This is a genomic window from Belliella kenyensis (assembly GCF_022549675.1).
Taxonomy (GTDB): domain Bacteria; phylum Bacteroidota; class Bacteroidia; order Cytophagales; family Cyclobacteriaceae; genus Belliella; species Belliella kenyensis.
The window spans coordinates 57,672-115,342 of record NZ_JAKZGR010000013.1; the positions used below are offsets into that span (position 1 = coordinate 57,672).

At 36.4% G+C, this 57,671-nt stretch carries 45 protein-coding genes (1 of these 45 only partly in view); 27 read left to right on the forward strand and 18 right to left on the reverse strand.

Annotation, left to right across the window (positions count from 1 at the left end):
• Positions 1-565: 565 nt before the first annotated feature.
• On the reverse strand, positions 566-1,585 hold the full coding sequence (locus MM214_RS14065) for an acyl-CoA reductase (protein ID WP_241296274.1): 1,020 nt from the start codon (positions 1,583-1,585) through the stop codon (positions 566-568).
• A gap of 151 nt (positions 1,586-1,736) precedes the next feature.
• On the opposite strand from MM214_RS14065, the gene MM214_RS14070 reads away from it, so the two are divergent.
• The 5 genes from MM214_RS14070 to cas6 all read left to right on the forward strand — a co-directional run bounded on the left by MM214_RS14070 (position 1,737) and on the right by cas6 (position 5,873).
• On the forward strand, positions 1,737-2,084 hold the full coding sequence (locus MM214_RS14070) for a 4Fe-4S dicluster domain-containing protein (RefSeq protein WP_241296275.1): 348 nt from the start codon (positions 1,737-1,739) through the stop codon (positions 2,082-2,084).
• A 171-nt stretch (positions 2,085-2,255) separates the two neighbouring features.
• Positions 2,256-2,579, forward strand: a complete 324-nt coding sequence (locus tag MM214_RS14075; RefSeq protein ID WP_241296276.1) for a DUF3276 family protein — start codon at positions 2,256-2,258, stop codon at positions 2,577-2,579.
• A 118-nt stretch (positions 2,580-2,697) separates the two neighbouring features.
• Entirely contained in the window at positions 2,698-3,780 is a 1,083-nt protein-coding gene (locus tag MM214_RS14080) for an AI-2E family transporter (RefSeq protein WP_241296277.1), read from the forward strand.
• Between the two features lie 10 nt (positions 3,781-3,790).
• Positions 3,791-4,888: a redox-regulated ATPase YchF gene (ychF, locus tag MM214_RS14085; protein WP_241296278.1), complete on the forward strand. Its 1,098-nt coding sequence runs from the start codon at positions 3,791-3,793 to the stop codon at positions 4,886-4,888.
• Positions 4,889-4,994: 106 nt separating this feature from the next.
• Positions 4,995-5,873, forward strand: coding sequence for a CRISPR-associated endoribonuclease Cas6 (gene cas6, locus MM214_RS14090; RefSeq protein ID WP_241296279.1), 879 nt, complete (start codon positions 4,995-4,997; stop codon positions 5,871-5,873).
• Positions 5,874-6,055: 182 nt separating this feature from the next.
• Here the strand turns inward: cas6 and MM214_RS14095 are convergent, their stop codons facing one another.
• The 3 genes from MM214_RS14095 to MM214_RS14105 all read right to left on the reverse strand — a co-directional run bounded on the left by MM214_RS14095 (position 6,056) and on the right by MM214_RS14105 (position 10,606).
• Positions 6,056-7,321, reverse strand: coding sequence for a type IX secretion system plug protein (locus tag MM214_RS14095; RefSeq protein WP_241296280.1), 1,266 nt, complete (start codon positions 7,319-7,321; stop codon positions 6,056-6,058).
• Between the two features lie 633 nt (positions 7,322-7,954).
• Positions 7,955-8,503 (reverse strand): ATP-dependent protease subunit HslV, encoded by a 549-nt coding sequence (gene hslV / locus MM214_RS14100; protein ID WP_241296281.1) that lies wholly within the window; start codon positions 8,501-8,503, stop codon positions 7,955-7,957.
• Between the two features lie 390 nt (positions 8,504-8,893).
• Positions 8,894-10,606, reverse strand: coding sequence for a pyruvate dehydrogenase complex dihydrolipoamide acetyltransferase (locus MM214_RS14105; protein ID WP_241296282.1), 1,713 nt, complete (start codon positions 10,604-10,606; stop codon positions 8,894-8,896).
• A 123-nt stretch (positions 10,607-10,729) separates the two neighbouring features.
• On the opposite strand from MM214_RS14105, the gene MM214_RS14110 reads away from it, so the two are divergent.
• From MM214_RS14110 to MM214_RS14150, 9 genes are all read left to right on the forward strand, one after another.
• The gene (locus MM214_RS14110) at positions 10,730-11,689 is read left to right on the forward strand and encodes a YheT family hydrolase (protein WP_241296283.1); all 960 of its coding nucleotides are present in this window, start codon (positions 10,730-10,732) and stop codon (positions 11,687-11,689) included.
• Between the two features lie 28 nt (positions 11,690-11,717).
• Positions 11,718-12,416, forward strand: a complete 699-nt coding sequence (locus MM214_RS14115; protein ID WP_241296350.1) for an SOS response-associated peptidase — start codon at positions 11,718-11,720, stop codon at positions 12,414-12,416.
• A 713-nt stretch (positions 12,417-13,129) separates the two neighbouring features.
• Positions 13,130-16,330, forward strand: a complete 3,201-nt coding sequence (locus tag MM214_RS14120) for a SusC/RagA family TonB-linked outer membrane protein (RefSeq protein WP_241296284.1) — start codon at positions 13,130-13,132, stop codon at positions 16,328-16,330.
• 103 nt (positions 16,331-16,433) lie between these two features.
• The gene (locus tag MM214_RS14125) at positions 16,434-17,876 is read left to right on the forward strand and encodes a SusD/RagB family nutrient-binding outer membrane lipoprotein (RefSeq protein ID WP_241296285.1); all 1,443 of its coding nucleotides are present in this window, start codon (positions 16,434-16,436) and stop codon (positions 17,874-17,876) included.
• A gap of 428 nt (positions 17,877-18,304) precedes the next feature.
• Positions 18,305-19,303, forward strand: a complete 999-nt coding sequence (locus MM214_RS14130; RefSeq protein WP_241296286.1) for a 3-oxoacyl-ACP synthase III family protein — start codon at positions 18,305-18,307, stop codon at positions 19,301-19,303.
• A 7-nt stretch (positions 19,304-19,310) separates the two neighbouring features.
• Complete coding sequence (locus MM214_RS14135) at positions 19,311-19,868, forward strand: hypothetical protein (RefSeq protein WP_241296287.1); 558 nt, start codon at positions 19,311-19,313, stop codon at positions 19,866-19,868.
• A gap of 142 nt (positions 19,869-20,010) precedes the next feature.
• Positions 20,011-21,624, forward strand: a complete 1,614-nt coding sequence (locus tag MM214_RS14140; protein ID WP_241296288.1) for a toxin-antitoxin system YwqK family antitoxin — start codon at positions 20,011-20,013, stop codon at positions 21,622-21,624.
• A gap of 39 nt (positions 21,625-21,663) precedes the next feature.
• Positions 21,664-21,828: a Lacal_2735 family protein gene (locus tag MM214_RS14145; protein WP_241296289.1), complete on the forward strand. Its 165-nt coding sequence runs from the start codon at positions 21,664-21,666 to the stop codon at positions 21,826-21,828.
• 382 nt (positions 21,829-22,210) lie between these two features.
• A complete protein-coding gene (locus tag MM214_RS14150; protein WP_241296290.1) occupies positions 22,211-23,581 on the forward strand; it encodes a DUF6600 domain-containing protein in 1,371 nt (456 codons plus the stop codon).
• A gap of 67 nt (positions 23,582-23,648) precedes the next feature.
• Here MM214_RS14150 and MM214_RS14155 read toward each other — a convergent pair whose 3' ends face one another.
• Positions 23,649-25,811, reverse strand: a complete 2,163-nt coding sequence (locus MM214_RS14155) for a glutamine synthetase III family protein (protein ID WP_241296291.1) — start codon at positions 25,809-25,811, stop codon at positions 23,649-23,651.
• Between the two features lie 233 nt (positions 25,812-26,044).
• Here MM214_RS14155 and mtaB point away from each other — a divergent pair, with 233 nt between their 5' ends.
• Positions 26,045-27,364 (forward strand): tRNA (N(6)-L-threonylcarbamoyladenosine(37)-C(2))-methylthiotransferase MtaB, encoded by a 1,320-nt coding sequence (gene mtaB / locus MM214_RS14160; protein ID WP_241296292.1) that lies wholly within the window; start codon positions 26,045-26,047, stop codon positions 27,362-27,364.
• Positions 27,365-27,373: 9 nt separating this feature from the next.
• Here mtaB and MM214_RS14165 read toward each other — a convergent pair whose 3' ends face one another.
• From MM214_RS14165 to lpxK, 5 genes are all read right to left on the reverse strand, one after another.
• Entirely contained in the window at positions 27,374-28,903 is a 1,530-nt protein-coding gene (locus MM214_RS14165; RefSeq protein ID WP_241296293.1) for an ATP-binding cassette domain-containing protein, read from the reverse strand.
• Positions 28,903-30,147, reverse strand: a complete 1,245-nt coding sequence (locus MM214_RS14170; protein WP_241296294.1) for an ABC transporter permease — start codon at positions 30,145-30,147, stop codon at positions 28,903-28,905. Before MM214_RS14170 ends, MM214_RS14165 begins: the two co-directional genes overlap by 1 nt.
• Positions 30,148-30,258: 111 nt before the next feature.
• Entirely contained in the window at positions 30,259-30,840 is a 582-nt protein-coding gene (gene miaE, locus MM214_RS14175) for a tRNA-(ms[2]io[6]A)-hydroxylase (RefSeq protein ID WP_241296295.1), read from the reverse strand.
• Positions 30,841-30,875: 35 nt separating this feature from the next.
• Complete coding sequence (locus MM214_RS14180) at positions 30,876-32,798, reverse strand: putative porin (RefSeq protein ID WP_241296296.1); 1,923 nt, start codon at positions 32,796-32,798, stop codon at positions 30,876-30,878.
• 35 nt (positions 32,799-32,833) lie between these two features.
• On the reverse strand, positions 32,834-33,886 hold the full coding sequence (gene lpxK, locus MM214_RS14185; RefSeq protein ID WP_241296297.1) for a tetraacyldisaccharide 4'-kinase: 1,053 nt from the start codon (positions 33,884-33,886) through the stop codon (positions 32,834-32,836).
• A gap of 45 nt (positions 33,887-33,931) precedes the next feature.
• On the opposite strand from lpxK, the gene MM214_RS14190 reads away from it, so the two are divergent.
• From MM214_RS14190 to MM214_RS14200, 3 genes are all read left to right on the forward strand, one after another.
• On the forward strand, positions 33,932-35,032 hold the full coding sequence (locus tag MM214_RS14190) for a Nif3-like dinuclear metal center hexameric protein (RefSeq protein ID WP_241296298.1): 1,101 nt from the start codon (positions 33,932-33,934) through the stop codon (positions 35,030-35,032).
• A 3-nt stretch (positions 35,033-35,035) separates the two neighbouring features.
• Positions 35,036-35,803, forward strand: a complete 768-nt coding sequence (locus tag MM214_RS14195; protein ID WP_241296299.1) for a zinc ribbon domain-containing protein — start codon at positions 35,036-35,038, stop codon at positions 35,801-35,803.
• A gap of 103 nt (positions 35,804-35,906) precedes the next feature.
• Positions 35,907-36,323, forward strand: coding sequence for a hypothetical protein (locus MM214_RS14200; protein WP_241296300.1), 417 nt, complete (start codon positions 35,907-35,909; stop codon positions 36,321-36,323).
• On the opposite strand, the gene MM214_RS14205 is transcribed toward MM214_RS14200, so the two are convergent.
• Positions 36,307-36,936, reverse strand: a complete 630-nt coding sequence (locus MM214_RS14205; protein ID WP_241296301.1) for a histidine phosphatase family protein — start codon at positions 36,934-36,936, stop codon at positions 36,307-36,309. The genes MM214_RS14200 and MM214_RS14205 overlap by 17 nt on opposite strands.
• 53 nt (positions 36,937-36,989) lie before the next feature.
• On the opposite strand from MM214_RS14205, the gene MM214_RS14210 reads away from it, so the two are divergent.
• From MM214_RS14210 to menD, 3 genes are read left to right on the forward strand one after another with little or no spacing between them, the layout of a single operon-like run.
• The gene (locus MM214_RS14210; protein WP_241296302.1) at positions 36,990-37,412 is read left to right on the forward strand and encodes a hotdog fold thioesterase; all 423 of its coding nucleotides are present in this window, start codon (positions 36,990-36,992) and stop codon (positions 37,410-37,412) included.
• A gap of 2 nt (positions 37,413-37,414) precedes the next feature.
• On the forward strand, positions 37,415-38,629 hold the full coding sequence (locus tag MM214_RS14215; protein WP_241296303.1) for a chorismate-binding protein: 1,215 nt from the start codon (positions 37,415-37,417) through the stop codon (positions 38,627-38,629).
• On the forward strand, positions 38,626-40,290 hold the full coding sequence (gene menD / locus MM214_RS14220; protein WP_241296304.1) for a 2-succinyl-5-enolpyruvyl-6-hydroxy-3-cyclohexene-1-carboxylic-acid synthase: 1,665 nt from the start codon (positions 38,626-38,628) through the stop codon (positions 40,288-40,290). The genes MM214_RS14215 and menD overlap by 4 nt, the downstream gene beginning before the upstream one ends.
• Positions 40,291-40,327: 37 nt before the next feature.
• Here menD and MM214_RS14225 read toward each other — a convergent pair whose 3' ends face one another.
• On the reverse strand, positions 40,328-41,137 hold the full coding sequence (locus MM214_RS14225; protein ID WP_241296305.1) for a helix-turn-helix domain-containing protein: 810 nt from the start codon (positions 41,135-41,137) through the stop codon (positions 40,328-40,330).
• Between the two features lie 320 nt (positions 41,138-41,457).
• On the opposite strand from MM214_RS14225, the gene MM214_RS14230 reads away from it, so the two are divergent.
• The 4 genes from MM214_RS14230 to MM214_RS14245 all read left to right on the forward strand — a co-directional run bounded on the left by MM214_RS14230 (position 41,458) and on the right by MM214_RS14245 (position 46,136).
• Positions 41,458-42,759, forward strand: coding sequence for a cytochrome ubiquinol oxidase subunit I (locus MM214_RS14230; protein ID WP_241296306.1), 1,302 nt, complete (start codon positions 41,458-41,460; stop codon positions 42,757-42,759).
• A gap of 2 nt (positions 42,760-42,761) precedes the next feature.
• The gene (locus MM214_RS14235; RefSeq protein ID WP_241296307.1) at positions 42,762-43,784 is read left to right on the forward strand and encodes a cytochrome d ubiquinol oxidase subunit II; all 1,023 of its coding nucleotides are present in this window, start codon (positions 42,762-42,764) and stop codon (positions 43,782-43,784) included.
• Positions 43,785-43,957: 173 nt separating this feature from the next.
• A complete protein-coding gene (locus MM214_RS14240; protein ID WP_241296308.1) occupies positions 43,958-45,325 on the forward strand; it encodes a UDP-N-acetylmuramate--L-alanine ligase in 1,368 nt (455 codons plus the stop codon).
• A gap of 4 nt (positions 45,326-45,329) precedes the next feature.
• Positions 45,330-46,136, forward strand: coding sequence for a 3'-5' exonuclease (locus MM214_RS14245; protein ID WP_241296309.1), 807 nt, complete (start codon positions 45,330-45,332; stop codon positions 46,134-46,136).
• Between the two features lie 69 nt (positions 46,137-46,205).
• Here the strand turns inward: MM214_RS14245 and MM214_RS14250 are convergent, their stop codons facing one another.
• Complete coding sequence (locus tag MM214_RS14250; protein ID WP_241296310.1) at positions 46,206-49,367, reverse strand: AsmA-like C-terminal region-containing protein; 3,162 nt, start codon at positions 49,365-49,367, stop codon at positions 46,206-46,208.
• A 127-nt stretch (positions 49,368-49,494) separates the two neighbouring features.
• On the reverse strand, positions 49,495-50,586 hold the full coding sequence (locus tag MM214_RS14255; protein ID WP_241296311.1) for a 6-phosphofructokinase: 1,092 nt from the start codon (positions 50,584-50,586) through the stop codon (positions 49,495-49,497).
• Between the two features lie 94 nt (positions 50,587-50,680).
• Between MM214_RS14255 and MM214_RS14260 the strand changes: the two genes are divergently transcribed.
• A complete protein-coding gene (locus tag MM214_RS14260; RefSeq protein ID WP_241296312.1) occupies positions 50,681-52,795 on the forward strand; it encodes a M28 family metallopeptidase in 2,115 nt (704 codons plus the stop codon).
• Between the two features lie 414 nt (positions 52,796-53,209).
• On the opposite strand, the gene MM214_RS14265 is transcribed toward MM214_RS14260, so the two are convergent.
• Entirely contained in the window at positions 53,210-53,836 is a 627-nt protein-coding gene (locus MM214_RS14265) for an alpha-ketoglutarate-dependent dioxygenase AlkB family protein (protein WP_241296313.1), read from the reverse strand.
• A gap of 268 nt (positions 53,837-54,104) precedes the next feature.
• On the opposite strand from MM214_RS14265, the gene MM214_RS14270 reads away from it, so the two are divergent.
• Complete coding sequence (locus tag MM214_RS14270; protein WP_241296314.1) at positions 54,105-55,112, forward strand: LLM class flavin-dependent oxidoreductase; 1,008 nt, start codon at positions 54,105-54,107, stop codon at positions 55,110-55,112.
• A 45-nt stretch (positions 55,113-55,157) separates the two neighbouring features.
• Here the strand turns inward: MM214_RS14270 and MM214_RS14275 are convergent, their stop codons facing one another.
• From MM214_RS14275 to MM214_RS14285, 3 genes are all read right to left on the reverse strand, one after another.
• The gene (locus MM214_RS14275) at positions 55,158-55,343 is read right to left on the reverse strand and encodes a hypothetical protein (RefSeq protein WP_241296315.1); all 186 of its coding nucleotides are present in this window, start codon (positions 55,341-55,343) and stop codon (positions 55,158-55,160) included.
• Positions 55,344-55,473: 130 nt separating this feature from the next.
• Entirely contained in the window at positions 55,474-57,495 is a 2,022-nt protein-coding gene (locus MM214_RS14280; protein WP_241296316.1) for a glycoside hydrolase family protein, read from the reverse strand.
• A gap of 7 nt (positions 57,496-57,502) precedes the next feature.
• Positions 57,503-57,671, reverse strand: partial view of a family 43 glycosylhydrolase gene (locus MM214_RS14285; RefSeq protein WP_241296317.1) — the end only. The gene runs 899 nt beyond the window's last position; only the last 169 of its 1,068 coding nucleotides appear in the window; the start codon falls outside the window, past its right edge; its stop codon occupies positions 57,503-57,505.

Sequence of the window (57,671 nt, forward strand, 5' to 3'; positions counted from 1 at the left end):
GTTTTTTTAAATTGTTCGCAAAGATAAAAAAATAGCCATTAAATGGAAGTAAAATAGTATTTGTGTTGGTAATTAATATATATCTCAACTTAAACTATGATATATCACAAGCATTAGTATCCAAAATAGATCTCCTAAATCGATCACAAAAGTGATTTTCTAGAATCAGATAATAATTTATTAAAAATTAGCTACATGAAGAGATGATTTTTGCTCGAGAGATTTTTAAATAACTATTCAATGATCTGATATACATCTTTCAATTTCACATGGTATCTAATCATCACAATTCAATTCCATAAATTGAAATCAAAAACATGGAATAAACGCAAAATCTAAATGCTATTTATGGATATACGGAACTTTGCCAATAACATTACAAAATTCCGATTTTTCTAACTTTCAATATAAATTGACATTGGATTCTTATGGATATTGACCATTAACAACCTGTTGTGCCAATGAATTGAAGTTACTGGCAAAAAAGCGTATAATCAGAATGCTATTTTAACTAGATCATATTTCTTCTGATTTTGAAAAATTGTAATTGAATAATTCATATCGCTCATTTGTACAACCCCAGTAAGAACTCTAAAGTGTCCACATTATCTGCATAATCATCTAGTTTTGGGCACTGCGCTTGACCAAATGTTTCACTATTCTCATACCAACCTGATTGGCTAACTATGCACTGTATTTTATCTTTCTGATCCGATATTTTGGTCTTCAGTATCTCCAAATCATCATAAATTTCATAATAAAGTACTGCAATAGGTGACACCAAATCTTGACTTTCTTTCAGTAGTAAAAATCCATTATCTAAATGATCCTCACCATTGATTAAATATATTGACTTATTGTAGTCATAATTATTGATATACTTATGATGACTTGAAATCAACTGAAAACCATTCATGTTGTCCAAAAATCTCGTCAAAATCGAGCGATTAGGAACATATAGTTTGGATACATTTCTACAGCCTAATCCAAAATACTGAAAAACATCTTTTCCTAGATCCAGAAAGTCTTCCTCTTTCTCATTCCCATTCAATATTGCTATAGATGTTCTATTTTTTCTAATGATGCTGGGATATTTACCAAAATAATATTCAAAATACCTAGCAGAATTGTCACTACCTGTAGCGATGTAGGCATCTTTTCCTTTGAGCATCTCTTCAAAGCGAACTAGTTTCTCAAACCTTGGCTCAATTTCAATCAACTCACTCGTCAACCATTTAATGAGCACACTATCACTTGAACTTAATTTCACAGCTGCTTGATGTCCAGTAATCAATACTGATAACAAATCATGAAACCCTACTCCTGGCACATTTCCTGCCATTAGTATCCCTATATTTTTAGGGGCTCCTTCATGTATCCATGTATACTTGGCAACCCAATTTTTGAGGGATTCCAATTCCAAAAATGAACATAGTGCTTCAATAGCAGACTTGGTGTGATCTTTTGTGAACCAACTGTTGTTATTCTCGACTCTCCACGCTAAATCATCAAATTCCCCATCACTGAGGTTACTTAGCCTTTTTCCAAGATGATCAAATGCAAATATTCTTTCTTCTAACGTCATTTTAATGTAATTTCGCCTGCAAAGGTATCCAAATTAGAGAAAAAAACGGCTTAGCTAGATTGAATATAAATTAATTAGCATGACAACTTTTATTTGGTGCGTTTGTTAATTGCTTATTAATTTTGCGTAGAAATTTAAAATTGATTGAACAATGGCGATAATGATAACGGATGAGTGCATCAATTGCGGTGCATGTGAACCAGAGTGTCCGAACACAGCGATATATGAAGGTGGGATTGAATGGACTTGGGCAGGTGGTACAAAGCTACAAGAAGTGACCCTACCTGATGGTTCTGTCATAGATGCTTCTGAGAAGCAAGAACCAGTATCTGATGAATTTTACTACATCGTAACTGAAAAATGCACTGAATGTACAGGTTTTCATGAGGAGCCTCAATGTGCAGCTGTATGCCCAGTAGACTGCTGTGTAGATGATCCTGACCACCGAGAAAGTGAAGAAGAATTACTTGCAAAGAAAGAATTCATGCATGGAGAATAAGAGAGAAAACACCTCTCTTATTTTATTTTATGCCTGTTATTGAGAGCCTTATTATAAAATTATTGCAACATATTTAAAAAATCTGATAATTGGCTTGAATATTTCTCCTTAATTGATTTAAATTGTCTCCCGATTTAATTGCTTAAATACTACAACATTAAAATTAGGGCTGTGGAAGACAACAGAGGAAATGACAGAGAAGAAATCTTCTCCAAAAGAGTAAAAGCTGGTAAAAGGACTTATTTCTTTGACGTAAAATCAACTAGGTCAAATGATTACTACCTGACCATTACCGAAAGCAAGAGAAGAGTGAATGGAGATTCCTTTTCTTTCGAGAAACACAAGATTTTTCTTTACAAGGAAGATTTCGGTAAATTCTTAGAAGCACTTCAGAATACGGTGGAGCATGTAAAGACAGATTTAATGCCTGAAGTGGATTTCTCTCAATTTGATCAAGAAGAATCCGAGTACGATGATGAATTGAAATGGGATTAATCTCTACTTTTATTCATTAACTCATTTGGAGAAAGTTTCAATTAAAATTATTTTATGATTATATTCATTTATAGTCATAGCTTAGTTTTGTTGTACCTTTCTCCTTTTTGCTTATAAAATGAAAAAACTCATAATATACATAAGCATTTTTACCATCCTATTTTTTATCATAGGCTGGTATTTCTCTAATATCACTTTTTACTTTCTAATTTCAATTATTCTTGCTGCAGTTCTAAGACCACTGACCAATAGAATCAGCTCCATTCATTTGCTAGGAAGACATGTACCAAGATGGTTTTCAATATTAGTATCCTTTACCGTAGTAGTTTCTTTTTTCATTATAATCGGTTTTTTATTCATTCCTCTTATCTCAAAACAGATTCAGATAATTGCCACATACGATATGGATTTGATTTATGAACAAATCCAAAATCCGGCAGGTAAATTAGAGGATATATTGTTAAGATATAAATTAATTGAAAATGAGCCAGGATTTTTGATCACTCAGGTTAGAGAAAATCTTATTTCGAATTTCAACTTTATCAGTATCCAAAACATCGTCAATACCATTCTTAATACCACCAGCACATTTTTAGTAGGAACTATGGCAATTGTATTTATCACATTTTTCCTTCTATTGGAAAATGGATTACTACGCCGTAATATCATTAATCTTGTGCCAAATGCATATTTCGAACTTTACGTTTCCACCTTCAATAAAGTGGAGAGACTGCTTTCCAATTATTTAATTGGATTATTGATTCAGATTTCGGCGATTTTTTCCATTGCGTCCATTGGACTTACGATAATGAATATAGAATATGCACTTACCATAGCTTTCTTTGCAGCCATTGCCAACTTGATACCGTATGCAGGCCCGATTTTAGGAGCTACATTTGGCGTTTTGGTAGGTCTTACCACTGGAAGTTTTGGAGAAGGAAATGAAATATGGCTATTTATCATTAAGATATTATCTGTATTTTCTGCTGTACAGCTTACGGACAATATATTTTTACAGCCTTTAATATTCTCTAAATCTGTAAAAGCTCATCCACTTGAAATATTTGTTGTTATCTTTGCAGGTGCAAAAATCGCTGGAATCACCGGGATGATATTTGCAATTCCTGTATATACTGTTTTCAGAGTTTCTATCATAGAATTCTTTAAAGGATATAGGGAGTATAAAATATTCAAATTATAAAATCTAAATAATGGCATTACAGTGCGGTATCGTTGGTTTACCCAACGTTGGTAAATCTACTTTATTCAATGCAATCTCAAGTGCAAAAGCTGAGGCTGCAAATTTCCCTTTTTGTACTATCGAGCCAAATGTGGGCGTAGTAACTGTACCAGACAGGAGACTTCAAGTACTGGAACAGTTGGTCAATCCTCAGCGTGTAATGCCCACTGTTATCGAATTTGTAGATATTGCAGGACTCGTAAAAGGGGCTAGCAAAGGAGAAGGGCTAGGAAATAAGTTTTTGGCAAATATCAGAGAAGTAGATGCAGTAATTCACGTTATCAGATGTTTTGATGACGACAACATTGTACATGTCGCAGGAGGAGTAGATCCTGTTTTTGACAAAGAGGTCATTGATACTGAGCTCCAACTTAAGGATCTTGAGTCTGTAGAAAAAAAGATTCAAAGATTGGAAAAAATTGCAAAATCTGGAGATGCGAAAGCTAGAAAGGAACTAGAAACGCTTCAAAAATTCAAACAAGCATTGACAGATGGCAAAAATGCACGTTCAGTAGAGGTCGATAAAGAAGACCTTGAAGCCGTAAGAGATTTACATTTGCTTACAATAAAGCCAGTTTTATACGTTGCTAATGTGGACGAAAACAGTATTCAATCTGGAAATAAGTTTGTAGATCAACTACGTGAAAAAGTTAAAGAAGAAAATGCAGAAGTGATTGTACTATGTGCAGCGCTGGAATCTCAAATCGCTGAATTTGAAGATGCAGAAGAAAAAGCAATGTTTCTTTCAGAATATGGTCTTGAAGAAAGTGGTTTGAATAGACTAATCGCCGCAGCGTATGCTTTGTTGGATCTGATTACCTATTTCACAGCTGGTGTACAAGAAGTGAGAGCTTGGACAATAAAAAAAGGCTGGAAAGCTCCTCAAGCAGCTGGAGTGATTCATACAGATTTTGAAAGAGGCTTTATAAAAGCAGAAGTAATCAAGCTTTCAGACTATGAAAAGTTCAAATCTGAAGCAGCTTGCAGAGAGAACGGTAAAATAGCCATAGAAGGCAAAGAATATGTAGTACATGATGGTGATATCATGCATTTTAGGTTCAATGTTTGATAGAACTTAAAAAAAAATTTGTACTTTTGCAAGAAGATTAAAAAAAACACATAATTAAAAGCCAATTACAGTTAAATAATTGTTTAAATTTTATTTTTAAAAAACCGTGAGAATAAGATTAATATTTTCCTTAAAAAACAAAGGAGCTTACTTACCCTTTCATCACCAGTACATTCTGGCACAATTCCTCAAAGGACTTATCGTAAAAGGTGGTCGTGAGGAGTTTTTCAACTACAATTACTTCAACTTCTCTGGTCTTAAAGGTCAGACCAAGGTTAGTAGAAGTGGCCTTCATTATTACTCAAGTTTAGTCACCCTAGTGCTTTCATCACCCAATGAAGAATTTATGGACTATCTGCTTGAGCAAGTATTTGCTACGCCAAAGATTGAGTTGGGCAACTTAGTGATCTCTCCTGAATACACAGAAGTAGAAACTGAGCCAGAATTGGAGACTTCGAACAAGTTCGTGTGTATCTCCCCTCTTGTATTACTCACTCCATCTTTCAATGATGAGTCAGGTAAACGTTTTATAAATCCAGATTCTGATGAATTTTCAGATCTACTTTATGAATCTACCTTGACCAGAATGGAAAGATCTGGTTGGTATTCCCAAGAGCAAATGGAGTCATTCTACAAGTTCCAAGTTGTACCTGATATGAATTATGTAAATAAGCTCAGAGAACAGCAAAAGAAATTTGCAAGAATCTATTCTGTATATGACATGGATGTCAAATATGAAGTGAGAGGTTATACTTTACCTTTTACACTTTATGCTGCTCCAGAAGTACAGGATTTCGTGTTCAAATGTGGTTTGGGTGCATTCACCCACAAAGGATTTGGTATGCTTGACCTTGCTAACCACGCTCCTAATCAAAGAACCGAACCTTATAAGTTCAAAAGAGAAGGTTTTATTCCTTATAAAGCACATCAGGAAAGAACAAAATCTCAAGATTCTGAAGGAGAAGACTCTGAAGAAATGGCTTAATCACTGAAAAGCTTAAAAAAAACCGATCAAAATTGATCGGTTTTTTTCATTTTATTTTATGTTTCTTTGTCACTGATTTCAATCTATCTGTTCAATCAATGTTCTCTATTGTTACTTGTATCATTTTGGATATACAGATATCTAATTCACAAAAAGTTATTCAAAACCCGAGAAAAGAGAAATTATAACCTACGCTTATTAGGATTCAAATTACTGTACCCTACCAATTCATCATACCTACTACCCACATCCCTGAAATAAACCAATACCTCATATTCATTTTCTGTCTCAAAATGATCTCCTTCTATAGGTGACATGTTCCAGCCATCATTTGTTTTATAGGCAAATTGATAATCATACCATCCTTGCTTCAAAAGTAAAGTAGCTTGATAAGTATTTGTCTTTTTGTCAAGTACCATTTTTGCATCCGAATCAGTTCCCCAATTACTAAGCGATCCGACTATATAGGGTGTTTCAGAAACCCCATCTGCTTTAAGGTTAAACGTAGTAAGAATGTATTCACCTTCAAGGTCATGATTTTGTCGCTCAAAATTAAATATTACATATTGCCCATTCATATCAAGGTATTGTGAGTATACAGCGGTTGGCCTGATCTTTTCTATCATAGTTTCCGCAAAAACCACATCTTCTTCCATCTGAATTTTAGCTACATTATTCCCTCTCGCTCTTACATATCTTAAATCTACGAATCTAAATTCATTCCCTGCCAAAAAAGCATTTGAACCATCGAAAAGTTCATAGGAGACCGTTTTTAAGTCCTCTCTTACCATAGTTGGCTTCAAATTAAAGATCGTATTGTCCCACCGTTGATTTTGTCTTATAACGACTCTCAGTGCTGTCCGAGGATCTAAAACTTCTCGTGCTTTATAGTTGAGGTTGATGTTAAGTTGTTGCTGTTTTCTCCTGAATTCTGTTTGACTTGGTGGTACTATCTTAGCCCCTACTTGAACAGAATTGTCAAAAACCATAAATCTTTTCGTGATTATAGTTTTGTCTTGTTCACGTCCTCTATACACCTGCACAATATAATTCCCACTTTTGGTGACTCTTGGAATCACAAAATTATAATGTATGTAAGGTATACGAGTGTCAATTGAGTAATTGTAGTCAGTGATATTGAATTCGTTGAATTGCTCTAGATAATCATTCTCTTTGAGATCGGAAGGCGTCCAATTCATATCACAATGAATCAATCTTACCGAATACATATCTGGATCATAAGCAATATCATCAAAGGATAGTAAAAGTGGTGTATTCGCTTGAAGTGAAATCGCAGGAGAACTCATTTGTGATGAAAACTCTGAAGATTGAGGAAAGAGTCGTACAGACTGAATATTTTCTTCATATACACGATCTTGAATGCTCCCTTGACCGAATGTTTTAAAGAAAACACTAAATAAAGCGATAACCAAAAAACATTTTTTCATTTTACTTTCTTTTAAATTCATATAAAGGTCAAATTAAACTCCTGTAATCAGAATTTTCTCCCAAGTTTTTAAGATTCAAATATAAAAACGAAGAGAGTTAGATTCTTCCCTTTTTCAACAATCAGACCAAAAATTTCAGGCTGAAATTTAGTACAATATTGAACTACTGCATGTACTTTGAAATATGGATTTTATCCATGAATTTACTTTAAATCTTAATTCGAAAAGATACAAATTAACAAATCCTCATAGGATTATTAAGATATAGAAATCTATTCTTACTTTTCCAATGTATCCAGTTTAGGGCTGTCCAAACTACAATGCAATTAGTAAATAATCCGTCCCCTCTTTTTGGAATTGTTCAATTTATATCAAAGCTAATTTAAATCGATAATTTCTATATTATGGATATACGGAACTATGCCAATAACATTACAAAATTCCGATTTATCTAACTTCCGATATAAATTGATACTGGATACTTATGGATATTGATCATTAACGACCTATTGAGCCAATGAATTGAAGCTATTGGAAAAAAAGCGTATAATCTTATTCTATAATTATCGGTAAAGTCACTGATATACATTAGATAAATAACTATACTCAGAAAGTAACAAAGGGCGATCTACCCTATTTTTCTATTAGAACTTTTTCAATGACCAAATTGTGATTGGTATAGATACATACATCTGCCGCTATGCCTAAACTTTCTCGGACCATTTGTTCGGCTGTAAGTTGTGGAGCAAACTTCTTGAGAGCTCTTGCTGCAGATTGCGCATACATGCTTCCAGAACCTATAGTAGCAATCTCCATATCAGGTTCTATCACATCTCCAGTACCTGAAATTATCAATATATCTTGAGAATCCGCCACGATCATCATTGCTTCAAGTTTGGAAAGCATTCTATCCATCCTCCATTCCTTAGCTAATTCCACAGCTGCTCTTTTCATATTATTCCCATAAGCGCCAAGTTTTTCTTCAAACTTTTCCAATAAAGTGAAAGCATCTGCCGTAGAACCTGCAAACCCAGTAACGATTTTGCCTCCTTGCAATCTTCGAACTTTATTGACCGTACTTTTGGCGACTGTATGCCCCATGGTGGCTTGACCATCAGCTCCTATCACTACTTCACCATTATGCTTAATAGCGACTACGGTGGTTGCTTTGATTTTTTCCATATTTATTTTAGATGATTGAAATTTAAAACTAAAGGTAAATTAATTTGATATCCTCAACTGTGAACAGGTTACGTATTCAGTGAAATGTCTAAGAAATACAGTTGAAATTTTAAATAACCAATAAACATTTATTTCCTAAGAAAATTGAATTACTTAAAATTTGCTGACTTTTCTTTATAGACTGCTCAACTCCTATGAGAAATCATTACAAGCAACCTAAAGGATCTTTTATCACTATAAATCAGTCCTAGCAATAAATTATTGATTAAAGATATCTCCATTTTATTCTATAGAACATGTGTCTGAATGATTAAGTCAATAACCATACTAAATGCAAAAAGTCCCGAAAAACAGGACTTTTTGACATGATCAATTTTTGATATATAATTATTAAATCAAGATTCTAACTGGATCTTCCAACAAACCTTTAAGAGTCTGTAAAAATGCAGAACCTACTGCTCCGTCTACTACTCTATGGTCACATGACAAAGTTACCTTCATCACATTTCCAATTTGCATCTGTCCATTCTTGACCACTACAGTTTCTTTTATTCCACCTACTGCTAGGATGCAAGCATCTGGAGGATTGATAATAGCAGTAAATTCATCTATCCCAAACATACCAAGGTTTGAAATAGTGAAGGTATTACCTTCCCAATCTTTTGGTTGCAATTCTTTATTTTTTGCTTTACCTCCAAGGGATTTTGCTTCATTTGAGATCTGAGACAGCGACTTTGAATCAGCAAATCTAATCACTGGTACAAGAAGACCTTCTTCAACAGCCACTGCCATACCAATATGAATATGCTCATTGTATCGAATCTTGTCTCCTAACCAAGAAGAATTAACTTTTGGATGCTGACGCAATGCTGCCGCTGAAGCTTTGATCACCATGTCATTGAACGAAATCTTCACTGGAGCAACCTCATTCATGCTTTTTCTTGCTTCTATAGCTTTGTCCATGTTTATCTCCATGGTCAAATAGAAGTGAGGTGCTGTAAACTTACTTTCTGCCAATCTCTTAGCGATAACTTTTCGCATTTGAGATACCTTTTCTTCTTTGTAAGATTCTTGCCCTACAGATGGTGCAGCTGGAGAATCCAAAGCAGTAGTAGCTTGAGCTGGTGCAGGGGTGAAATTCTCTACATCACGTTTGATTATTCTCCCTCCTTCACCCGAACCTTTTACTTGAGCTATATCGATTCCTTTATCTGAAGCTAACTTTTTGGCCAAAGGTGAAGCTTTCAAGCGGTCACCATCCGCAGTAGTATTAGAAGAACTACCACTTGAAGAAGATGAGCTTGATTCACTTTTCTTATCTTCTGATTTCTTTTCAGAAACTGTTTCTTTCTTTTCTTTGACTTCTTCCTTTTTCTCTGAAGTCACCATCTCTTCATCACCATCAGCATTCTGCTCATGGGCTTTCAGCAAAGTTTTATAATCAGCATCTTTTTCACCTATCACAGCAATCACTCCATCGATTTCTACAGAGTCACCAGCTTCTACTCCGATATGAAGCAAGATACCATCATCATAAGATTCAAGCTCCATTGTAGCCTTATCAGTCTCAACTTCGGCAATGATATCACCAGCTTTGATTTCATCTCCTACCTTTTTCAACCATGAAGCTATTACTCCCTCAGTCATCGTGTCAGACATCTTAGGCATGGTAATCACAGTGGCATTGATATTTGAAGTATCTACTTTTTCAGATTTAGTCTTAGATTCCTTCTTATCATCTTGGCTCTCTTCTTTCTCTTCTGATTTCTTTTCTTCTGATTTTTCTTCTTTTTTATCAGAATCATTCTTAGAGCTAGTAGATCCCTCACCATTTGCTTCTTTCAACAAATCTTCAATGTCTTCATCCTTTTCGCCAATGATAGCAATGACTCCATTTACTGGAACAGCATCTTTTTCTTCCACGCCTATGTGAAGCAAAACACCTTCTTCGTAAGATTCCAACTCCATGGTAGCTTTGTCAGTCTCTACCTCTGCGAGGATATCACCTGGTTTCACTTCATCACCAACTTTCTTCAACCACGCTGCGATCACACCTTCTTCCATGGTATCGCTCATCTTGGGCATTCTTATTATTTCGGCCATATGTTTATTAGTATCCTAGTCAATTTTAAGCAGGTCAAAAATAGTCGTTAAAATGTCTTTTTTCAAATTTAATAATAGTATTTTCATGATTGAAAAGTGATAATGTTCCAGAATTGTTCAAAAATGCCTCTTTTAAAATCTTCCCCATATCAAAATCCAAAATGGTTATTCAATGGTCATTTACAAACTATCGTACCTAGTATCTTTAGAAAAATAAATCTATTACCATTTGAAAGAGAACGTATTACAACCAAAGATGGTGATTTTATAGACTTAGATTGGTTACGTTCTGGATCAGAAAAATTGGTGATCATCAGCCATGGTTTGGAGGGGAATAGTAGAAGGCCATACATGGTTGGAATGGCCCACCAATTTTTCAAAAATAATTTTGATGTGCTCAATTGGAACTTCAGAGGCTGTAGTGAAGAAATGAACAAAAAACTAATATTTTACCACTCTGGTGCCACGTATGACCTCAAAGAAGTGATTGATCATGCCAGTAGTGGGTACAAAGAAGTTTTTCTTATTGGTTTTAGCCTTGGTGGAAATCTAACTTTAAAATATCTAGGAGAAACCGACCAAATCAACCTTAAAATCAAGTCTGCTACGGCTATTTCAGTGCCTCTTCATCTGGAATCTTCATGCGAAAAAATATCTTCTAGAGAAAACATCATTTATGCAAGACGATTTCTCAAGACACTCAAAGAAAAGATTACACAGAAATCTTTGGTTTTTCCTAATCAACTTTCTCCAGATAAACTGAGAAAAATAAAAACTTTAAAGGATTTTGATGATCTATATACAGGCCCTATACATGGATTTGACGATGCTCACGATTACTACGAAAAGAATTCATCCTTGTATTTTATTGAAAAGATTAAAGTACCAACACTCATCCTCAATGCCCAAAATGATCCCTTTTTGAGTCCTAAATGTTACCCAGTAAATATAGGTCATAGCTCAACTCACTTGTGGATGGAGTTCCCAAAATATGGAGGGCATGTTGGATTTAGCCCAAGAAGTCGAAATGAAGTCTACTGGTCAGAAAAAAGAGCATTTGAATTTATCACTTCAGATCATTAATTTACAACAAAATCAATACTTCAAAATCATGTGTGGAAGATATTCACTTAATAAAAGTAAAATTGCGCTAGAAGAAAGATTTCAAGCAGAAATCCTCACCGATTTCAATCCACGATACAATATTGCACCTACACAGCTTCTCCCTGTATTGACTTCAGAGAGCCCAAAAGGATTTTCATTCTTTTATTGGGGAATCACACCAGATTTTGCCAAAAACAAAACTGTTGCTCAAAAACTAATCAACGCACGCGCTGATACCGTGCATCAAAAAGTGTCCTTCAAATCATCTTTCGAAAAACGTAGATGCTTAATACCCGCAGATGGATTTTATGAATGGAAAAGATTAGGCAAAAAAACTATCACTCCTTATAGATTTACCATGCATGATGAAAGCCTTTTTGCTTTTGCTGGTATTTGGGAAGAATACGAAAATGAAAAAGGTGAAACTAATCATACCTTTTTGATCTTAACCACGGATGCAAATAGGGTTGTTCAAGACGTGCATGACAGGATGCCTGTAATCATAAGTAGAGAAAACGAAAAAAAATGGCTTGATAAATATAGTACAATTGAAGAATTGCAAAAGATGTTGATTCCTTATTCATCTGAAGAAATGATCTCTTACACTGTTTCTCCGTTAGTGAATCAAGTGGCAAATGACAATCCATCTGTGATGAGAAAAACCTCCCCTATGGATCAGTTCGGGAATTATACACTGTTTGGATAATGTAAACAGATACTAATATGCTTTTTTAGTTTACAAAATTTCAGTTTGCCACTTTTTATAATTTTTTTGATCTTCGGAATTATATTTAAGCTATTTGTTTGTACGTATCTTTGCTAAAAATATTAAAACATTGACCAAATCAGTAGCTATTGGTCAATATCCTTGATCAAATGGCAGCGGATCAAAGCTAGGTTAATTCGATTTTTCTGTAGGTGGCTGAGATAGTTGCATGTATACAAAATATTATTCTGAAAAAATCTTTGTAATTAATCACCTTTTAGTCTTGCGGATGTTATCAAAAAGTAAATTTAATGCTATATTCAAGAGCTATCTTTCAGACTCAAACTTTAAAACTAACATCTTTTTTAAACTTAGCTCATAAGATTTGTATGTTATTCAAAAGGATCAAACTAAATTTTTCAAGATTCAAAACGCTCCATTTTAATAATTAATAAAATGCACGAAATAATATTTGTATCCAGTTAGATTTAAATTTTGCATTATGTTTCATTCAAATAAAATACCTTTTGATTGAATTATAAATCACGAAATTAGAGCAATTTTATATTTTTTTTAACAGCAAGTATCATTTTCAAGATCCTAAAAACTAATAATTTATGACATTACACAAATATTTTTTAAAAGCGTGTTAAAAAATCATAAACAACTTATTATCTTTTTCTCTAAATTGGTGTCAAAATAAACAAATTAATATGAAGAAAACTTTACTATTCACATTGTTCTTCTGCTTTTTAGCGCAATTTTCTTTTGCGCAAACTGTAGAAGTAAAAGGGACGATTATATCGTCTGAAGGTAATGAGCCTGTACCAGGAGCCAGCGTCTTGGTGAAAGGAACCACTATAGGCGCAGTATCTGATATTGATGGTAACTATACTATCAATGTACCTTCTGGAAATACTGTTTTGGTATTCTCATTTATTGGACTTGCCTCACAGGAAGTTACAATTGGAGGTCGTTCGGTTATAAACATAACCATGGAGCCAGAAACTAGCGCACTATCTGAGGTCGTAGTTACTGCTTTGGGAATTTCCAGAGAAAAAGCATCTCTAGGCTATGCTGTGCAGTCAGTAGACGGTGATCGCTTGTCTTCAACTCGTGAGACAAACATTGTAAACGCACTTCAAGGTCAAGTAGCTGGTATTCAAATTCAAGGATCACCTGGCGCAATCGGTGGATCTTCTCGTATTACCATTCGTGGTGCAAATTCATTTTTGGGTGAGAATCAGCCGTTATTTGTGGTGGATGGTATGCCTATCAACAATGCCAACTATGCTTCGAGAGCACAACAGGAAGGTTTTGGCGGTGGTGCCTACGATTACGGTAATGCTGCCTCTGATATCAATCCAGAAGATATTGCATCTATGGAAGTACTTAAAGGAGCAGCAGCAACAGCCCTTTATGGAACTCGTGGGTCAAATGGGGTAATCTTAATAACAACCAAAAGTGGTGGTTCAAATAAAAAAGGAATTGGTGTAGAAGTAAATTCTACAACTACTTTTGAAAGTCCAATAGCGCTAATGCCTCACCAGCAATTATATGGCGGAGGTGATATCGCTAATACAGATTCTGGATTCGTAGAATTTATTGAAAATGGGCAGACGTTTTTGGCACCTATTTATGCTAAGGATGGTGCTTGGGGACCTCGCTACAATCCCAATGTACAAGTACGTCATTGGGACTCGTGGGATGTAGATTCTCCTACTTATGGTGAAACAAGACCTTGGGTAGCTCCAGCTAATCCTTATGATAGATTTTTCGAAACAGGTGTTACAACTCAAAATAGTCTTGCTGTAACAGGTTCAAATGATGTAGGTAGTTTTAGATTAGGATACACTAATATGGCTCAGTCTGGAGTAATTCCTAACTCTAACCTAGGTCGTAATACCGTAAGTTTCAATAGTAGTTATAAAATCTCTAATCGTCTGACGGCTTCCGCTGCGGGAAGTTTGGTAATTCAAAATGCAGATGGAAGAAATGCTACTGGCTATAGTAATGCAAATCCTATGCAGGGATTTACACAGTGGTGGCAAACTCAACTTGATGTAGAGAGATTGAAAAATGATCAATTCACTGATGGCCGTCAGCAAACATGGAATCCAATAGGGCCAATAATTGACCCTGCTACTGGTCAATTGCTTTCATTCGATCATCGACCAAGATTTTTTGACAACCCATATTGGGTACGTAACAACTACCTTCAGGAAGACACACGTGATCGCTTTTTCGGTAACTTTAACTTGAACTATAAAATTATTGACGGTTTAAGTTTCAATGTAAGGGCTATGCGTGATGGATTCACTTTCAAATCAAGAGAAGGTATACCTCAAGGTGGCATTACTCAATCAAGCTACAGAGAGGAAATAAGAACGTTTAATGAAACAAACTTTGAAGCTAAATTCCTTTATGACACTAGAATTTCAGAGAAATTTTCTTTAAACGCAATGCTTGGTGGTAACTTGATGAACCAAACGAACACAAGAAACACCATCAGTACTGTAGGTGGCTTGGCTCTAAATGGTTTCTTTAATATTGCAAACTCAGTGAACTCACCGCAAGTCACAACCTATGAGCAAGAAAGAGCAATCAACAGTGTCTTTGCGACAACCTCATTAGGGTTCATGGATATGTTATATGTTGACTTAGCACTTCGTGGCGACTGGTCTTCAACATTACCAGCCGAAAACAATAACTACTGGTATCCATCAGTATCTTCAAGTTTTGTATTTACTGAGCTTCAAGCACTACGTAATTCCTTCTTATCTTTTGGTAAAGTTCGCGTAGGTTATGGTCAAGCTGCAAACGATGCAGCTCCTTATCAACTTCGCAATGTATATAGCAATGTAATCCCTAACTTCGGCAGCTTCCCTAGATACACTGTGCCTTTAGGTAGCCCTAACGCAAACTTGCGACCAGAACGTACCAATGAGATTGAATTTGGGGTTGAATTTGCTGTACTGAACAACCGTCTATCATTTGATGTGTCCTACTATGACAGAACTACAGTAGATCAAATTTTCAATGTTCCCTCATCCGCATCTACTGGATTTACTTCTAGAATCCTAAATGCTGGCTCTATGCGTAATCATGGTATAGAAGTGACTATGAACGCTACCCCTGTGGATAAGAGAGATTTCCGTTGGGACATAATGGTGAATTTTGCTACGTTTAATAATGAAGTAATTGAATTAGCTCCTGGAGTTGATAATATTATCGCTGGTACAACATGGGCTGCGGATGTTAGGGTTCAAGAAGGTTATCCATATATGTCACTATTCGGTCAGGACTTCCGACGAAATGAAGCTGGACAAGTGATTGTAGGGGCAAACGGTTTCCCATTAGTAAATAGCAATCGTGAATTTTTGGGAAGTACAATTGCTGATTTTGCCGGTGGTATCCGTAATAGCTTTAATTACAAAGGATTAGAACTTGGTGTTTTGATAGATTATCAAGGTGGAGGTATTATTCACTCGACGTCTTTACAGTGGTCTAAGTATTCTGGAATGGATCCAGTTACAGTAGAAAACAATGTACGTGAAACAGGATTAATCGTACCAGGCGTCACTGAGACAGGAGAACCTAATACTGTACCCATTAGCCCACAAGCGTATTATCAAACCATCTGGTCAGTAGCTTCGCCAAATGTATTTGATGCTTCATTTATAAAACTAAGAGAATTGTCCTTATCATATACTTTGCCGAATAGACTTATTTCAAGACTGCCAGTTAGGGATGTAAGGGTACGTACTTTTGGTCGTAATCTAGCCATTTTGCACAGTAACTTACCATACCTTGATCCACAAGGGGTGAACGGTGCTGGAAACGTACAAGGTTTGGAAAATGCTCAGGTGCCAACTACTCGCTCCCTTGGCTTTGACATCAGTTTTAAATTCTAATTATTGTTTTTGTTTGACTATTCAGTCAGGTTACTTTATCACAGTATCTAACTAGTAGTAAATAAAATCAATTCAAGCGAATGTTATAATTTAAAGAAAAATCATGAAATATATATCAAACTATCTAATAGGTTTATTCCTGTTCAGTTTAGGAATAATTAGCTGTACAGAGGGTTTTGAGGAGATGAATTCTGATCCTAACAATCCTACAATGGTGCCAGCGGAAAACTTGCTTACTCAAGCTGAATTTTCCCTGTCAAATCTAATGTGGAGCCGTGCATTGAACTTTGATTTTGGAATGCTGATGGTACAGCAATTCTCTCAAAGTGAATATGCTGAAAGATCACGCTACAACTTCAACCCTGGTAATTTCGATAACATTTGGAACACATTCTACGCTGGCGGCATGAATGACTTACAAGCAGCCATGAGAATAACCGAGGCTAATGAAAACTTGACGACAGCTCAAAGAAACAACAGAATTGCTATTTTGGAGTTGCTTCGAATTTGGTCATTTCAAAATATCACTGACATATGGGTAAATGTTCCATATTCCCAAACATTCAATCCTGCTGAATTCCCTAATCCAAGATACGATAAGCAGCAAGATGTTTATGCTGGATTATTAAGTGAGATCGATGCCGCTCTGAGCAAAATCACAGTAGGTACTTCAAGTTTTACAACGGGAGACATCTATTATGCTGGAGATATGGCTAAATGGCAAAAGTTTGGAAATTCTCTAAAAGTAAGAATTGGAATGAGAATAGCAGATGTAGATGAAGCCTCTGCACGACGTTTGGTATCTGAGGGTTTCGCCGCTGGAGTTATTAGTTCTTATGAAGAGGGATTTCATTTTCCATTCCAATCTGACCAACGTATAGCAAATCCTTTCTTTGTTGATAACACTATCGGAAATAGAGATGACTTTACGCTTTCTGATGTATTGGTAGGCATAATGAGCGAGCGTAATGACCCGAGAATCCCTTCCTTTGGAAATCCAAATGTATCTGGTCAATTTGTGGGGCTGCCTTATGGTCTTACTGACGGAGAAACATTTTCTCTTCAAGGTACAGCTTCAAGACCGAGTACTCGTCTAAGATCTGCTACAGCTCCTGCTCACCTTTTGACTCATGCAGAGATGAAGTTTTTTGAAGCTGAAGCTATTGCTAGAGGCTTCATTTCTGGGAATGCAGCAGAGGCTTATAATGCTGGTATAGCAGCTTCTATGAGGCAATGGGGTATCACTGATCAGCAAGCGATAAACAATTATTTGGCTTTGCCAATCAATGCTTATAATGCTGATAATTGGAAAAACTCTATTGGTATCCAAAAATGGATAGCACTTTACGGAAATGGAATTGAGGCATGGTCAGAATGGAGACGACTTGATTACCCTCAGTTGACTGTACCTGCAGCAGCTGTACGTACCTCTATCCCAGTAAGAGCACTTTATCCAGCTGTAGAGTTGGGTAATAATCCAGATGCAGTAGCCAATGCTGGTTTTCAAAATGAAATGAATATCAAACCATGGTGGGACGTGAATTAAAACAGTTAAGTTAATAATCACTTTCAAAATAGGTCATTCCTCAAGTGGAATGGCCTATTTTTTTTCAATCCTATTTATATCAATATGCAAATATTGATGTTATGCTTGTTAAAATCACCAAAAAAACAATCTTAACATGAATTTTATAAATATCTGAAAAGATATCGAGCACAAAAAGTCGAGTGATATTTTAAGATTTAGGTTATGATAGAGAATATTAAATTGGAATCAATCGTGCATTTGTAAGAATTGCTATTTCTGCTGTAAATGCAGATAATCATAAATTTTATTTTAAATTTCTTAAATTAGTCTAAAGGCTGTAAGTTTGATCTATTTAAAGATTACATAAACTATTATTCTATTGATGAGTTTTGTTTCTTTAATGAAGAGAATATAAATACCCAATAAACCAAGTAATTTTAATTTTTATGAAAAAATCAAGGATTGTAGGTGTAGGTCACTATGTTCCTGACCAAGTAATTACCAATGAGTACCTTTCAGGCATGATGAATACAAATAATGAATGGATTGTTGAAAGGACAGGAATTGAAGAAAGAAGGTGGTTTACACCAGGGAAGGATACCGTTACTAGCATGTCATTGGCAGCTTCTAAAATGGCTTTGGACAGGGCTGGTGTATTAGCAAAGGACATTGATTTTATTGTTTTTGCAACCATCACGCCAGATTATTTTGTCCCTGGCAATGGTGTACTTCTTCAAAGGGAATTAGGTATTCAAGGGGTACCTGCACTAGATGTAAGAAATGCTTGTTCAGGATTCATTTATGCCCTTTCAGTAGCTGATCAATTCATCAAAACTGGGATGTACAAAACAGTACTTGTGGTTGGTGCAGAAATCCAATCTTCTGCTTTGGATAAATCTGATGAAGGTAGATCAAGTGCCGTAATTTTTGCGGACGGAGCTGGAGCTGCCATATTAAAAGCAGTAGACATAGATCAACATGGAATTTTGTCCACTCATCTTCATGCTGATGGTGATTATGCGGAAGAATTATATTTGAAAGACCCCGGAAGTAGTCGAGAGGTCAGACTATCTCCTGAAATAGTAAATCAACAAAGCTTTAAAATGTACATGAATGGGAATACTGTGTTCAAACATGCTGTAGTACGCTTTCATGAAGTAATCCTAGAAGCTCTTGATGCCAACAAGCTAAATAAATCTGCTATAGACTTACTGGTTCCGCATCAAGCCAACTTGAGAATAAGTAATTATATTCAACAAAAGATGGGACTATCTGATGAAAAAGTCTTTAACAATATAATGAAACTAGGTAATACCACAGCAGCTACGATACCGATCGCTTTAAGTCAGGCGTGGGAGCAAAATAAGTTAAAAGATGGTGATCTTGTTTGTTTAGCGGCTTTTGGCAGTGGTTTTACTTGGGCTTCAGCACTCCTGAACTGGTAAACTAATTATGCAGGAAATTCAAAAGATAGACTTAAATATAATCGGTCAAAAAGAACTTTATGAGCAGATACATGCTCAAAAACAATTATTTATTGATCTCTTTACAGACATAGCCAATGAATTTCCTCAATCTTTGCTTAAATCCTTCACCACTGATTCTAAAGGCACTAAAATAAGCCAAGGTAATAATTTAAATGGGACACCTTATCAAGTTTTAGATTTGATCAGGAATTTCAATCCAGATACGGGATTTAACATTCGAGTTCTCAATTGGTGGGGATATGGACTTTATGTCATTTTACATTTAGGACATGAACGCATAAATATCTCAAAACTGGAAAACTTCTTTGAAAAAGATAAATATTATCTAGGCAAAGGCAATGGTAGCTTTGATTACAGGGGTCATTTCTTGAATTTTATAAAAATAAATTCAGAAAATATTAAGAATCACCCCAAAAAAAATCAAAACTTAGTCATATTCAAAAAAATAGCATGGAATACAAAGGAAGATATTGATAAAGATTGCCAAGCTGCCATTATCAACATTTTAGATTTATTAAAATAAACAATCATTTAATTTCGAATTTGGTGTAATTTGGAACAGTTTTGTATAATTCACGTATTAAAAATTCGTAAAACAACAGTTAAATTGTTGTTTAAAACTACCAAAATTGATTAAATGCTTTATAAAGAATTAACTCCGAAACATGGAAATCTATAGACCAAACAAACTAAAAAACTTCTTGGCATTATTTGTTTTATTTCTAACGCCAGTTTTGATATTCGCACAGTCAGTGGTTACGGTATATAATCCAGATTCCACTTTCGCTGGCACTGGAATCTTGATTAACGAAAGAATGGACGGGCTTTGGAAGTTTGAAAATCCAAAAACTGGAGAACTTTTACAGATTACTAATTTCACTAATGGTGTGAGGAATGGCAAAGCAATATCCTATCACGATGGCAAAGTCAAAAGAATAGAAACTGAATACAAAGATGACATGCTTCATGGCCCTTTCAAAGAGTATGACATATTTGGAAACCTTAAGATTGAGTTGGTATTTAAAGATAGCATTCCAGTGGGACCTTTTAGAGAGTATTTCCCAAAAACGGCAAAAGCCTCTAATTTTGATCCTTTAATCATTAAGAAAGAAGGTAATTATGTAAATGGTAAAAAGGACGGATTATGGATCACTTATTTTGAATTTTTGCCACAAACCATAGCAATCAAAGAAACATACAAGGATGATATTCTGCATGGTCCATATCAAGAATACTTTTTTGAAGGGATTTTGATGACAGAGGTTAATTATGTCAATGGAAAGCCAGATGGTGACTACAAACGTTATGCAGGTAGAAATCAGATTTGGGAAGAAGGTAAGTTCAAAAATGGAAGGAAAATTGGGAAATGGTCTGCATTCTTTCCTGGAACAAAAGTTTTGGAGTCTGAAAAGTTTTATGATGATAATGGAAATAGAACAGGAGAATGGAAATTTTATTATGAAAATAAAAGAACTGCTAGGATAGAAAAGTATGAAAATGACATCCCTGTAGGAACATGGGAAGAGTTTTTCCCAAATAGAAATCTTTCCAAGAGAAAAACTTATGAACTTGGAGTTCCAGTAGGCGAATATATTGAATATCACTCGAATGGTGCAACTTCTGTTTCTGGACAATACAAAGGTGGAGTAAAAGATGGACTCTGGAGAAATTTCTTTCCTGATGGAGAGCTTTACTCAATTGGAGAATATAAGAGCGACTTGAAGTCGGGGCTCTGGAAATATTTCAATAAGATTGGAATACTTATCGCAGAAGGCGAATACAATTTAGGTTCTGAGCATGGCCAGTGGTTCTATTATTACGATGGTGGCCAACTAAAGTCAGTAGGTAGCTATTTTTACGGTTTTGAGGAAGGCACTTGGGGGTTGTTCTATGATAATAAAAATCTCAATCAGGAAGAATATTGGAGCAATGGACGCCTAACCAATATTGGAGAATATTATTCTTATGATGGAAGTAAGACCTTCGATAAAGGAACGCTGAAAGATGGTAATGGAACAAGAATAACTTACTATGTAAGTGGGAAAAAAGAATCTGAAGGAAACTATTCTAATGGAAAGCCAGAAGGAAAATGGTCTTATTTTCATGAAAATGGAAGGATTGCCTCGGAAGGTCAAATGATAGAAGGTAAAAAAGAAGGTAATTGGAGATACTTCAATATAAATGGCAGGCTCGAACAAGTCATTATCTTCAAAGATGATGAGGTAGTCCCACCTAAAGGCCCTGAAGATGAAGTGAAGTTTAAAACTTTTGAAGATTAAAACAATCCTATCAGTAAAGAGTTGTTTTAAAAAAAAGTTATGTTTGGATTATTCAAGAAAAAAACTGAGCTAGAAAAGCTTCAATCTCAATATAAAGAAATGCTAGAAAAAGCGCATAAGCTATCACATGCTAACCGAACTGAGGCAGATAAATTGATGGCAAAAGCAGAAGAAATAGCAAAAAAAATAGATGAATTAAAATAAGCTCTTCTACTTAACAGCTTTGGATTAACTATATGAGCTAAGCTATAGATACCATATTATCCCAATTACTTTAAGTTAAATGTAGCTATCAATCGGTTTTTAGGTAAGGATCTTAACGAGTAAAATTCATAACCAATTTGGGTCAATCACATTTTCTGGTAATAGTGAACGATCATATTTAACATATTAAAAGCAACCAACTCTAATGACTTGGTTGCTTTTTCGTTTTAGGATGTACATATCACCAGTAATAGTTGTTTTTACATAATTTAAAATTTGTAAAACTGTTTTTATCAGCATTTTAATCAACAACCAATCAATTTTTCAAAACATATTTTTAGATATCCTCGTAAAACAAACTATAATACTAAACCAGACTATCATGAAAAATCTAACTCTAATCCGACTAAGTCTCGTCTTGATGCTAAGCATTGGACTAGGACTTAAAAATTATGCAGAAGCTTCGCCTCCAGCAATGGGAGTTAGTTTCCAAATATTTTATAATGAATTGAGCCCGCATGGTGATTGGGTGATGGATCCAACTCACGGTTATGTATGGATTCCAAATGCAGGACCAAATTTCCATCCTTACGGAACTAATGGATATTGGACTATGACCAACTATGGGAACACTTGGGTATCTGATTATGCTTGGGGATGGGCACCGTTTCATTATGGAAGGTGGTTTTGGAATGATTTCTATGGATGGGCATGGGTACCAGGTTATGAGTGGGGACCAGCTTGGGTTAGCTGGAGAACAGGCGGCGGATATTATGGATGGGCTCCGTTAGGACCTGGGATTGGAATCAACGTGTCTTTTGGATTTCATAGCAATCATTGGAGATTTGTCCCACAAAGGAGGTTTATGCACAGAAATTTCTACCGATACTATGTTCCTCACAGAAATGTAGTGAGTATATATAATAGAACTACCATCATCAACAACACATATGTTTATAACAACAGGACATATGTATCTGGACCGAGCAGACAGGAAGTTCAAAATGTAACTCGTAGGAATGTGCCAGTACATCAAGTGAACAATGCTGGTAGAGCTGGCAGAGCAACTGTGAATAGTAGAGGATTGAATATCTATAGGCCTGAAATTGATAATTCACGAGCAGCAAATGCTCAAGCTAGACCTTCAAGAGCAGTGTCAGCAGAAGAATATAGAAGCAGACCAGCCGTGCAAAGTAGAGCTGCTGCTAATGCTCAAATTAGAGAGGCTAATACACCTAGTAATTCAAGAACTGCTGCACCAGCTCAAAACAGTAGAAATAGTCAAGTAGCTACGCCTCAGAGAAATCAATCTAGAACAGCTCCTAATGAGCAGCGAAACACACAAACTAGAACTGCTACGCCTCAACAAGGACAAGCTAGACAAGCTACACCACAACAAAACCAAACAAGGCAGGTAGCACCTCAGCAAAATCAAACTAGACAAGCGACTCCGCAACAAAATAGACAAGAGCAAGCAAGGCCTGCACAACAGCAGTCTCAAACTAGGCAAGCGGCACCGCAGCAAAGACAGAACAACGCAAGAGTAACACCTCAGAGAAGTAATAGCAATGCAACTAAAGCATCTCCTGCGCCTCAGAGACAGAGCAATTCAGGATCTGCAGTAAGATCTAGTGGAGCTTCTAATAGAAATAGCGGAGCTGTAAGATCAGGTGGGAACGGTTCTTCTAGATCTTCTTCTGGAACAAGTTCAAGCTCGAGAAGCAGCAGCAGAGGAGGCAGAGGAACTAGCTAAATCAATCATACTTGAATAAAAAAAAGAGAACCAGTTGGTTCTCTTTTTTTATTTGTGCTTCGGAATATTACTTGATAAATAACATTTCTCTATATTTCACCAATGGCCAAGATTCATCATCTACCAATAGTTCTAATTTATCTACAGCATATCTGATTTTATCGAAAAACGCTTCTTTTACATCAGTGCTATACCCTTTTGCTCTTTTGACAATATCATCTTCCTTATTAAGCTTCTTTCTAGCTTCAATCATTTGATTTACATTAGACTTTAGAGATTCAAGATGCTTACTTACTTCTTTGATAGTCTCGATGGCAGCAGTATTATCCAAGCCTAGACCTTTGAGTCCATTTGCATTTTCTATCAATTTGTTTTGATAGAGAATTGCAGTAGGGATAATATGGTTCAGAGCCAAATCACCCATAACCCTAGATTCAATTTGAACTTTCTTGATATAATTCTCAAGCATGATCTCATGACGTGCATGAAGCTCTACATGAGATAGTACATTATGCTTTTGGAAAATATCAATCACTTTTTTGTCAGAATAAGTATCCAAAGCAAATGGTGTACTTTTCAAGTTAGAAAGACCTCTTTTTTCAGCCTCTTTCTCCCACTCTTCTGAATACCCATCTCCTTCAAATCTTACTTTCTTAGAGTCTTTGATATATTTTCTCAATACATTGACTATTGCAATTTTCTTTTCTTTTCCAGCTGAGATCTCTTTCTCTATATCCTTAGCCATTTGCTTTAATACCTCTGCAACAATCACATTCAATGCGGTCATTGGTTCAGCAGAGTTAGCATTAGAACCTACAGCTCTGAATTCAAACTTATTGCCTGTGAAAGCAAATGGAGAAGTTCTATTTCTATCAGTATTATCAAGAATGATTTCTGGAATTTTTGAAATTCCAAGCTTCATGTACATGTTGTCGCCTTTCTCGATCTTGATATTTCCATTTTTCTCAAGCTCATCCAAAATACCAGAAAGTGTCGAACCAAGGAATACGGAGATAATAGCTGGAGGTGCTTCATTTGCACCTAGTCTATGATCATTGCCAGCAGAAGCAATGCTAGCTCTCAACAAATCCGCATAATCATAAACAGCTTTGATGGTACCAACCAAGAAAGTTAGAAACTGAAGATTCTCTCTAGCTGAATTACTCGGCTGAAATAAGTTTACTCCTGTATCCGTGATCAAAGACCAGTTGTTATGCTTACCAGAGCCATTAACACCTGCAAATGGCTTCTCATGGAACAATACTTTTAGATTGTGCTTTTCTGCAACTTTATCCATAAGATCCATCAAAAGCTGATTATGATCGACAGCTTTATTGATTTCTTCAAACAATGGAGCTACTTCAAACTGACCCGGAGCAACTTCATTGTGACGAGTAGAAACAGGAATTCCCAATTTGAGTGCTTCAATCTCAAAGTCCAACATGAAATCTTTCACCCTAGTAGGAATAGATCCAAAATAGTGATCTTCTAATTGCTGACCTCTAGCTGGATTGTGTCCATATACAGACCTGCCTGCCATTACCAAATCAGGTCTTGTCGCGAATAGTGCCTTATCAATCACAAAATATTCCTGCTCTACACCTAAAGAAGGAGTTACTTTTCTCACATTCCTATCAAATAATTGACAGATCGCCACAGAAGCATCATTGATAGCTTCTATTGATTTCAATAGTGGAGTTTTGTAATCCAATGCCTCCCCTGTGTACGCCACAAAAATGGTAGGAATACATAATGTATTAGAGAAAATGAAAATTGGGGACGATGGATCCCAAGCAGTGTATCCTCTTGCTTCAAAAGTAGATCTTATACCTCCGTTTGGAAAAGATGAAGCGTCAGGTTCTTGTTGAACCAATGCAGATCCTTTGAACTTCTCAATACCAGCATGTGCATCAAAAAAAGCATCGTGCTTTTCAGCTGTAGAGCCAGTCAAAGGCTGAAACCAGTGGGTATAGTGAGTAACACCCTTGGACAAAGCCCAAGTTTTAACAGCAGAAGCTATTTCTTCAGCAGTTGTAGGATCTATCTTTGCTCCTTTTTCAATCGCTTCCTCTACTTTTTTGTAAACAGTAGGAGCAAGTGACTCCTTCATTTGTTTTTTACCAAAAACATTTACTCCAAAATAATCAGAAATTTTCAGTGATGGTGCAGTTACACTCACACTTGGTCTGTTTTGCGCAAGTAAAAGCGCTTTTTGTCTTAAAGTTGCCATTTCTACAATAAGTGGTTTGATTTAATACCTACAAAAATAGAAAATATTTGCAATTTAAAAGTAATTGGCTCGAAATAAGACCGAATTTTCATAAAAAATACATTATTTCTAAAAAAATAAGCTCAAACACCATAGAATCACTCATATTTTTTTCAGTTTATGGCCTGAAATTGAAAAAATTGAAAACTTAATCTAATTAATTACCTTTGCATTCTTAATCAGGAGAAAGTAAAGTGAAAAAAGTAGCATTTTATACGTTAGGTTGCAAATTGAATTACTCTGAGACATCTACGATTGGAAGAATGTTTGAAGATAAAGGATATCAAAAGGTAGCTTTTGAGGAAAAGCCAGACATTTTTATCATCAATACATGCTCTGTGACGGAAAATGCAGATAAAAAATGTAAAAAAATAGTCCAAGAGGCTAAAAAAATATCTCCAAACTCCTATGTAACCATCATAGGTTGCTATGCTCAACTGAAACCACAAGAAATTGCAGAAATTAAAGGTGTAGATGCTGTACTTGGAGCTGCTGAAAAATTTCGACTCATAGAACTATTAGACGGCTTTGCTAAAGAACAAGAAACCAAAGTCCTTGCTTCTGAAATTCAAGATGCAGTAGCTTTCAACAATGCGTATTCTATAAATGACCGCACTAGAACTTTTCTCAAAGTTCAAGACGGTTGCAATTATGGCTGTGCTTTTTGCACCATACCATTAGCTAGAGGAAAAAGCAGAAGCGACAGTACTGAAAATATCCTCGCAGCAGCGAGAGAAATTGCAGCCACAGATGTCAAAGAAGTAGTATTAACTGGTGTAAACATTGGTGATTTCGGGATTCAAGATGGAAAAAGAAAAGAAAAATTCATAGACTTAGTGAAAGCCATTGATGAAGTAGAAGGCATAGAAAGACTTAGGATTTCATCTATCGAACCTAATCTGCTCACCAATGAAATCATAGAGTTTGCATCAACTTCAAAACGCTTTGTTCCACATTTTCATATTCCTTTACAATCTGGTTCGAATGAGATCTTGAGAAAGATGGGAAGAAGGTATTTACGAGAACTTTATGAAGATCGTGTAAGTAAAATCAAAACCTTAATGCCACATTGCTGTATAGGTGTGGATGTGATAGTTGGATTTCCTGGAGAGTCTGATGAATTGTTCCTTGAAACTTATAACTTTCTAAACGACCTTGATATCTCTTATCTCCATGTATTTACTTATTCAGAACGTGCCAATACTCGAGCCACAGAAATGGATGATGTAGTGCCTATGAAAGTGAGAAATGAAAGATCCAAAATGCTTCGAATTCTTTCTGAAAAGAAAAGAAGGAAATTCTATGAAGAAAATCTTGACAAGACCTTTACTGTGCTCTTTGAGGATGATGTAGAAGATGGTAAAATGCATGGATTTACCGAAAATTACATCCGTGTATCTGCCAAATATGACCCTTTGCTTATCAATGAACTGAAAACAGTCACTCTAAAATCAATTAACGATAAAGGAACTGTAGAGGTAACTGAACCTGAGATCATGTACGAAAAACATTAATAAGTATAGTCATGGAGTATCTATTGAGTAACCATTGATTTGAAAAACCTCTCCAGCTTGTAAGACAAGTTCCTTTTCAATAATCGAAGGAATATCGTGATCGTAATGACTAACATATAGAATTGAAATCAATGGTCGCTTCCCAATATAGTTTACTATTTGTCTAAAAAGACTAGCTTGATTCTCGTCCATACCTTGAGTGGCTTCATCCAGAATCAAAAATACAGGAGATTTGACTAAAGCTCGGGCAAGTAAGCAAAAACGCTGAATGTCTATGGGAGACTGATGAAAAAGAACATTCGAGTACTTCTCTATCCTTAGAAATTCCATCCAATTCATGGCTAGATGGTCTTGTTCCGCTGAGGTCTTCTTAAACAATCCCATGGTATCAAAGAAACCTGACAAAATCACTTTCTTACAAGTTTGATTTCTAGGGAAAAATCTTGATAAATCTGATGAGACAAAACCAATAGGTTTTTTGATATCCCAGATCGATTCGCCAGTACCCCTTTTTTTATCAAACAAATAAATTTCATTTGCATAAGCTTGGGGATGCTCACCTATCAGTAAACTAATCAAAGTAGATTTTCCAGCGCCATTGTGTCCTTTGATAGACCATGATTCGCCTTGCTTTATCTCCCAGGAGACATTTTTGAGAATACATTTTTCACCATAGATTACATTCACATTATTGAGCTTTACAAATTTCTCATATTTAGGAATATCAGGACAAACAAAAAGCTCATCTAATTTTTTACCATTTATTTCGTTTGAGCAATCAAGTTGATCCATCTTTTTATTTTTCAAAAATGTTGATTTCGACATAGATTGCATACCATTAGTACCATATATACCTACATGCGTCACGATATTGGGTATCTCTTGAAATTTCGTAGCTAAAATCAATTGAATTCCAGAATTCGCGATTTGTTGAAAAACATGATCAAATAGACGCCGGGTTTCCCGATCTAAACCCGTCAAGGGCTCATCCATCAGAAAAAGCATAGGGTTGTGAAGCAAAGCTGAAGCTATAGCAAGTCTTCTAGTCTCTCCATTAGAAAGTTTGAGAAGTGATTCATTTTGTAGTTTGATAAGATCGAATACCTCCAAGACACTTTCAATGTTCCAATATCCAGACCTCTTAGGTTTTATAGATGTCAAATGTTCCTTTACAGAAAAAGCTGTATCCGACTCTGTGGCATTGAATCTTTGTTGAAAATAAAAATTTTGAAGATTATCTTTATTAGTGAAGGTATATCTTTGCGACACATGAGCTATCAAATCTCTGTAACTATTCACTTCCTTAGAAGCTATTTTTTGCTTTTGATACTGAGAAGCAAAAGGAAATGTCACTTGACCTTGATAAACTACTGTTTTTCCTAAGATTGTATTGAAAAAGGCCTCCTTTTCCAATACACTTGGAAACATAACCGCCCAATGTTGTTCTATTTCCATGAAAAAATCAAACTCTTGAAAGATAATATTTCCAAGATGCTTTACTCCAATATTTTTTAGAGACAAGAAGCTACCTTTTTCCATTATTCATACCTCAATGACTCGATAGGGTCAAGCTTGCTAGCTTTGAATGCTGGTATATATCCAGATCCCAAACCCACAACTATACAAATCATAAATGAAACCATAATCCATAACCAAGGCACCAAAAAGCCTCCAGGACCTATTGAATTTGCAACAACATTCCCTATGCCAATTCCTAATATGACACCGAAAATCCCACCTATGATACAAATTGTGATAGCTTCAATCAAAAATTGCTGTCTAATCCTCAATGGTGTGGCACCTAATGCCTTTCGTATTCCAATTTCACGAGTACGCTCGGTCACAGATACTAGCATGATATTCATCAGTCCTATAGAAGCTCCTACTAGGGTGACAAAACCAATGGTAAAACCACCAATTCTTAAATAACCCGCCACTTCCTCAAGGCTCTCTCCTACTGTTTGACTTTTGGTAATTTCAAATGAATCTTCTTGACCTACAGCATCTTGCCTGATCTTTCTCATCAACCCAGTCGCTTGCCCCATATCATATTCTACGCTCATAGGACTAGCTGCACTAGCTGTGATATTGTATCTAAAAGTACCCTTAGAATCTAATCTACTTCCATTCTCTATAGGAATAAATATAGCCCTATCGGCACTCGAGCCTCCCCCAATGTTTCCCTGCTTCTCTAAAACCCCAATTATTGTATATCTATTTCCAAAAAAAGAAATTTGTTGATTCAGTGCATTTTCTTCCTTTTCAAATAGAGTCTCTACGAGATCTAGACCTACTACACACACATTGGTGCCATACTGAATCTCTGTAGCACTAAAATTTCTTCCATTTTCGATTTTTACACCTTTGATCAAAAAATAAAGCTCATCCACTCCAGTCACCCTTACGTTTGGATTGGTCTTCTTTGAACCTCTTTTGATTTCGGCGGCACCTGAAAGTGTAGTATATACTGTAGCATTACCCATTGAAGAATATGCCTGCTTGAATTCTTTGGCATCCTTATATTTTACTAAAGGATAGGATTTTTCAGATTTTCCACCTTGGACAGATCTTCCACCAGAAAAACCTCTTGATCGTATATCAAAATTATTAACACCAAGACCTGAAAAGCTATCTTCAATCTGCGCCTTGATAGCGTCTATTGCTGTCAGCATTCCAACCAAAGAAGTGATCCCTATAGCGATGATAGCACCTGTAAGTATGGTTCTAAGCAAATTAGTCTTGACTGACCTTAAAGCCTCCCTTATATTTTCGATCAAATTCATATATCGTTCATTTTAGAACAGAATTACCTAAATCTAGTACTCTGAAAGCATTAATATCTTACATTATCTCAAAAAATCAATAACTTTTTTTAAATAACATAAGTAAGCTCATTAATGCATTCGATCTCCTCTAATTGTTATTTGCTTTAATACTTGAGCCTCATATAACAACCATTCTTTCCAACGCTCATTAACTTGATCTTTATCATGTATTTGTCTAGCTAATTCTATAAAATTCACATAATGACCAGCTTCAGAGATCATTAGCTCATAATAAAATTTCTTTAGCTCCTCATCTTGAATATCCTTAGATAACAGCTTGAAGCGCTCGCAGCTTCTGGCTTCAATTAGGGCATTCATAAGTAAATATTCAGATAATTGCTGTGGCCTATTCCCACCTTTTTTAACAAATTCAGCAAGCTTTATCACATACTCATCCTTTCTAGGTTTTCCCAAAGTATATCCTCTTTTGTCAATCTGATCTATCACTCGCTCAAAATGCCCCCATTCTTCTGCAACAACAGGCACAAGTACATCTCTTAACTCTTTAAAATCATAAAAATTCACGATCAAAGAGATACAAGAAGTAGCTGCTTTTTGTTCACAATATGCATGATCTGTTAGTATATCTTCCAAATTCATCTTTGCTATATCTACCCATCTCGGATCTGTGGGTAGTTGAAGATGTAGCATTTTTTGTTTAGTACTTTCTTCCCAACTCATAAAATCTAATCAAATAAGGGCCACGATATTCCTATATCTAACATTCCTCTCAATCCTGTGTAATCAGGTGTCACAAAATACCCAGGGACTGATAGTAGGTTATCATTGATGTGATTATATCTAACCAAGACACGCGTTCTGTTTATCCTTACATTTAGAAAAAAATCTAATATTGGATAACCAGCGACTAGAAACCTTCTCTCAGCACCTTGTAAGTAGAATTGCTGTAGAGCTGGATTATAAAAATCTGCTCTGTATTCACTTCTATATCTACCTTCAATTCCAATCTGTACAAAAAGATTTTCTTCAAACATAGGGCTATCAAAGTAAACCCTACTGTTTGCAAAGACTTCTGGTATTCTAAAAATATCAGAAGAACCACCAGTGATTAGGGTGTAGTAAGCTTCTGTTTCCCAGAACAACTTTCCCCTTACATTAAAACTAGTTTTGACCCCGGGAATGAGCATGAAGGCATCACCATTTGCTTGAGCAGCCTGCTGATTTTCATCAAAATAAACAAAATTGCTCAATCTATTTATAGTTACATTAGGTCGAACGCTCCATCTCTTGAAATCAGCCTTAATCACACCTTGTACCTGATCCAAACCTATATTAGAAAACCTATTGCTCCAGCGGTGATGGTTTCCTCTAAAGAGCATTTGCATGGCTGTTGGTTTATAAAGTGCTTTGGTATAAGTAGCTTCAAGAAAAGGAGAAATAAATTTACCATGAATCCTAAATGCCCCAGGTATAAGATACTCTCCTTCTGCTTCGAACCTCCATCGTTCACTTATCTCTCCCCTTAGGGCGCCCCCTACTGAAAACTCGTCAAACCCAAAAGGATCAACTTGATAGTTTCCTTTCATTCGACCAGTTCTAAACTTTGCAAATGCATTGTAATAAACAGGCCCAAAATCACCTTTGAAACCTAGTTCATTTCTCCATTCAGAGAAATCATTGACATTGATAGTGCTGTCGGGGCGATTGAATCTCTCTGGATTGTACCTATCAAAAAATGGAGCCGATTCTGGACCTAATCCAGCTCTAAAAGAAAGCTGCTGCCTTCTTTTATCAAAAACATGATAGGCTTGCCATCCTTTTAATATTTCGTATTCTTGATACACATGAATATCCTGCCTCAAATCTACAGCAGATGCTCCCCTCAACCATACCTTAGCGTCTTCATAGGTGAAATACAAAGAGGTACTATCTACATCAGGTGGTATGATGCCCCCTTGTTCTGCTACTTGATGTCTAGTTCGTGAAAAGTTTGCTAGTAGTAGGTATTTATCGTTATCAGATTTATAGCTAGTATGAAACACATAGGCATTCTTGACTGCCTGATTATCATCTCTTCTATTAGGGTTCAATGTCTTTCTGGCACGGATTGTATTTAGTGTAAATCCTACGTTCCATTTTGGTGTCACATTTCTAGCAAACTCCAAGTCCATCATGTTGCGATTGCCTCCTCCAAAGTAGAGCTCCATATTGGTAAATGGAGACTTCGTGTCGTAGTACTTGACACTATCTGTAGACTGATGATACAAATCATAAGCATGAAAACCAGAGGTAGTTCCTATCATCACTGGCGCCTGATAAAAAATATGCTGAGCTGCTGAACCTACATTCCCCAGATCTTGATATTTCCATCCAGATTTAGCTACTGGCTCATAGTAGTGAAAATTATTCAAAAGAGTATCTACTTCATACTTCTTTATCCTATTTCTCCTCACATCCTTTTCTAAAAAATACAGCGTAGTCTTAGGCCCAAAAACCATTTTAGTAGAATCATCAATGAGTTTTTTTCTTCCATCTTGCTGTTGCTCCTGCTCATCTTCGTTTTCTCTATTTGTTTCTTGACGCGTATTACCCATAGGGGGATTTCGAGTAGGAATCTGCGCGAATACCTCCAAGCTGAGCGTGAGCATTATTAAAAATAAAATAAAACCTAAAATTCTTGATCTCACTTTTCGTAATCTTTTTCCTTGATGATATTGATAATAGTATTTTTTATGAATGCTTTATCTTCTCTTTGAATATCTATTGTAATGGGCCAGGCAAAAATCGGAATTTCTGCCAAATAATCCCGAAATATAGGAGCTTTAAGTTTGACTGCATCTTTTTCTGTAGTTAAAATTACAGAATTTGGGAATTCTCGGCATTTCTGAGCTATTTTATTTATATCCTTCAACGTGTAGTGGTGATGGTCAGTGTATGAAAACGTATGTTTTACTTGAAAAATACGAGAAGCTTCATTTTTAAACAAAGTATCATTTGCAATCCCTGAGACAGTTATTACATCAGATTTGCTTTCTAAAAGGTCTAAAGAAGAACTCTTTGGAGTTCCATACCTAATACCTACGAATATGATGTTAGCTTTCTGGTTGTACTTCCTGATTTGTTGTCTGAAAGCATTTCTTTCACCTTCGTCGAGATCTTTTGGACATTTGGTCACGATGATCATATCAGCCCTTGAAGCACCAACCATCGATTCTCTCAAGGTTCCCTTGGGGACAATCTGATCTTCGAAAAATGGCTTATGATAAGTAGTGAGCAGAATTTGATAGTCTGCTAAAACATACCTATGCTGAAAAGCATCATCCAACAATATCAAACTTGTATCGGGACTATCTACAAGGATTTGAGGAATAGCTAGTACTCGCTTTTCTCCGACAGCCACATTAATTTTCTCTTTATACTTCTCATAGATCTGAAATGGTTCATCTCCGATCTGTGAAGCAGTAGATGAATCATCTGCCAAAATGTACCCTTTACTTTTTCTACCATATCCCCTACTCAGCGTAGTGATTTGATAATGCTCAGAAAGCAATTCAATCAAAAATTCTACAAAAGGAGTCTTCCCAGTCCCCCCCATACTCAAATTACCAATCACCACGGTAGGGACAGTAAAGTTCTTTGACTTCTTGAAACCGATATCAAATAAATGATTTCTAAGTCTTGTCGCTAGGTCATAGCTGATAGAAAAAGGAAGTAGCAAGGGATCAAACCAACGCATTGAGGAAATTTGATTATTTTTGAAAGACAAATTAAAATAAAATATATGGTATACCAGATTCAAGATGTAGTTTCTTTTCTAAGTAGTGTCGCACCTCCAGCATATCAAGAGTCATATGACAACTCTGGGTTGATCACTGGCAATCCTAACATGGAAGTCACAGGCATACTATGTTCTTTGGATGCTACAGAAGAAGTGGTAGATGACGCTATTTCCAAAGGATGTAATCTCATTGTAGCGCATCACCCGATCGTTTTCAAAGGATTAAAAAGCTTTACAGGATCAAATTATGTAGAAAGAACAATCATAAAAGCGATCAAAAATGACATTGCCATATTTGCTATCCATACGAATCTCGACCATGTGGCTCATGGCGTGAATAAAAAAATCTGTGACAAAATAGGTCTGAGAGAAACAAAGATCCTTGCTCCTAAAAAAGGAATTCTATCAAAATTAAGCACATTTGTACCCAAAGATGATGTAGGAAAAGTGACCAAGGCTTTGTTTACTGCTGGAGCCGGCAAAATTGGTGAGTACAGGGATTGTAGCTTTCAAAGTGAAGGAAAGGGTACTTTCACGCCATCAGCAAATGCAAACCCAACCAAAGGGAGCATAGAGGAATCTCATCAAGAGGAAGAAGTAAAAGTCGAAGTACTACTTCCTAGTCATCTAGAATCCAAAGTATTAAAAGTGCTGAAATCTGTCCATCCTTATGAAGAAGTAGCATATTATTTACATAGGTTGGAGAACGCACACCAAGAAGTAGGTGCTGGAATGGTGGGGAATCTGACCTCCCCTTTGGATGAAAAATCCTTTCTAGAAATGCTAAAAACTAATATGGAACTGCAAGTACTGAAGCATACAACACTCCTCCATAGACCTATTCAAAGAGTGGCTGTGTGTGGTGGAGCTGGAATATTTTTACTAGATCATGCAAAAAGAGAAAAGGCAGACATCTTTATCACATCGGACATAAAATATCACGAATTCTTTGACGCTGAAAATCAAATAGTTATTTGCGATATTGGGCATTACGAGAGCGAAATATTCACAAAAGATCTGTTATTAGAGATATTGTCCCAAAAATTTACTAATATTGCACTCTATTTTACCAAAGTAGTTACTAATCCCATAACTTACCTATAGTACATGGAAAGTACCGTTGCACAGAAACTTGAAGCACTACATAACCTTCAAAAGATAGATTCCCGCCTTGATGCCATTGTTAAAGTTAGAGGAGCACTCCCTGAAGAAGTTCAAGATTTAGAAGATGAGATCGCTGGTTACGAAACCAGAATCGACAAATTCAATGCTGATATTCAATCTTTAGAAGAAGATATCAAGAAGCATAAAGAAAACATCAAAGAATCTGAAAAGCTGATCAAAAAATATCAAGATCAGCAAATGAACGTCAGAAACAACAGAGAGTACGACGCCATAACGAAAGAATTAGAGCTTCAAGATCTGGAAATCCAAGTCTCCAAAAAGAAAATTGGAGAAGCAGAAGTTAAAATCGAGACTAAAAAAACTGATTTGGAAGCATTGAAAGATGTGGTCAAAGACAGAAATAAGGATCTTGACAATAAAAAAGGAGAACTTGACAATATCGTTGCAGAAAGTGAAGCCGAGGAAGGCAAACTAGCCAATGATAGAGAAAAAGCTCTCAAAAAGATCGATGATAGATTAGCAAAATCTTACACTAAAATAAGAGCAAATGCCAAAAATGGTCTTGCTGTAGTTTTGGTAAAAAGAGGAGCTTGCGGAGGTTGTTTTAATGTGGTACCACCGCAAAGACAAGCTGATATCAGAGAGCAGAAGAAACTAATCGTTTGTGAACATTGCGGAAGAATTCTTGCGGGTGTTGAGGATGAAATAGAAGAAGAAGCTCCAAAGAAAAAGAGAGGCTCAAGAGCTTAAAATACGAAAAGACCTGCATTGCAGGTCTTTTTTTTATTCTTAAGATTCACATTTTTTAAACCTTCTTGTTGACATACAAGTTTAATTTGTATACATTTCAACAATGAAAAGGTTACTTGTCATCATATTACTTTGTATTTCTGTTCATTCGGTTTTGGCAAAAACTCCGAATGAAAGGACATTTTTAGTGATTTTTGACAATGCGGAACTAAAAAAGAATAAAACTAGTACTGAATACATTGAATTGAGTCTTATGCACATATTCAATACCAAATCGTATTCAGGAAATTCAGACGCTGCAATTTTGATCAAAACAGATCATGCACAAATAGACAAATGTGTATTAGGAGATTTTATTATTAGATTCAATCAAAATCAAATTAGCACGTTAGATGAGATAGCTTTTCAAATCATTGATTTGGATGAGTGTAGAGAGTTTTATTTGAATTTATTGGCAGATTTTGAAGAGAAAAACTCCAAAACAAAAAAGAATAACAAACTTTTCAAATCAACGCTTTAAGTTGAAGATGATCTCCAGAGTTATTTTTTATTATTTCTACATTTCCTTTACCATCTATTTCCAATACATATAAGCCGAGATTTCTATGCTCAAATTGATCCATATATTTAAGATCTACTTTCATCAAAATGCTAAGCAACATTCTCATGGCTCTTCCGTGCATACAAATCAGAATTACTTTTTGATCTTGATTTAAGATTTTTTCAAGACCTATTCTCAATCTTTTGGAGACTTGATTGGGACTCTCTCCTCCCTTTATGGCAAAATCCAAATCTCCAGATGCCCATTTTGCAAGCATTGACTGATAATAGGCGTTTTCGTCAGGCGTCATTGGTTGACCTTCGTAATCACCCCAGCTGATCTCATTCAATTCTGGAACAGATTCACTTGGTATTCCTAAATCTAAAAATTGCTGAATGGATTGCTTTGTCCGTTGCAGTCCAGTGTAAAATGCTTTCTCAAATGGCACATCTTTATAAGCATCAAAAAAAGCAGCCGCTTGCAATCTACCGTGGTCATTGAGTGGAGCATCGATTCCACTTCCTTGAACTACTCCCTTTAAATTGTAATCTGTCTGACCATGGCGAACCAGGTATATTTTTTTAGTAAGCAAGATTAATTAATTTTGTTCCAGACTTCAAAGAAAATGTTTTTATTCATATAACCATGATATTTCCACCAAACCTTAATGTCAGCCTACTCAATGATTGGGGTAAAAATACAATGACAGATTTTTTAGGAATAGAATTTACTGAAATTGGCGCAGATTATTTAGTAGCGACAATGCCTGTAGATCATAGAACCAAACAGCCCTTAGGACTGTTACATGGAGGGGCAAATGTAGTCTTGGCAGAGACATTGGGAAGCGTGGCAGCAAGCCTTACTGTGGATCTTGATTTACAATATTGTGTTGGTCTTGAAATCAACGCAAACCATATCAAGTCTGTAAAGGAAGGTAAGGTAAAAGGTATCACAAAACCCATTCATCTTGGTAAAAAGACTCAAATTTGGGAGATAAAAATCTATACAGCTCTTGAAGAATTAAGCTGTATCAGTAGAATTACAATGGCTGTTATTGATAAAAAATAAAAATGCAGACTCAAACTGTTCATACAACAATCAATCTCGAGGAATTTTTAACAAAGCTTTTTGCAAAATTGATCTCTCAAAAAGATCAATTTGCACTCTGGAGAAAGCCACATTCTCATACTTTAAACATACTGATAGATCAGACTGGTATTACTAAAAGAGTGATACCACAACTTGAATCTTTAGAAGAAGGATTTATAATCCATCCTTTTTTAGATCAAGATGACAAAAAAGCATTTTTTTTAGAAAAATCAGTTTTTATCAAAATCAATCTTGCTGAAAATCAATTGGAGACTTACCCAGATGAAAAAATCTTATCGGAAAAGTTTGAGGAAGCCAAGGAGATTTTAAAAAATTTCTTCACTGAAAAAAAAGATAAAAAAACATCTCATACTAAACTAACTGCAACCGCCAAGGAAGATTTCATTGAATTGGTAGAAAAAGGTATACAAGAAATCAAAGAGGGCAAATTGAGTAAAATCGTACCTGCAAAAGTCAAAAAACTAGCATATAGCGATTCTTTTGATTTGGTCACCGCTATTCAAAGTATGCTCAAAGCATATCCAAATGCTTTTATAAACTTTTTCCATTTACCCGAGGTGGGGACTTGGATAGGGGCATCACCTGAAGTATTGATTCAAACCAAAGGGGACCAATTCCATACCATGTCTCTAGCAGGAACCCAGCGAGCTCGTGGAGATAATCCTCTCAAATCAGTAGCATGGACCCAAAAAGAAATTGAAGAACAAGCACTTGTATCTCGGTACATTGTAGATTGCTTCAAAAGAATAAGACTTAGAGAATATGAAGAAATTGGACCAAAAACAGTTATTGCTGGTAACTTGCTTCATCTTAAGTCAGATTTCAAGGTAAATATGAAAGCAACCAATTTTCCCCAACTAGGCTCAGTCATGCTTGAACTTCTTCACCCTACATCTGCTGTTTGCGGTATGCCGAGACAAGAAGCTTTCGACTTTATCAGTAAAAATGAATCTTTTGACAGATCATTGTTTGCCGGCTTTATTGGGCCAGTCAATATAGAAGAAGAAACCTCACTGTACGTCAACCTTCGAACTGCTCAATTACTTTGCGGAGCAGCTTTGCTGTATGCAGGGGCAGGCGTTACAGAAGATTCAGATCCTGAAAAAGAATGGGAAGAAACTGAGCTGAAATGTGAAATTATTGCAAGCCACTTAAACTTAAAAGAACTAAATTGATTTTACAACCCATCCTTGACTTAGTATCTATATGTGCCCAAAAAGGCATCAAGCAAGCAATATTATCACCAGGATCTAGATGTGCGCCTCTAACATTGGCTTTTGCACGGCACCCTGATATTCAGTGTAGGACTATCTCAGATGAAAGATCAGCTGCATTCATAGCTTTGGGGATGGCTCAGCAGTTGGAAAGTCCGGTTGTTTTGGTGTGCACTTCTGGCTCTGCTGCTTATAATTACGCACCTGCAATTGCAGAGGCATATTTCCAACAGGTGCCACTGATAGTGATCACAGCGGATAGACCATCTGAATGGATAGATCAATGGGATGGTCAGACCATCCGACAATCCGACATTTATGGCCGCCACATAAAAGCATCTCTGGGATTCCCTGATGAGTTCAGTCACAGAGACAAAGTATGGCATGCACATAGAATTGTCAATGAAGCTATCAATCTGGCCAGTGATTTCCCCGCTGGTCCTGTGCATATCAATATTCCACTTAGGGAACCCTTTTATCCTGAATCAGGTGAAAATTTTGAGTTCAAAAATATCAGGATTACAGATACGATTCATAGTAGGCTCGAATTAGGAGACATAGTGAAAGTACAGCTTAAAGAAAAACTTGCTCTTCACAGAAGAATAGTCATCATACCAGGACAACAAAGGCCCAATCAAGAAATTTCTAAAATCCTCAGCCTTCTTGCTTCCAATCAACAGGTAGTAGTCGTGTCAGATGTCATTTCCAACATGCAATCTGATCACACCATCACTTTGCATGATCATTTTATCAATCATGCCGAAAAGTTAGACCTATTAAAACCAGACCTGATAATTTCATTTGGAAAGTCGATCATTTCAAAAGGTTTGAAAAACTTTTTACGAACTTCTCAAGCGGAACATTGGCATATACAGCAAACAGGATATTCTCCCGACACTTATCAATCATTGACGAAAATACTATCATGTGATACAGAGTCATTCTTGAAGGTTTTGGTGGAAGAGCTTCCCAAAAACGAATCTTATACAAATACTTGGAAGGAATTAGACCAAATAGCAAAAAGTAAGTTAACCAATGCCCTAGATCGTTCTGCTTTCGGAGAATTCAAAGCCATCTACAAAATACTAAAATTCATACCAGCTCAGGCCAAATTACACATCGCCAATAGCATGTCTATAAGATACATGAATATGCTGGGAGCAATAGAAAACGAGATCATTTGCAACAGAGGTACAAGTGGTATAGATGGTAGCAACAGTACTGCTGTTGGTTGTACCTTTACTACCAAAGACCAAGTAATTTTGATTACTGGAGATCTGGCATTTTTTTACGATCGAAATGCTTTTTGGCACAATTACTCAATCTCCAATTTGAGAGTGATTCTCCTCAACAATCACGCTGGAGGAATTTTCAGATTGATAGAAGGCCCTTCAAAACAAGCCGAGTTGGAAGAGTTTTTTGAAACAAAACAAAATCTCGACGCAAGCCATCTTGCAAAAGAATTTGACTTTGAATACCATTTAGCCCTTTCGGAAAAGGATTTGGAACATTCCATGGAACATTTTTTTGATGAAAATACACGTCCAAAATTAATTGAAATCAAAACTGAAAGCCCTCGTAATGCCGAAATATTGAAGTGGATCAAGAGGGAGATTCTATAAATCAGCTCAAGATTGTGATTCTTTAGGCCAAAGTATTTTAACCAAAAACATGCTTTGGCCCTGACATCTTTTCGTATTCTTGATAAAGTAGCACAACCAACACCACCTCAAAGACAGTTAGTAGTATGAGTCCAGGGATAGCAAATACAACGGTCATAAAGCAAATACCAGTGACTATTCCTACAGCTACTGCTACAGTATAAATGACTTTTTTGTCCTTGGATTGATTCAGAAAACTTGCTGCAAACAAGACATAAATAATTCCAGATATAACAGCTCTTAAAATTAGGCTGAATTTACTTTCAAAATGAAATATGAATACAATGATGTCTTCTACCAGAAATATACAAGTTGCAAGGATCAGGATGACTGTCATGACTTGCAAGAAATAATTTCTTGAAAGTTCTGCAAGTTTGAAAAAAGACAGATTGAAGAAAAGGAATAAAACAATAATCCCAAATTTGAGAGAAATATAAAAAAGAGGTGAAACATCTCTAAAAGAATTAGAGTCTGTCAACAATTGAAGATCAAACAACCCTTCCACCATCGAAAGGATCAAATACAAAATCCCACAAAAGAATGAAGTTCGAAGCCATGAACTCATGGAATTAGCCATTGCCCCTTTTGGACCTGGCAATTGATTGGTTTCTACGACTTCATCTGAGAAATTTACTTCCAAGACTTCCATGATTGCCTTCACAGTGTATGGTCTTGGAGTAACTTCTCCAGCTTCAATCCGCTGAATTGTCCTTACATTGAGATTACAACGTTCTACCAATTCTTCCTGCGTCAATCCTTTGGCTTTTCTCCACTCTTGGATTTTTTGACCTAATATGGGCTGCTTCATTTGATGTATGTTTTTTTTTACCATAGCAAGTTGGAGGGATTCCTGCAAATATAACCCGAAATAGTACAGGATTTTACCCGACATTTGGACGACATTCAATATATCTTGACATTTCCTCAGCTTGTACCTCAATTAGTAATCCTCTTAAAAATAAAATGTAATACCAACAAATGACTGAATAAACGCTTAATAGGTTATTGCTAGTCTCACAAAAGAAGGGACATAAATTTAGGTTTATATTTTTTGGAAATCAGAAGTAATCATGATTTCACTGTCCTGCTAGCCAATTAAGAGTTATCTTTGGTTATCAAACCCAGCCTATGGAAAATCTTGATTATGCTCGATTACAAATGGCCTTTACATTAGGCTTCCACATCATCTTTGCGTGTATCGGGATGGTGATGCCCTTCTTCATGGTAGTTTCTCATTACAAATACTTAAAAACAAGAAATCCCATTTATAAGAAGTTGACTATGGCTTGGTTGAAAGGTGTAGCAATTTTTTTTGTCACTGGTGCAGTTTCAGGGACCGCCTTGTCATTTGAGCTTGGGATGCTGTGGCCTGGATTTATGAAGCATGCAGGTCCTATCATTGGAATGCCATTTTCTTTGGAAGGAGCGGCATTTTTTGTAGAGGCGATTGCATTAGGATTCTACTTGTATGGGTGGAATAAGTTGCCTGAGAAGTTTCATTGGTTCACAGGAGTGATAATCGGAGTGGCTGGAGTGGCTTCAGGTATTTTAGTTGTATCAGCGAATGGCTGGATGAACGCCCCATCAGGCTTTGATTATGTCAACGGAGAGTTTACGAATATAGACCCCGTGAAAGCATTGCTTAATCCAGCATGGTTTACACAGGCTCTGCATATGACCTTGGCAGCATTTGTAGCCACTAGCTTCGGAGTAGCGGGTATTCATGCCTATCAGATATACAAAAATCGAAATGTAGACCTACACCTCAAAGCTTTCAAAATCACCATAATCATAGGTACAATTGCAGCATTTCTTCAACCTATCAGTGGAGACATTTCGGCCAAAGACGTAGCTAAAAGGCAACCTGCAAAACTTGCTGCACTTGAAGCACATTACGAGACTCAAAAAGGAGCACCTCTATATATCGGAGGAATAGTAGACCAAGAAAATCAAAAGGTAAGCCATAAAATAGCCATACCAAAAGCTCTTTCATTCTTAGCATTTGGAGATTTTGACGCTGAGGTCAAAGGGCTCAATGATTTTCCTGAAGATGAGAGGCCTCCTGTGGCCATTGTGCATTATGCCTTTCAGATCATGGTAGGTTTGGGTGTAGCACTGATGCTAGCTGGAATCATATATTTGATCAGCATCAAGAAAAAAAGTTGGCTTCAATGCAAGTATTATTGGCTAATATTTGTGATCATGGCACCTATGGGCTTTTTGGCTATAGAAGCAGGATGGGTAGTAACTGAGGTAGGTCGTCAGCCGTGGATAATACATCAAGTCATGAAGACCAAAGATGCCGTTACACCAGTACCTGGAATGAAATATAGTTTCTTTTTTTACTTGGTTCTATATTCCATTTTGGCAATTACAGTTACCTGGTTGATGCAGAGACAAATTAGATCACTTAACCAAAAAATTGACTAAAGATGCTGTATGTTGTATTATTCTTTCTGCTTTTTTCACTCTTATTATATGTGATGTTAGGTGGAGCTGATTTCGGAGCTGGGATAGTTGAGTTATTTGCTTCTAAAAATAACAGGGCAAATACAAGGGATATTATATACAAGGTGATAGGTCCTGTTTGGGAAGCGAATCATATTTGGTTGATTATCCTTCTTGTGATTCTTTGGGTGGCATTCCCAGTGTATTTTAACATTATCGTAATTTATTTGCACATTCCTTTGACACTGGTACTTTTGGGTATCACGATTAGAGGTGTGGCTTTTGTCTTTAGGCATTATGATGCTGTGGTAGATAAATCTCAGTTTTGGTACAACTGGCTTTTCAGAATTGGAAGCTTTATGACACCTATTTTTCTAGGACTATCCTTTTCAGCTTTGATTAATGGCAAAATCATTTTGATAGAGGATCATCCAAGTGCTAGTTTTTACGATATTTTTATACAACCATGGTTCAATGTATTTGGTCTATTGACAGGGTTATTCTATGCTTCATTATGTGCTTTTCTTGCTGCTACCTTGTTGATTGGTGAGTCCGAAGGCAAATCCAAGCAACACTTCAGCAAAAGCTCAGCTACATTTACAGTGGTTTTGGTAGTAGTGGGATTCATACTTCTTACCTACGGTTACAGTTTTGAAATCAAGTTTATCCAAGATTTCATAGTGAATCCTCTTGCCTTGGCAAGTGTTGCTTTGTCAGGAATACTACTCATCCCGCTTTGGAAATTCATCAAACAACAGCGAAAGATAGCCAGCCGATACTTAGCAGGGATCCAAGTAATACTAATTCTGTTTGCAGCTATAGTTACTCATTTTCCTTATTTTATCATCACCTCAAATGAAGAAATAAGCATACTGGAAAATATAGCACCAGAATCTACAATCAACAATTTAGGCTGGATGCTTATCATAGGCGGAAGCATTATTTTACCAGGGCTATTTCATTTGATGAAATCATTCAAAATGATCAAAATATTGGAAAAATCTTGAATACTATAGAACAATATCAATTCAATTTTAGTAGGTAACCTTGGATTTTTGCCTCATAACCTATCGGATTTTGATTAGTATCTTTACATAAATATGTTACAAAAACTATTACCAATTTGCAGAACTTTAATAAGCTGAATCTTGAATCCTAAAATTTATAAATTCGAATAGAAATGTCTAAAAAATTTCATTTTATAGCCATTGGAGGTGCTGTTATGCACAATTTGGCACTTTCTATGGTCTCGCAGGGGTTTGAAGTCAGTGGTTCTGATGATGAAATTTATGAACCATCCAGAACTAGGCTTTTTAATGCGGGCATTTTACCAAATCAAAAAGGTTGGTTTGAAGAAAAAATTCATCCCGAGCTTGATGGAATCATTTTGGGCATGCACGCGAGAATCGACAATCCAGAGCTTACGAAAGCCAAGGCATTGGGAATCCCTGTATATTCATTTCCAGAATTTATTTATAATCAAAGCCAAGAAAAGAAAAGGGTGGTGATATCAGGCAGTCATGGTAAGACTAGTATAACCTCCATGATCCTTCATGTACTCAAAGCTGAGGGTGTGGCATTCGATTATCTAGTCGGAGCTCAGATTGCAGGATTTGATCTTATGGTAAAACTTTCTGATGCACCCATCATCATTATTGAAGGAGACGAATATTTAACTTCACCTTTAGATCGACGACCTAAGTTTTTCCACTATCAGCACGATATATTATTGATGAGTGGAATAGCGTGGGATCATTTCAATGTATTTCCCACTTTTGAAAATTATGTGGAACAATTTGAAAAATTAGTTGCGATGACACCAGAAAATGGTGTTTTTATCTATTGCGAAAGGGACCCAATTGTCAAAAAATTAGGGGAAAATTGTCCCGCAGATTCAGTCAAACTCATCCCCTACCAAGCACATCCTAGTAAAATCATAGATGGAGTGACCTATCTAGAAACGAACCTAGGCACTATTCCTATTGAAATATTTGGAGACCACAATTTACAAAACTTACAAGGTGCACTTGAAGTATGCCAATCGTTAGGACTTTCCGCTGAGGTTTTTTATAAGCATATCCAAACATTCCAAGGAGCGGCAAAAAGGCAAGAAATACTTGCTAAATCAGCAACTTCAATCCTCTACAGGGATTTTGCACATGCACCATCAAAACTTCAAGCTACGGTAAAAGCCGTAAAGAATCAATTCCCAGAAAGAAAATTAATTGCTATTCAAGAACTCCACACCTACAGCTCATTGAACAAAGATTTTGTTCACAATTACGCCCACACCATAGATGATGCTGATGAAGCTATTATCTATTTGAATCCAAAAGCTGTATCTTTGAAGAAGCTAGAGTTGATGGATGAATCTACTTTGAGGGAGGGATTTCAACGAAATGACATCAAGCTTTTCACCGAAATTCAAAAATTAAAAGATTATTTGGAGTCAAAATCATATCAAAACACCAACCTTTTGCTTATGAGCTCTGGCAATTATGATGATATGGACTTATCATCGATCAAAGAAAAAATCAATCAAAATTAATAAGATGAATTTAAACTTAAAGACTCCCGTCGCTTTTTTTGATCTAGAAGCTACAGGTACTAATATTTCCACAGACCGAATTGTAGAAATTTCTATTGTAAAAGTTCACCCCAATGGAAAAGAAGAGATAAAAACAATGAAAATTAATCCCACCATTCCGATTCCTTTAGAATCATCTCTGATTCATGGAATATATGATGAGGATATTAAAGATGCCCCTACTTTCAAAGATGCTTCTAAAGAACTTCACCAGTTTTTTGTAGGTGCTGACTTAGCAGGTTTTAATGTCTTGAAATATGATATTCCACTATTGGTAGAGGAGTTTTTAAGAGCAGGAATTGATTTTGATATAGATAAAAGAAACCTTTTGGATGCTCAGAAAATTTTTCACTTGATGGAAAAAAGAAACTTGTCAGCAGCCTATAAGTTCTACTGTGGCAAAAAATTAGAAAATGCTCACTCTGCCGAAGCTGATACTATTGCGACATATGAAGTATTCAAGGCACAAATAGCCCGATACGAAGGACAAGAAGCCGAAGATTTGCTTGGGAACAAACTGGGGACACTTGAAAATGACATGAAAAAAATCCATCAACTGCTCAATGAGAAGATGGTAGATCTTGCTGGCAGATTTATTTTCAATGAAAATGGTGAAGAATGTTTCAACTTTGGAAAGCATAAGGGCAAGACTATCGTGCAAGTTCTGAAAGAAGAACCTTCCTACTATGACTGGATGATGAAAGGTGACTTTCCATTAGACACCAAGCGTAAATTTACCCAAGTGAAGCTCAGAAGTTTTAATCTGGGATAAAAACATGGGGTTGATCACATGTTTCATTTTTTCATTAGAAAAAATTGAAGCTCACAATCAACCCCTTTTTCATTTTTTTTCTTTCCCTAAGCTGATTTTATAATCATCTGGAGTACCCTTCATATTGATATTTACAAATCTCACCCTTTTGTCTTGATCTCTGTAAACGATATCATCTTCTTGATCTGGATCTATTTCTGTTTTATTTTTACCTCCAAACAATGCCCTAAATCCAACTTGAGTGACCATGGCTAATGGAACACGGATGAAATAATCCATATTAAGATCTAAACTTTGTCTACCAGAAAGCTCAATAAAACCCAGACTTGAATTGATATTCATGCTAGGAATATGAAGCACTCCTTGTTTCAGTTCGAAAGTATTGCTCAAAGTATCAAATCTAACATTTTTCAAGTTCCTATCACCGAAGTAAGAAGCCATAGCGTCCAAAGGTGCAAAATTGACCAAACTACCTTGATAGACTGTCAAATCCATGGAGGCTTCAGACTTATCGATAATGGGAGTCAAATCTGGATAAACTAAGAACTTACTCTTGATCTTACCACTTACTAGTCCATGCAAATTCTCATTGATCAAATAATCCTGTCCAAAATTCTCAAACTTAAAGAGAAGTTTATCCAAATCGAGTTTATCTGCTACCAGATCACTATGAAAATAAATTTCCTCAGGATTAGATCCATTGAAATACCCCTTGGCCGCTAAAAATCCACTAGCAACATTCATTGACAAAGTGTCCAAATACAGATAATGGTTGCTTGTGGTTCTGGCATTAGCTTTTACATTTTCAAGCCAAAACTTATGATAATTCAGTTTTCCAATATTTGCTGAGAATTCCATTTCTGAAAAAGGGAGCTGGAAAATATTGAATGAATCTTGATGATTGGTCTCACTCTCAAATCCCTCAAAACCCATCAAAGCATCAAGGTCCAAAACTTGACTGTTGAGCCTAAAGTAGTTTCTCTTAACTTTGGATTTTGGAATACTATCAATACCTGCTATGAAATAGCCCATATCGATTTTGAAATCCGAAACTCCCATTTTACCTCCCAACTTTTCTACTGTCAGGTAGCTGTCTTCAAAATGAACCCTTCCATCAAAGTTTTCAAGTTTCAGAGGATGGATATTTAGTTTACCTGATAATTGATTGAGATAAAAATCAGCCGATTTAAATTCCTTAAGATAATGTAGATCTACTCTGCCATTGAGCTTAAGATCAGTAATCACTTCATCTGCATAGTCCTCGGGGAGATAATTAACCCCATCATAAGTCAATAAATCATTGAGTTGTAATTTTTTAGACGCCAAATCAAAATCAAAACTTGAATCTCCATTTTTTTCCTCCTCAAACCACTTTTTATAATTGGAAAACTTTCCAGTAATCACGAAATCTGTATCATCAATTTCGCCTTTGAAATCTTTCACTTGAAGTTCATTATCCTTGATTAGGATATCGGCATGAAAATCATGAAACTTGTGTGGGAAGTTTTTCAACTTTGCATGGAAGTCCTCAATAAAAAACTCACCAAGAGGAACATGCTCAAAATTCATCAAATCCCTACCAGTAGACTCAAATGCCATTTTGACCTCAAAATCCTTGATTTCCTCTTCAAATCCCTTTCCCGAAGAATCTGGTTTGATCAGCTGATTCAGTTTAATCTGATTTGATTTGGAATTGAATTTCACTTTAACTGGTGACTTGGTCTGGTGCAACATCGCTGAGAAATCATTCAACTCTCCAGAAAATGCAAAATCCGAATCTCCAATTTTAAAACTAAGTGAATCTAAAACTACTTTTCCCTTTCTCATATAGGCGTAAGCGTTGGCTTGCTTCACCGGCAAATGGTAGTCTGGAATAGTCAGTGATAGATTTTTGACTTGAAGCTTACTCTGCAAGCTTCCTTCTACACTTGAGATAGTAGTAGGCGGAAAATCAATATCTACCAGTTCATCAAAATCCATGTCCAAAAGAACCTGCCCTTGAATACCTCTCAGACCCTCAATTTCGAAAAAAGCTCCTAAAAACTCTAAATCCAAATCAGCATTTAGATTGATTTTGACATAAGGATCCTCAAAATTTCTGATGACCATTCTTCCTTGAAATATCCCCTCATCAGGTCTTGCATGAAAATGTTGCAATTGTATCTCGCTAGTTTTCAGATTACGATCTGATCCATTTGTATAAAATCCCGTAAATCTCAATTCATCTACTTTTTTTTGAATACTAGTATTCAAGAAATAAGCATTATCAGCACCAAATTCAATAGAAACAGCGGGGTTTAAACCTGGCCCTGTTTTTCCTCTTACTGATCCAGTAAAGAATACCTCTCCTTCGTTTTTGTACCGAGACAGCAACGCAGCTGTTTCATTAGGTAAAAATGCAGCAAAGATATTAAAATCAGGTTTTTCCCCATCCAGTTTCAAATCCAGATCCATACCATCATCAAGCAGTATTATCTCTCCATTTAAAGCTAAAAGTGCACCTTCTAATTTTAACTTTGATGGAGATATTTTCAACAATTTTCCGTCAGAAAAATAATCCAATTTCAAATCTAAGCTCATATGCTTATCTGCAAAAAAGGTGTTTTCACCATTTTCATCAAGATCAAAAATTAGGTCTGTAACCACGCCTAATGAGGTCTGATTATCAGAGAGCCTTACATTAGATTTCAGTCTATCAATATGAAATACCAAATCTTGATTGGTGGATAAATTTGAATAAGTCAATTCAAATTTATTGAGTTCAAAGCCATCGAGATCAAAAGCAAAAGCATCAGAATCCTCCTCATCTTCCTCCTCATTCCCTAACCCTTTTGCAAGTAGCAAGTTGATGTCCCCATTTTCATATTGAATCAAATCCAAATGACCATCTTCTATTTTTAGCTTCTTTACTTCATATTTCCCTCTCAAGACATCCCAGACATTGAACCCCAAATACAAATCTTTGGCTTCATATATAGGCTTGGTATTCATCTCTTTGTTTTCAAAAAATTGAATATTCTGCAAGTCTATGGAGATGTAAGGAAATGAAGCAAAAGGAGAAATGTAAGAATCTGCTATAACTAATTCTCCTATGAATTCTTCATTGATTTTTGATAGCACATTCTGAGTAATTTCTCTCTGCTTGCTGTAGATCACTCCTAAGGCAATTACAAATAATAAAATCGGGACAAGTAAAAATAAGGATAAGTAAATTATTTTTTTTCTATTCATCGAAACTATACTTTTCATACTACAAGGTCAGGAACGATGTAAATGGTTTCTTAAGTTTAAATTTTTAAGAAAATTTATCAACGATTTAGATCTTCAACCCTCCACATTTTCTATTTTGTGACTTTTATCAATCACCAAAAGACATACCCATAGCTTTGGCTGCTCTCACCAAGAAGCCTCCTTTATCCACAAAATTATAATCCTTTACAGCTTCTTCTAAACTTACAGAACAATAATCATTGTTTTTGAAGGATACCATTTGTCCAAAAGCTCCTTCTTTTACCAAATCAAAAGCTTTCACTCCAAACATCGTTGCTAGTACGCGATCATAACTGACAGGAGTACCTCCACGCTGGATATGGCCTAATACAGTTTCCCTAATCTCTGGCTTGCATCCAGCTGCTTTCAACTCTTGAGACAATTGAAAAGCAACACCTCCGAGTCTAAGGTGCTCCGAGACAGTTTCTCTAGCAGTGCCAAAAACTTGACCATCTTGAGCCTTGGCACCTTCTGCTATGACAATATTGACAAAGCCTCTTCCCTGCTCATACCTACTATCGATTTTCTTTTTCACTTTCTGAATGTCATAGGGAATTTCAGGGATAAGGCAAATTTCAGCTCCACCAGCTATGGCTGTATGTAAAGCGATCCATCCTGCATCTCTGCCCATGACTTCCATGATCATCACCCGATGATGACTTTCTGCCGTAGTGACGAGTTTGTCGAAGCTATCAGTAGCTATCTGCACTGCTGTCTGAAATCCAAAAGTAGTATCCGTAGCTGAAAGGTCATTATCGATGGTTTTTGGAACTCCTATAATAGGTACACCAAGTTTAAACAATGCATTAGAGATTTTCTGCGAACCATCTCCACCGATATTTATTACAGCATCAAAGCCTAATTCTTTAATCTTCGCCGCCAAGCTCTCAGTTCTATCTTCAAAAATAATATTGCCATTCTCATCCTGTACAGGAAATTGTAAAGGATTTCCTTTATTCGTCGTTTTCAATATTGTACCACCTTTGACATGAATGCCACCAACAATTGATTTCTTAAGCTTTATGATCTGTGGAGGATCACTCATGACGCCATTGAATGCCTCAATACTTCCATATACTTCCCATTCTTTGGATTTCTTTGCTGCTTTAAAAATGCCTCTGATGACAGCGTTCAGCCCAGGGCAATCACCACCTCCGGTACATACAAGTAATTTTTTCATCTTAATAAAATATATTTTAGCCGATTATAGTATTTCTGTGTAGATATAAAGATAGCTTGGATATATTTGTTTTCCACTGATGACAAAAAAATTAATGAAAATATTACACTTTGTAAGTCTGCTAATCGGGATTGGGATGACCAATGCTGCCTTTGCTCAGAAAATTGAAGGCTTTTCTCAGAGATCTACTGAAGATCAACTTAGCATAGAGAAAGAATTTTTAGAATTGGTTGATTTCAAGAGGTTCAAAACTCATCTAACGGCCATCACATCAGACCCTCATCCTGCTGGCTCTGCTGCCAATGAAAAAGTTAAAGATTATTTGGTAGAAAGCATGAAAGGATCGGGCTGGGATGTAAAAATACACCCTTACGATGTATACTTATCACAGAATCCAGGGGAATCCATTGTAGAGATCGTATTGCCTAAAAGAATACCACTCAATCAGCAGGAAGATGTATTGACAGAAGATCCATTTTCTTCTCACCCCAACCTAGGTAAAGGCTGGAACGCATTCTCTGGAAGCGGAGATGTGACGGCAGAGGTGGTGTATGCCAACTATGGCACTAAGGCTGATTTTGAAAAACTTAAAGCTTTAGGTATTGATGTGAAAGGAAAAATCGTGTTGGCGAGGTACGGTGGTAATTTCAGAGGATTCAAAGCAAAATTTGCAGAAGAAGCTGGAGCAGCAGGGCTTTTGATATATACAGACCCAGGGGATTCAGGATATATGAGGGGCCTTACCTACCCTTCGGGCATTTATTACAATGAAACTTCCATACAAAGAGGTTCTTTGCTTACTGTCGATTGGACTGGAGATGCTTTGACCCCTTTTGAGCCAGCATTACCGCTAGACGCTAAGCAAAAGATCAAAAGGCTAGACCCAAAAGATGTTGGGCTTCATACTATTCCGGTCACTGCCATCCCATATGGATCTGCAAGACTGATTTTAGAAAAAATGAAAGGATCACCCGTGCCAGCAGGTTGGCAAGGGGGACTTCCATTCACTTACAGACTAGAAGGTGATCAAAACCTACAAGTCAGGCTAAAAGTAGAGCAAAAACGTGAATTCGTAAGAGCTAATAATGTGATAGGAACACTCAAAGGATCAGAATTACCAGATGAATGGATCATCTTAGGATGTCACTACGATGCATGGTCTTTCGGATCTACAGATCCAAATAGTGGTACAGCTATGCTTTTGGCTTTGAGTGAATCACTCGGAAAAATGGCAAAAGAAGGCAATATTCCTAAGAGATCCATCTTGATAGCCCATTGGGATGCAGAGGAACATGGTGTCATTGGTTCGACAGAATGGGTGGAACAGTTTCGTGATGAATTGCAAACCAAAGCTGTGGCCTATATCAACTTGGATGCAGCTGTATCAGGAAGGAATTTTGGCATGTCTTCTTCTCCTACATTAAAAAATCTAATCGTAGAAGCTTCAAAAGCGGTGAATTTTCCCGATTCTTCTAAAACTGTGTATGAAGTATGGACCAAAGACAAAGAAGAACCTTCTATAGGAAACCTAGGAGGTGGATCTGATCACATTGCTTTCTATATGCATGCAGGAATTCCTTCCCTTAGCGGAGGAGCAAGCGGACCGACACTTTATCATACCAACTATGATAACCTTTATTTCTATGAAAAATTTGCTGACCCAAGTTTCAAAATGGGTGGAATGATGGAGCAAGTAGTTGGTATTATGACATTGAGATTGGCAAATGCCCCTATTATTCCTTACCAAATCAGCAGATATTCAAGGGATCTAAAAATTCATTTCACCAATGCCAATGAACAAATCAGAAAGTTTGACAGCAACTTCTCAGGTTTTCAAAGAGTTCAGCAATCTTTGGAAGCTTTAGAAGAAACACAATTAGAGCTGGAAAAAATCATGTCCGACTTTCTAACTGAAAATAATGTAGATAACAAAAAGGCCTTGAAAGATGTCAACAAGATCCTTTTAAGTTTGGAGAAATCATTCTTAGATCCAAAGGGAATGTATTTTGGATCATGGTACAGATCGATTTATGCATCCAATGATCCTTTTAGTGGCTATGCTTCATGGATTCTCCCAGGACTTCAATATGAAATAGAGTTAAAATCTTCTGAACGTTTGGACGAATGGGATATCCGATATGCTACAGCCATAGAAGACCTTCGAAACAAATTAAAAAATTTAATAAAATTGATTCATGTGGTGGGTTGAAGGATTGAAGGATTGAAGGGTTGAAGGGTTGAAGGGTTGAAGGATTGAAGGATTGAAGGATTGAAGGGTTGAAGGGTTGAAGGGATGGAGGGATGGAGGGGTGAAGGATTGAAGGGGTGGAGGGTTGAAGGATTGATGGGTTGAAGGGTTGGAGGGTTGAAGGGGTGAAGGGGAAATATTGAAGTGTCATATGACAGCAATTAATCTATTATTTTGACTATTAGGGAAATGATTTTATGAATAGATGCAATAAGAGACGATGGGATTTAGGAACTATCTTCTTTTTGAAAATAGGTTAGTTGGTAAGTGATGTATGTGATTAGAAACAATAAGCTAAGTAAGCTAAATCGAAAATTTCTAGGGGTATTTGTGAAGTTCTTTAATTTCAGATTTCAAAAAAAAAATTATCAGCAATTAAATTTTTTGATCATTATTTTTCACTATAGTTCTGAAGGTTAAGTTAATCCGTGGACTATACACAGTTTTGGTTGGAGGTAGTCGGTGTAGCCAATGGCTTTGAGTAGTACCTTTCATCACGAGTAGACTGCCATGCTCCAATATCATGGATACTACTTCTTTGGAATCTTTGTGTTTGAATGCAAATTTTCTTTCAGCTCCAAAACTCACAGAACCAATGGTCCCATTTTTTTTCAAATCTTTCTCTCCATCGCTATGCCAAGCCATGCCTTCTTCTCCACTGTGGTACAGATTTAGTAGGCAAGAGTTATAAGTTTCTCCTGATACTTCTTCAATCTTTTTTTTCAGCCGCAACAAAGAATCAGTCCATAAAAGCGCTTTTTTGGTGACTTTGGAATAAGTGTATTCAAAAGGCTCATCGCCATACCAAGCCACCTTTCTTTTGGTAATGATTCGCTTGCCATAGATCAAAGCTTCATCATTCTTCCAATCGATATTGTGCCACAATTCATCAAAATAATCTTTGGCTTCTTCAAAGGTGAAAATTTTCCCATAGTAAAAAACTTCCCCATCTTTAGGCAAACAGTTTTTAGAAATATCTCTTTGATTTCCAAACAAATCCATCTTACAAATTGATTATAAAGGTAAAGAAGCTCATTATCCTTTACTTGATTATTGAAACCTAATAGTATACAAAGCAAATATAGGTGCAAATTGTTAAAATGAAGATTGGATTAAAATTGTAGTAATTGAACTTTTATGCCTTCACAATCATTTTATATATGCGATTTCCCTTCTGTTTCAATTAATTTAAATGGTCCAAAAAAGGACAAATTATCCATGCTATAAATTCCAATGAGAGGTTTCTCTAGCCGATTCATTGACTCAAACCATGACAAAAAATACCATATCATATGCTATCCTTGAGCTAGCACTTGTGCCTCAAGGCGACTCCATAAAAAAGACTTTAAATAACTCCCTCATACTTGCCAAACAAGCTGAGCACTTGGGGTATTCGAGATTTTGGTTTGCGGAACACCATAATTCAGAGAATATTGGAAGCAGCGCAACTTCTTTGCTCATAGGCTATGTTGCTGAAAACACAAGTAAAATCAAGGTAGGATCAGGTGGTATAATGCTTCCCAATCATTCTCCACTAATCATTGCAGAGCAGTTTGGCACGCTTGCACATTTGTATCCTAGCCGAATTGACTTAGGAATAGGAAGAGCACCAGGTACCGATACAGAAACTGCACAAGCCATCAGGTCGGACTTCATGAAAGCTGCTTATGCATTCCCAGAAGAGCTAGAAAAAATTCAAAGATATTTTTCAGCAGACAACAAGACATCCAAAGTAAGAGCTACCATAGCCGAAGGAACGGATGTCCCAATTTTCATCTTGGGTTCTAGTACAGATAGTGCCCATTTAGCTGCTAAGAAAGGATTACCCTACGCTTTTGCAAGTCATTTTGCTACTTCACACCTGCTCAATGCGCTCAATATTTATCGTAATGAATTTCAACCATCCACATTACTTTCGAATCCTTATACGATGGCAGGCGTGAATATCATCATTGCTGATACAGATGAAGAAGCGGAAAGACAGTTTACCACGCTGATTCGTATGTTTTTGGGTGTGTTGTCTGGCAATCGCCAGGGGCTTCAGCCTCCAGGCGAGATGACTGATGAATTAAGGAGCTTACTATCTCATCCTTCCGTGGCTCAAATGCTCAAGTATGCATTTGTCGGAAGTAAAGAGACAGTAAAGAAACAGGTGAAAAATTTCCTGAAGGAAACAAAAGTTGATGAGCTAATTGCCGTCATGAACACGTATCACTTGGAGGACAGGTTAAAATCAGCTGAATATTTTGCTGAGATCATGGGTGAAATCAACCGATAAAAATAAATAGACCTGCAAATTGCAGGTCTATTTAAGTATCAAATTTTAGTTCAGAGTGTCACGTTCCATCTCCATTTCTTCCAACTCCTCGATGGTCTCATTGGTGTAAGTGGTGTCTTCGTACACTTCTGGTTCTTCTGGTTCGAGAAGGGTATCTTCTGTGGTTTTGTTACCACATGATGCTAATGTAGCCATCCCGGCCAAAAGCATCCATGCAAATAATTGTTTCATAGTTTGTTGGTTTTAGTCCTTATGGATATATCATATGAAACAAAAGCCATGCTAGAAATACTAAACATCTTAAATTTTACTAATTTAAATAGTATTTAATCCCAAATTAATCTTATTCATAGAATCAAATTCACTTTCGAAAGTAATTTGAAGTACGACCAAGGGTTAACAACTCCCAGATAGATGCTACGGTCCAACCAGGTGCAAAAATATCGTTGTAGAAACCCTTTCCATTTTTGCCATAGTCCCATGCAGTATGCTGTACGACTTCCGGATAGTATCCTGGCTTAGCTATGCCCATCAAGTTGTCTTGATGCGGGAGCAACTGTTCCCTCATAGATGTTCGAATTACTTGAGCAAATGCTGCAAAATCCTTTTCATTGGTCTCTTCTGCCAACCAATCTAAAACTTCATCAAATTCAAAGATAAATACATCTATGTGGTTGTTTTCTACAGATACATTACCCCATCCCCTACTCTTGAGCCCAATGTCTCCTAGCATCTGTCCTTGAGCAAAAGGTACGTCCCAGGTGTAGTACCATGACAGTGTAAAGTATGCAGCTTTCTTTGCAAGTTTCACATAATGATCTCTTTCTTTTCCTTTGGTAATTTGCGCCATATAATACATCGCTGTGGCTGCGTACAAGGATGCTTCTTTGTCTTCACAATCTGCATCCAAGGTAGAGGAAAAATAATCCGAAGGGCCTATAATAGCCTCCTCCTGATATTGCACCACTTTTCTGGCTATATCCAAATATTTTTTATCCTTGAAGTACTGATAAGCCATTGCCAATGGCAGTACTATAGATGGAGTACTTCCGCCTGTCTCATCTATCACTTGAAGCTTGGTATCGAACTTTCTCGGAAAACTCCCATCGGGCATTTGTAACTTCATCAAAGCATCGAATAGAGTCCTTACTTTGCTCTCTAGAATGGGATGTGCTCTTTTCATCCTACGCTCATATTGAAGATAAAAGAGCATTGCATAGAGTCCTTCAGATTGTCTTCGGATAGAGTAGACATTTGTTTCAGTTCTTTTATCAAAATCGACAACTTCTCTTATCAGTCCATCTTTATTGAAACCATTGGCCTCATAGCTTGCAAAGATCGCATGTGCCATGTCCAGCAACTCTTGGTCATGATTAGCTTCTGCAAACTCAAGAGCATTGAATGCATTGAGCAGAACTCTTCCGATAAAGCCTATCTCTAATATTCCCGTGGACTCGCAGGAAGCTGTTTCTATATGTACTCCAGAGAAACCTTTTAGCGTTTCGAAATCAACATAAGAGGATTTGAAATATTTCACCAATTCTTTCTTGATTTCTAGATCAGTAAATTTTTGATCTCTCAGTGGAACAGGGGTCAATATATCATAACTGTGATGCCAAATCGAAGCAACAAAATCAGAGTAGTCTTTGCTTTCATGCTTTTGGATTCGATAATTCAAGGTTCGTTTTTGACCTTTTCCAAGCTTGGAAAATGCTGTAACAGGCTCTACAAGTGTCAGCTTCCTGATATATGTGTAAGGATGCTCTGCATGTGGGTAGGCAAACTCGAGATAAGTATAGTCTCCATTTTTTCCAAATCCTAAAGCTCCCAAATCAGAATCCCCAGAAAGAATCACCTCGCCAGAGTCATGAGTAGTCAAAGCTGTCGTAAGTATATCATCCATACGTATCAAGCTGTAGCCATATTGTCTACTTGGGTCAAAGACACTGACCAAAGGCGTACTCAGTCTATCCTCTCTTATCAGCCAATTTGTAGATTCCCTCACAGAAGGTGCATTATCTGGAGATCTCAAGTTTTTACGATACCAGTATCCTGGGAGAAGTATCATTCCTGGATCATATGCTATATCTTCAAATTGGATTTTTGAAGAAAAATTAAAATAGACATTTTCTTTAGCAACAATATCAATCTTTATATCAGCATAATCTGCTTCATTACTGACTTGCACTTTTATATCCAAAGGAACATCATCATTTGCGGGGTAACTTCCTGTATTATCTAACTTTATGGTGATACTTGATGAGGGGTTTCCTGGCTTTAGCAATTTCAACTCATAGGTTGCTTCATTGTATTGAAATGCATGAAGCTTAATACCCAAAGTACAAAACACCAGTAGTATAAGAATTGGTAATTTCATTTTCATAATTTAATCAATTGAATTTTGGTGCTGGTTTACTGCTCAAACTAGGCACTCCTCGTTCTATGGTTGGCCAACCGTCTTTCCAAATCAACTTATCAAGCATCAAAGGTCTGCGGCTTGCGCCATTTTGTAGTAATGGATTACCTTTTGGAATGGCATGATACAAAATCCAATCATCT

Coding starts and splice junctions, on each gene's coding strand:
- MM214_RS14065 (WP_241296274.1), bottom strand. CDS start 1,585: ATGACGTTAGAAGAAAGAATATTTGCATTTGATCATCTTGGAAAAAGG.
- MM214_RS14070 (WP_241296275.1), top strand. CDS start 1,737: ATGGCGATAATGATAACGGATGAGTGCATCAATTGCGGTGCATGTGAA.
- MM214_RS14080 (WP_241296277.1), top strand. CDS start 2,698: ATGAAAAAACTCATAATATACATAAGCATTTTTACCATCCTATTTTTT.
- ychF (WP_241296278.1), top strand. CDS start 3,791: ATGGCATTACAGTGCGGTATCGTTGGTTTACCCAACGTTGGTAAATCT.
- MM214_RS14095 (WP_241296280.1), bottom strand. CDS start 7,321: ATGAAAAAATGTTTTTTGGTTATCGCTTTATTTAGTGTTTTCTTTAAA.
- hslV (WP_241296281.1), bottom strand. CDS start 8,503: ATGGAAAAAATCAAAGCAACCACCGTAGTCGCTATTAAGCATAATGGT.
- MM214_RS14105 (WP_241296282.1), bottom strand. CDS start 10,606: ATGGCCGAAATAATAAGAATGCCCAAGATGAGCGATACCATGGAAGAA.
- MM214_RS14110 (WP_241296283.1), top strand. CDS start 10,730: ATGCCTCTTTTAAAATCTTCCCCATATCAAAATCCAAAATGGTTATTC.
- MM214_RS14115 (WP_241296350.1), top strand. CDS start 11,718: ATGTGTGGAAGATATTCACTTAATAAAAGTAAAATTGCGCTAGAAGAA.
- MM214_RS14120 (WP_241296284.1), top strand. CDS start 13,130: ATGAAGAAAACTTTACTATTCACATTGTTCTTCTGCTTTTTAGCGCAA.
- MM214_RS14125 (WP_241296285.1), top strand. CDS start 16,434: ATGAAATATATATCAAACTATCTAATAGGTTTATTCCTGTTCAGTTTA.
- MM214_RS14130 (WP_241296286.1), top strand. CDS start 18,305: ATGAAAAAATCAAGGATTGTAGGTGTAGGTCACTATGTTCCTGACCAA.
- MM214_RS14135 (WP_241296287.1), top strand. CDS start 19,311: ATGCAGGAAATTCAAAAGATAGACTTAAATATAATCGGTCAAAAAGAA.
- MM214_RS14140 (WP_241296288.1), top strand. CDS start 20,011: ATGGAAATCTATAGACCAAACAAACTAAAAAACTTCTTGGCATTATTT.
- MM214_RS14145 (WP_241296289.1), top strand. CDS start 21,664: ATGTTTGGATTATTCAAGAAAAAAACTGAGCTAGAAAAGCTTCAATCT.
- MM214_RS14150 (WP_241296290.1), top strand. CDS start 22,211: ATGAAAAATCTAACTCTAATCCGACTAAGTCTCGTCTTGATGCTAAGC.
- MM214_RS14155 (WP_241296291.1), bottom strand. CDS start 25,811: ATGGCAACTTTAAGACAAAAAGCGCTTTTACTTGCGCAAAACAGACCA.
- MM214_RS14165 (WP_241296293.1), bottom strand. CDS start 28,903: ATGGAAAAAGGTAGCTTCTTGTCTCTAAAAAATATTGGAGTAAAGCAT.
- MM214_RS14170 (WP_241296294.1), bottom strand. CDS start 30,147: ATGAATTTGATCGAAAATATAAGGGAGGCTTTAAGGTCAGTCAAGACT.
- miaE (WP_241296295.1), bottom strand. CDS start 30,840: ATGCTACATCTTCAACTACCCACAGATCCGAGATGGGTAGATATAGCA.
- MM214_RS14180 (WP_241296296.1), bottom strand. CDS start 32,798: ATGCTCACGCTCAGCTTGGAGGTATTCGCGCAGATTCCTACTCGAAAT.
- lpxK (WP_241296297.1), bottom strand. CDS start 33,886: ATGCGTTGGTTTGATCCCTTGCTACTTCCTTTTTCTATCAGCTATGAC.
- MM214_RS14190 (WP_241296298.1), top strand. CDS start 33,932: ATGGTATACCAGATTCAAGATGTAGTTTCTTTTCTAAGTAGTGTCGCA.
- MM214_RS14195 (WP_241296299.1), top strand. CDS start 35,036: ATGGAAAGTACCGTTGCACAGAAACTTGAAGCACTACATAACCTTCAA.
- MM214_RS14200 (WP_241296300.1), top strand. CDS start 35,907: ATGAAAAGGTTACTTGTCATCATATTACTTTGTATTTCTGTTCATTCG.
- MM214_RS14210 (WP_241296302.1), top strand. CDS start 36,990: ATGATATTTCCACCAAACCTTAATGTCAGCCTACTCAATGATTGGGGT.
- MM214_RS14215 (WP_241296303.1), top strand. CDS start 37,415: ATGCAGACTCAAACTGTTCATACAACAATCAATCTCGAGGAATTTTTA.
- MM214_RS14225 (WP_241296305.1), bottom strand. CDS start 41,137: ATGAAGCAGCCCATATTAGGTCAAAAAATCCAAGAGTGGAGAAAAGCC.
- MM214_RS14230 (WP_241296306.1), top strand. CDS start 41,458: ATGGAAAATCTTGATTATGCTCGATTACAAATGGCCTTTACATTAGGC.
- MM214_RS14235 (WP_241296307.1), top strand. CDS start 42,762: ATGCTGTATGTTGTATTATTCTTTCTGCTTTTTTCACTCTTATTATAT.
- MM214_RS14240 (WP_241296308.1), top strand. CDS start 43,958: ATGTCTAAAAAATTTCATTTTATAGCCATTGGAGGTGCTGTTATGCAC.
- MM214_RS14245 (WP_241296309.1), top strand. CDS start 45,330: ATGAATTTAAACTTAAAGACTCCCGTCGCTTTTTTTGATCTAGAAGCT.
- MM214_RS14250 (WP_241296310.1), bottom strand. CDS start 49,367: ATGAATAGAAAAAAAATAATTTACTTATCCTTATTTTTACTTGTCCCG.
- MM214_RS14255 (WP_241296311.1), bottom strand. CDS start 50,586: ATGAAAAAATTACTTGTATGTACCGGAGGTGGTGATTGCCCTGGGCTG.
- MM214_RS14260 (WP_241296312.1), top strand. CDS start 50,681: ATGAAAATATTACACTTTGTAAGTCTGCTAATCGGGATTGGGATGACC.
- MM214_RS14265 (WP_241296313.1), bottom strand. CDS start 53,836: ATGGATTTGTTTGGAAATCAAAGAGATATTTCTAAAAACTGTTTGCCT.
- MM214_RS14270 (WP_241296314.1), top strand. CDS start 54,105: ATGACAAAAAATACCATATCATATGCTATCCTTGAGCTAGCACTTGTG.
- MM214_RS14275 (WP_241296315.1), bottom strand. CDS start 55,343: ATGAAACAATTATTTGCATGGATGCTTTTGGCCGGGATGGCTACATTA.
- MM214_RS14280 (WP_241296316.1), bottom strand. CDS start 57,495: ATGAAAATGAAATTACCAATTCTTATACTACTGGTGTTTTGTACTTTG.